This is a genomic window from Psychrobacter alimentarius, assembly GCF_001606025.1.
In the GTDB taxonomy this organism is placed as follows: Bacteria; Pseudomonadota; Gammaproteobacteria; order Pseudomonadales; family Moraxellaceae; genus Psychrobacter; species Psychrobacter alimentarius.
In genome coordinates this window covers 3,287,273-3,332,539 of record NZ_CP014945.1, presented here as the reverse complement: position 1 = coordinate 3,332,539, position 45,267 = coordinate 3,287,273, and the positions used below count along the sequence as shown (strand labels likewise).

Genomic DNA, 45,267 nt, shown 5'->3' with positions numbered 1-45,267 from the left:
TCACTTGATAAACTATATAAAATCGTTTATCCAATAGGACGCTAATCTACCATAATCAGCCTGTGGATAACACCTTGTTTTTTGTGGATAAGCTTGTGGATAGTTTTGGGGATAAGTACAGATACTAAGTTATCCATATTTAACCCACAGCTTATCCACAGGCTTACCCATAGCCTAGTATTTTGATAAATAAAGAAAAATAAGAGTTAACCACAGAAAAAATGGCTCCCAATAACAACAATACTTATATATATTAATTAAATTATTATTATAGAGTTCGAGGTAAACTGTGGATAACTTCTAAAATTGAATAAAATAACAAGCGTTGTCTATGAGTAAATAATTGGATACTTAATCAGTAATCAGTAATCAGTAATCAGTAATCAGTAATCATCAAACGATAAATCTCATCCAACACAAAAAGTCAGATGAATATCTAAGTGAAATTACTTTATTGACCAATACCTTATGGAATGATATAATCCTCCGTTATTACGAATTTAGTCCATTATTTTGATAGGTGAGTTATGAAACGTACATTCCAACCAAGCGTGATCAAGCGTAAACGTACTCACGGTTTCCGTGCTCGTATGGCAACTAAAAAAGGCCGTCAGGTCTTAGCTCGTCGCCGCGCTAAAGGACGTCATCGTCTTACTGTATAATCAGTAAATTACGATACGTATGGCCTGTAACGCTTATCGTGTTCTTGTCATCTATCGATAGTGATAGTCAATTACCACACTGAACACTGATACGTAGCCATATATTAAAAGCGCCCACACAGGCGCTTTTTTTGTCTCTATCTTTTGCTATTATTCGTAAACTTGCCACTCGCTCTTACACTAGGTTGTGTTATGTCCAATACTGTTTCAGCTACACCTACCGCTCGTTTCACTAAAGAGCAGCGTTTGCTCACCCCAGCAGCTTTCCGTGAGGTGTTTGATGCGCCAGAGCGCAAGCTTCATCAGAGCCATCTGATGGCCTTTGTACGCGCTAATACCGAAGAAAAACCACGAGTGGGCATGGCCATCACCAAGCGTAAAGTACCTACCGCTGTTGCTCGTAATCTTATCAAACGTCAAATACGTGAACAGTTTCGTACTAAAGCATTTAATATAGAAAACAAAGATATTGTTTTTATCGTAAAAAAATCAATAAAAGATATAGATAAAAAAGAATTAAAAAATCAAATAAATAATATTTTTAAAAAAATAGAAAACAAATAAAATGAAAATTTTATTAAATAAAATTAAAAATATTGTTTTTAGATTATTTTTTAATTTCATTGTTTTTTATCAAAAAATAATAAGTCCTATATTACCTGCGCGCTGTCGCTACTATCCAACGTGCTCAAATTATGGCAAACAGGCATTGGTATGGCATGGAGTTTGGGCTGGCAGTTGGTTGCTATTAAAACGTATTAGTAGGTGTCACCCATTAGGTGGGCACGGTATTGATTTTGTTCCTCTACCTTTAGCTTCCTATGAGTATCACTACCTCCCTCATACTATTTTTCCACATATAAGTCATCATGGATTAGGCGTCTATAGAGACCACAACAGTTATGTTTGTCGTCTCAATCGCTTAATGAAGGCGCAGTCATAGCAAGGCATGGCTTATTTTAGTATTGTGATTAATAAGTTACCCACAAGTTATCCACACTCTTGGTATCATTTAAAGCAGATTTTTAGTAAAATGATGCACATTTTATGTAAATGACTGCCAATGCTGTTGTCACATACCAAGACAAGCGGGCGGGTGGTCATGACACATGCCCTAATTTTTCATTCCCTAATTTTTTAATCTAGGAAAGGTTTATGCAAAAGATATTTCGGGTGATGATCATCATTGCGATGTTAATCACCGCTTATCTGCTGATTTTGGCATGGCGAGATGATTATGCCGATGCGCCAGCTGTAGATGCGGTGCCAGAAACGACTGCTTCAGTAGGTGCTGACATTCCTTCTACTACTGGGGCAGCAGGTGATATTCCGGCACAGACGCAACCTGTCGGTAACGACGTTGTAACAGCTGCTTCTGCTCAAGATACAGGTTTGATCACGGTAACCACCGATCGCTATGATATAAAAATCAGTCCAGAAGGCGGTGATATTGTTTATGCTGCTCTCAAACAATATGACGCAACGCTCAATAGCGAAAAGCCTTTCGTATTGCTAGAAAATAATAGTAATCGTGTGTATGTGGCTCAGTCTGGTCTTATTGGTCCAAACGGTATCGATACAGCAGATGGCCGCGCTGTTTATAGCCATACGGCAAATAATTATGTAATGGAAGAAGGGCAGCAAACCCTGTCTGTACCACTGACTTACAAAAAAGACGGCGTGACAGTCACTAAAACTTTTACTTTCACTGCCAACAAATACCCGATCGATATCAGCTATAAGATCCAAAACGCTTCTACAAACGCGTGGCAAGGTCAAATGTTTGCGCAGCTAAAGCGTGATGATAGTAAAGATCCTGGTATGTCTGATAAAGGTGCGCTAAGCATGGCGACCTATTTGGGCGGTGCTTGGGGTACGCCTGACGATCCTTACAACAAATTAAAATTTGGTAAGTTTAGCGATGGTGAATTGAACACGACCAGTGATAAAGGTTGGGTTGGGATCGTGCAGCATTATTTCGTTTCTGCATGGACACCTGAAAACTTCACAGGTAAGTTCTTCAGTCGTGAAACAGGAAATGATTACTTTATTGGCTTTAATAGTCAGCCAGTAAATGTAGCACCAAACAAGCAAATCACGTTGAATGCTACGTTGTATGCTGGTCCAAAAGTACAGTCTGAGCTCAAGGACGTCGCTGTTGGTCTTAATAAAACGGTTGATTACGGTCTACTTTGGCCAATATCAAAAGTCTTGTTTGCTATCTTGGAAGGTGTTCATAAAGTTGTGGGTAACTGGGGGTGGTCAATCATCATACTGACCATTTTGGTTAAAATTGCTTTGATGTGGTTCTCTAATAAGAGCTACTACTCAATGGCAAAAATGCGCGCTATCGCACCGAGACTGAAGACGCTAAAAGAAGAGCATGGCGACGATCGCATGAAGATGTCTCAAGAAATGATGGCTATCTACAAAGAAGAGAAAGTCAATCCGATGGCAGGTTGTTTGCCAATCTTGATGCAAATGCCGATTTTCTTAGCGTTATATTGGGTACTGGTTGAAAGTGTTGAGTTACGTCACGCCCCTTGGATTCTATGGATTCAAGATTTGTCAGCGATGGATCCATGGTTTATCCTACCGTTACTGATGGGTGCGTCGATGTTTGTACAGCAACAGCTGAATCCACAGCCCGCGGATCCAATGCAAGCAAAAGTGATGAAGTTCTTACCGATTATCTTCACAGCTTTCATGCTATTCTTCCCTGCTGGTTTGGTACTGTACTGGACAGTGAACAACTTATTCAGTATGACTCAGCAATACATCGTCAATAAAAAAGTTGAAGAAGAGCAAAAACGTCGTACGGTTAAGATGCTCGATTAACTGACAAGCTCGCAAAAATATGAAAACAAGAACCACCGCTAGCGCGGTGGTTTTTTTATAGGTGATAAATTTTTATCCACAGCTTATCAACATGCACGCGAAAACATCAACGATTAGACGACCTTTCAAAGTTTGCTTTGTCAGTCTGCGTCCAGCCGTCTATAATGGGGTTTTTAGCTACTGAGAGTGATTGTGGATTCCTTAGAGAGGGCGTTAACCGTACCCCATTCGTCTGAAAAATCTGATTCATCTGGAGCGACCACGATTGCTGCCATTGCAACGCCGCTTGGTCGTGGTGGGGTCGGTGTTATCCGTTTATCAGGCGCCCGTGCCTATGAGATTGCTTGTACCCTCACAGGTAAATCTGCTTTCACGCCACGTATGGCCAGTTTTTGCCGCTTTTATCAGGCTGATGGCACCGTCATTGATGAAGGGCTGGTGTTGTATTTTAAAGGCCCGCATTCATTCACTGGCGAGGATGTGATTGAGCTACAGGGTCATGGGGGCATGATCCTACAGAACCAGTTGCTCGCACGTGTATTTGAGCTGGGTGCAAAACAAGCGAGTGCGGGTGAGTTTTCTTATCGCGCTTTTGATAATGATAAATTGGATTTGGTACAGGCAGAAGCTATCGCTGATGCGATCGATGCAACCAGTGCAGCTGCCGCCAGTAGTGCCATTCGCTCTCTAAGTGGTGAGTTCTCTCAAAAGATCAATCAACTATTAGAGCAGCTGATTCATCTGCGTTTGCATGTGGAAGCGGCGATTGATTTTCCAGATGAAGAAGATGTAGATTTTTTGTCTGATGGTGTTATACAAGATAAGCTTGAGCAAACACAGGCGAAGATTCAACAAGTATTAGCGACTGCCAAACAAGGTCAGTTGTTGCGTGATGGTATCCATGTGGTGTTGGCAGGTAGACCAAATGCAGGTAAATCAAGCCTGCTGAATCGACTGGCAGGGCAAGAGAGAGCGATTGTGACCGATGTGGCTGGTACCACTCGTGACACGCTACAAGAGACGGTCGTACTCAATGGCTTGACATTGCATTTAACCGATACTGCCGGTCTGCGCGAAACAGAGGATACGGTTGAGCGCATTGGTATTGAGCGTGCGCGTACAGCGATTACTCAAGCTGATATGCTGCTAATGGTCTATGATGTGACCCGTGATCTGGAAGAAGAGAGTACACCACTACAGCTTGCCGAGCAGTTGTTTGGAGCGCTACCAGAGGCAAAACGCTTATTGATTATTGCCAATAAAAGCGACTTACTCAGTGACAGCCATGCTGAAAAAACCGCTATTGCTTCAAAGAAAGAAATAGAAAATCAAGGATATGAGCAAGTCAATGTTTCATGTGAAACAGGAACTGGTATTGATACGTTAATTGAGGCGCTATGTACCAAAGTAGGGTTTCATCCACCAGAGAACAGCTTGATTGCTCGCACGCGCCATATAGATGCATTACGCAGGACGGCAGATTACCTGACAGAAGCACATGAGCAGCTCACAGTGTTTATGGCAGGAGAACTGGTTGCTGAAAGCTTACGTCAAGCACAGCAAAGTCTGGGTGAGATTACGGGTGAATTTAGCGCGGATGATTTACTGGGTAAGATATTTGGTAGCTTCTGCATTGGTAAATAATTCACGAACATGCCGCTTGGGTAAGCTGATAAGTAATGATTGCCCAATAAGTGGCGGCATTTGCTTTTAATAGAATAAGGAAGATGGAATGCACTGTCCGTATTGTAATGCGTCAGACACGAAGGTTATCGACTCGCGCCTTGCTGCGGAAGGTGCGCAAGTTCGCCGCCGCCGCTCTTGCAACAGTTGCCAAGAGCGCTTTACCACTTTTGAGATGGTCGAGGTAGTGATGCCAAGAATCATCAAGTCAAGTAGCAAAATTGAGCCTTACGACAACGAAAAATTGCGACGCTCTATTTTATTGCCTTTACAAAAACGTCCGATTACCATTGATGAGCAAGAGGCAATGATTAGCCGTGTTGAGAAGCGCGTCAGGCAGATGGGTGAGCGTGAGATTAGCAGTAAAGTCTTGGGCGAGATCATCATGAGTGAGCTCAAAGCATTGGATGATGTAGCCTATGTACGCTTTGCCAGCGTGTATCGTGATTTTCAAGATATTGACGCTTTTCATCAAGAAATTGCCAATATTCGCCCAAATGAAAAAGACTAAAAAATGGGTGAGTGTAGTTAATTCTAAATAAAAAAGGTCCAACAATGATAATGGCTCGCCAACAATATGTGTTCGTCGCCTCTGTCTGCGAAGGCACAGCAAGCAAGAACATGCGATATTGATAGCAGTGTATTTATTTTATATTGGATTGACTATATCGTCTTATGATTGAGCTATTTTTTGATGAACAATACCTTTCTGTTGTAGACACGCTTGAGCCCATGATTTTGTTAAAGCACTATTCTCTCAATAATACTCACCCAATCTTTTAAGCCAACTTTATGCCAACTCAAAACCACGCGCTAGATGCTCAAGACCGTTACTTTATGATGCTTGCCATTGAGCAAGCTAAGCACGGCTTGTATACCACCAGACCCAATCCAGCCGTTGGCTGTGTCATTGTTCAGGCAGAAACAATCGTTGGTCAAGGGTTTCATCCCAAAGCGGGTGAGCCGCATGCAGAAGTATTTGCAATCAAAGATGCGGGTGCCCAAACCATCGGAGCAACTGCATACGTAACATTGGAACCTTGTAGTCATACAGGACGCACTCCACCTTGCGCAATTGCCCTTATCAAAGCAGGCATAAAACGAGTCGTGATTGCAGGTCTCGACCCTAATCCACAGGTCGCAGGTCGCGGTGTAGCCATATTGCAGCAGGCAGGAATCGAGGTCAAGGTGGGCGTCCTGACAGCACCAGCAGAAGCGCTCAATCGTGGGTTTTTAAAAGCCATGCGCACTCAGATGCCTTATGTGCGCCTAAAAATGGCGACCAGTTTGGATGGTCGTACGGCAATGGCTTCAGGTGAATCAAAATGGATTACCTCAGCAGCTGCTCGCGAAGATGTGCAAACATTACGTGCACGCAGCGGCGCTATCATCACTGGCAGTGAAACAATCATTGCTGATGATCCTCAGCTCAATGTACGCTCTACGCAGTTGGGCGTTTCATCAGAACAAGTACCAACGCCGAGAGTCGTTGTGCTGGATAGACGCCAACGTTTAAGCCATGATCCACATTCTGAGTATCAGCTATGCCGTCGTGCGGAGACGCTTTATTGGCGTACAGATGATCTGACTGCTTTACTAAAAAACTTGGTGAGCGAGCATCACTGTTATGATGTCTTGGTAGAAGCGGGTGCCGGTATTGCGGGCAGTTTTTTAAGTCAGCAACTGGTTGATGAGTTAATCGTTTATCAAGCACCTTGTGTCTTGGGCAATACAGCAAGAGCCATGGTCGAGTTCAATCCATTGAGCTTGGCGCAGCAATTACGGTTTGAGATAGAGAGTCATGAAAAGATAGGGCACGATCTTAAGTTGACCTTATTACCCTTATAGGTTGAGATATGGATTTGAACTTATCGCTTTTAAGATACTTATCCACAATCTATATACATTGTGAGCTAAATGTGGATAAGTCATAGCAGAGATGATAGGTTTCACATGAAACTGTGCATAACTTTGTTTCACATGAAACTTTTACAAACTGTTTTCCATAGAATAATTATAAAAAAATTAATAAAATCAATTACTTAATTTTATTTCTACTTTGCCTTTTGGTAGTTTGAGAATATGACCAATTTGTGGATAACTTTTAGATAAGATAGGTTTATAGTGGTTTAAAGGCTGATTTGTTTTTACTTATCCACAACTTATCCCCTAATACGCTTGAAAAACGCTATGTTTCCCTAAAGATAGAAGTACACTATTTATTATCAGCGATAGGAAAAAGTCACAATATAATCAATATATAGTGTCTATCGCGACGATATCACCACAAGATGAGGTTTATATGTTTACCGGAATTATAGAGAGTGTTGGAAAAGTAAAATCTATGCAACCCACGGGTGGCGACATACGTTTGACAATAGAGTCAGACGAATTAGATTTTAGCGATGTGAAACTGGGAGATTCTATCGCCTCAAATGGTATTTGTCTCACTGTCGTCGATTTTGGGAGTAATCATTACTCTGTTGACGTTTCACGTGAAACTATTGCGCGTACTGCGTTAGAAACGTTAAAAGCAGGTCATACTGTCAATTTAGAAAAAGCAATGCTACCCACCACTCGCTTCGGTGGTCATATCGTTGCAGGTCATGTAGACGGCGTCGGCATCGTTAGTAAGCTACAACAAGATGCACGTTCTATCTATATCGAAATTGAGATACCGCAAGAGTTGGCGCATTACACCGCGACCAAAGGGTCTATCACCGTTGATGGTATCAGCTTAACGACCAATCTTGTACGCGACAATATCGTTTCTTTAAATATCATCCCGCACACGGCCAAAGTAACCAATATCGCCAAACACTGGCTGGTTGGTAATAAGGTTAATATTGAGGTGGATATCGTCGCACGTTACTTAGAGCGTTTGTTGAATAAGTCACAAACTGGTGGTATGAATGCACCAAGCACACAAAGCCAAATTACAGAAGCCTTCTTAGCAGATAACGGCTTTATGAAATAAGCTCTATGGTATAGCGTCAATAAATCTCCATTGAGGGTGAATGAATTTTTGTGAGTCGCTAGTTGAAAGGGTATTCAGAGTGATTATGACGCTGTTATAAAAGCCTGTAAAACCGTCCCTAGCGCTTTCTTATTAATAGGCTTGGTCAAAAACTCGTCCATACCCGCCTGTATACAAGCCTCGCGATCCTCCTGGGTGTTGTTTGCTGTTAGCGCAACGATAGGAATAGCATCGCCTTGCGCACGGATTGCTTGAGTGGCTTGTAATCCATCCATGACTGGCATTCGACAGTCCATCAAAATCAGTAAAATTTCATGGCGTTGACTCTTTAGACAGTCGAGCGCTTGCTGACCATCTTCTGCAACGATACTACGATAACCCAGCTTACTTAGCATTTTGCAGGTGATTTTTTGGTTGGTTGGACTGTCTTCTACCACCAAAATCAGCGGAAGAGGCGTTTCATTGGGGAAGACGCTGATCGATTCGTTTGCCACGGGTGTTAACGGACTGCTGTTTTCTCCATGCATTATGGGTTGAACCAGTTTTTGCCTTGCTGTTGCGGTTAAACGCAGCATCTCAGACAGTAATAAAGTCATGTCTAGTGGCTTGTTCAAGAATCCATCGTATTTTCCTAACAGCACAGAAGGAATACGGCGCTCAGGTTTTATGCTAAACAATATTTTTGGTAGTGATGGATGGGTCAGTAAGGTGTTCAAAGCTTCTTGTCTGTTACGATTAATTGATGCTTTGTCTACCGTTTCTATAGGCTCTACTATGTCATGCTCTATATGGACAGTTTCTGGCCTTCGATGCTCTATATTATGACCGCTTGTGGTATGTATTACGATAGGCGTGGTAATCGTCTCATAGTATTCATAATCCAATAGCAATATCGGTACCAGTGTCGGGCGCATCTGCGCTAATTCATCTGTGAGTGACTGAATATCAACCAAATCTATAGAGGTATAAATAGTAGTCGACACGGACAAATATGTGCATAAGCGCTGTATTTTTGTAGCGACCAGTGGTTGATTGACGATGGCAATGAGGTGAATGTTCGTCAGCTGCTGATTGTGATGATAAATGGGTTGATAGTTTGGCCTACGACACGGCAGATATAGGTTAAAGATGCTGCCTTTACCTACCGTACTTTTTAATTCAATAAAACCACCCAGTAACTGAGCAAAGCTATTGGCATTGTTTAAACCAATGCCTGTCTTAACCGTATTTTGCTCTATGTGCTCATGGGCTTGTTGGTCATTCTGGAAAAGGCTTGTCATCAACTTTTTCTGTTTGTCTGCCGATATGCCGATGCCCGTGTCTTCGATACTAAAACGAACCCAGTGAGAAGATGGTTCTGCCAGTTTATTCTCATTGGAAGGCAATAAATGATCTTTACCAATGTCCATAATCTGTGCTTTGGTCACGCGATCGATAATGAGGGAGACATGACCTGAGGTGGTAAATTTTATGGCATTTTTCAATAAGTTCAACAGTATCTGGCGTAACCGAATGTCATCAGTGTCAATACAACGTGGACAGTCCGGCATAAAGAAATAAATTAATTCTATGCCTTGCTGCCGTGCATTGCTGATGACTAGATTATTGATCTCTTGCCCAAGTTTGTAGATATCTATCGGCTCGATAGTAAGCCGCGTTTTTCTTACTTCCACCTCTTCTATACCGAAGGTGTTATTGAGCATGTTCAACATGCTTTGACTGGCAGTGATCAGTGATTTTAAGATTCCATGCCTTTCTGGGGTCAGGGTAGAGGGGTCAATTGGCTCAAGCAGATCAATCATCGCTTCTAGTGGTATACGTAGCTGATACCCTGTCAAAGAGCGCAACTTATTTAATTCATCAAGCTTTTGTTGCAACTGCTGGTTTTGTAGCTGTAATTGTTCGGTTTGGTTGGCAAATTCATGGATATTACTCAGAAGTACCGTAAAACCATGAATCTGCTCATGTTCACCAAACCAAGGGGTGATGTGAAGCTGGTAAGTTTGTTTATTCTGTAAGCCATAAACAATCAAGGTACGAGTCAATCGCAAGCTTGCTAACGTCTGTAATAATTGCTGAGTGGAGGCGTCCTTGCCCGCCACAAAATCTGTCAACTCATAACGCTTATCTTCTTGTGAGGACTCCATAAAAATTTGCTCAAAACGTTGGTTAAAAAAACTGATTTGACCATGACGCATGATCATGAGCATCGGTAAAGGCGCTTGTTCAACCAAACGCTCAAGACGATGATTGAGGGTTTTGATACGGCGATAGTCATTGTGCAGCTGATAACTGACGCGGCTTAATGCATGACCTAGATATAAAAACTCAGGCGTAGAGTTTTTGTGCAAAAACGGCGGCGGGCTATAGGCTTCTTTTGCATGGCTACTTAAACTGTCGGTATAGCTCAGTAATTGCTCCCAGTTATTGCGACGACTGAGCATATAGATGATGGCGATAAGGAAAAACATAATCGCTGTCATCAATGGTAGCCAATAACGGTAAGATATCCAATCAATAGCAATCGGCTTATGGCGCAATATGATATAGATTTGGTGACCGCTTTTGAGTTTGATAGTGCCTGTTAGAGCGCGATTGCTCAGTGTATAGGCGCTATGACTGTTATCGTCAAAGGGAGAGAGGGTAATGGGAAAGGTAACAGTGGCAAATGCAGGTTCATTAGAACGGACTTGCCGATGAATATACGTCTGCCCAGATGGCATCATAAAAATCAGCTGATAACTGATATCCTCAAACGCTGGCTGCTCTAAAAGTGTTTTAATCTCAGTATTTACTGGAATGGTATGACTTGTGATTTCGTGTTGCAAAGTATGAAAAATATCGACACTTTGTTCTTCATTGTGCTGCTTTACATCATAAAAAAGTGTGAAGTAATACAGTGCCAGCATCACTAGCACCGTCAGCCCGTAAAATATAATTAAGCGTTGTAAGGACTGAAACTGTTGCATGAAAGCGTGGTCCTATGTCGACACAAGAAGGGACTATGAATAAGTAACAAGCTCAGCGTGATAGAGGATCTGCCGAATCCATTCAGATTTTTTATTATAAAGACAAACGGTATCATTAGTCACGCTCGATTGCTGCTATTACAATCATGGCACAACATTGCAAACTCCCCTATAATGGGGGACCACCCACATATACTGCCTGATTATGATTACAAGTGCTTCGACTACAACTGATTCAGTCTCTGATTTGTCTGCTTCTCTTACTACCAACCCTATTCAATCCAATCAGCGATTGAGAGTGATATTCGCTGGCACGCCTGAATTTGCTGCGCTCAGTCTTGAGGCGCTTATCAGTCAGCAAGAGGCACTAAATATAGACATCGTCGCTGTCTACACCCAGCCTGATCGTAAAGCAGGACGTGGTCAAAAACTGTCCGCGTCGGCAGTCAAGCAAGTTGCATTAAACCATGATATAGCGGTCGAGCAGCCAGCTACTTTCAAAAAATCTAGCGTGGAGGGCATGACGGCGCGTCAGATTTTGCGTACTTATCAGCCTGACGTCATGATTGTGGCAGCTTACGGTCTTATTTTGCCGATTGGTGTATTGACCACGCCTACTCATGGTTGCCTAAACATTCATGGCTCATTGTTGCCACGCTGGCGCGGGGCAGCGCCTATCCACCGTGCGCTACTGGCAGGAGATGACGAGACTGGCATCACCATTATGCAAATGGATAAAGGGCTAGATACAGGCGACATGCTTTATAAGGTCAGTTGTCCTATTGCGGCAGAAGACACCGCATCGAGTCTGCACGATAAGTTGGCAGCGCTTGGGGCGATCTCTATTACCACGGTATTAAAAGACTTGTCCCATTATCAGACACAGGCAACGGCTCAAGATGACACGCAAGCCAATTATGCCGAAAAGCTTATCAAAACCGAAGGCGAGATTGATTGGACGCAGTCTGCTACTGTGATTGAACGACAAATTCGCGGATTGACGCCATGGCCTGGTGCCTATACTTTTTTGGCAGGACAACGTGTCAAAATCCTAGCAAGCTTGCCAGTAAATGCGTCGCAGCCAACCGATGAGCCTGCTGGTACTGTCGTGAGTGTCGGACGCAAGGCAATCTTGGTGGCTTGCGGTAAAGACAGTACTCAGAATACCGCTAGTACGTTGGCTATTACGAACTTGCAGTTCGCTGGTGGGAAGCCGATGACGGCGGAACAAATCTGTCATGGCAATCAGCTCAACGATGGCGACCAGTTCACAGTAGAATCAAAATAGCACACCCACATTTAACCTTACTTGCACAAGACGTTATCCATCCTACGTCAAGGAAATACAATTTAATGAGAAACACCAGCAGCACGTCTAAGAATAATGCGCCTAGAAACAACAAACTTAAGCCATCAAGCAACCTTATTATGAATGGCAGCGTGCGCGTGCGTGTGATTCGCACCTTATTAGCCATCCAAAATGGTCAGTCGCTCTCAAGTGTGCTCGACCCATTATTAAACAGCTTGCACGACGGTGACAAAGGCTTTGCTCATGCATTATTATTGACGACGTTACGTCAGTGGCACGCGCTTGCACGTTTGCTCGATACCTTAGCGGACAACCCGATTGATGAGGTTGAAGTTCGCACGACGATCCAAGTGGGTTTGGTGCAATTGCTGTATTTAGAAGTCGCTGATCATGCTGCCATTCACGAAACCGTTGAAGCGGTCAAAGAGATTGAATTTGCTCATGCAAGTGGTCTGGTCAATGCTATTTTGCGTAAAGTCGCTAAAAACCCCAGCAAATTTCGTAAGAAATGCGATAAAAAACACAGCTTACCAAACTGGCTCGCTTATCAGCTCAAGCAAGACTGGAGCGAGCAGTATGATGAGCTGACTCAAGGCTTACGCCAAGCGGCACCGATGTTTTTACGAGTGAATACTGCTATTGGCTCAGTAGAAGATTATCAGCACACATTGGATGGGGCGGAGATTGACGCCGACTTGGTTGAGCTGACGAGTGGTATTCATCTACCGAATGCATCAGCGACGACGCTATCAACCACAGGCCTAAGACTGCATCAGAGCACTGCCGTAAATGCACTGCCTCATTTTGCAGAAGGTGTTGCCAGTGTGCAAGACCTACATGCGCAGCTGGCTGCACCGATTATTAATACAGCATTGATGGCTAAGCTTAGCGCAGAAAGTTCTGATGCTAACGATGATGAAAAGAGCGATGAGTTACATATCTTAGATGCTTGTGCTGCGCCTGGTGGCAAGCTTGCTCATTGGTTAGAATTAATTAGCTCAAATGAGTCTTCATTGTTTCATGTGAAACAAAATGATGAATCAGTTTCTATGGTTTCGAAAGTGAAGCTAACTGCGATTGATAATGAAGCGCCACGTATCGAGCGCATTCATACTAATTTACAACGCTTGAATTTAAGTCAGCATGACTTGCAGCAAGCTGAAAAAAATATTGAGCTCAACATTGTCTGTGCGGATGCAACCACATGGCAAGGGGCTGGTAAGAAAAAGAGCAAACTCGTATTTGACGCCATATTGCTAGATTCACCTTGTACCGCGACAGGTGTGATCCGTCGTCATCCTGATATCAGTATCTTGCGTACTGAGGAAGACATCGAGCAAACGGCATTGCTACAAGCCGATATCTTGCATAATCTATGGCCACAGCTTAAAGTTGGTGGTTATCTGTTGTATGTCACGTGCTCTATCTTAAAGCAAGAAAACGTCGATCAAATGCAGGATTTTATGACTTACTATACTAATGTAGCAGCTATTGAATTTAGCGACGATTGTAATTGGGGTATCGCGCAAACGATTGGTCGCCAGTGCTTACCGATTGATGGAACTAGCGGTGATGGTTTTTATTATGCGTTGTTGCAAAAAACTTCTGAATGAGCCATTTTAACTATTGAATAACATTATTGTAGACAGGACAATCTAATGAAATATATCAGTACCCGTGGTCAGACAGCGCCGATGGATTTTAGTGATGTGCTTTTGATGGGCTTGGCTCCAGACGGTGGTTTGATGTTGCCTGAACATTATCCAACGATTGATAGCGCTGTACTTGATGAATGGCGCACGCTCAGTTATCCAAAGCTTGCCTTGGCAATTATGCAGCGTTTTGCGACTGATATTCCTGTCAACGATTTGCAAGACATTATTGGACGTACTTATACCGCTGATGTATTTGGCTCTGACGACATTGTTCCTGTCCGCAAGCTTGAAGACAATTTATACATTTTAGGGTTGTCAAATGGTCCAACGCTGGCGTTCAAAGACGTGGCCATGCAGTTTTTGGGCAACGCCTTTGAATACGTCCTCAAAAGAAAAGACGCCCGTATTACCATCATTGGTGCGACCAGTGGCGATACGGGTAGTGCCGCAGAATATGCCTTACGTGGTAAAGACAACATCGAAGTCTTTATGCTATCACCTCATGGCAAAATGAGCGAGTTCCAACGCGCGCAGATGTATAGCTTAACCGATGCTAATATTCACAATATTGCCATCGATGGCATGTTTGATGATTGTCAAGATATTGTCAAAGCCCTGCAACAAGACGCCGAGTTCAAAGCCGCTTATAGTTTGGGAACCGTGAACTCCATTAACTGGGGACGCATACTGGCGCAGATCGTTTATTACTTCAAAGCGTATTTCGCGGTCACCACCAGTAATGATGAAAAAGTCAGCTTTAGCGTGCCTTCAGGCAACTTCGGTAATATTTGCGCAGGCCACATCGCTCGTGAAATGGGCTTGCCAATCGATCGTCTGATCGTGGCGACCAATGAAAACGACGTCTTAAATGACTTTTTTAATAAAGGTGCGTATCAACCACGCCCGACTGAAAAAACCTACGTCACCTCAAGCCCATCCATGGATATCTCCAAAGCCTCTAACTTTGAGCGTTTTGTCTATCTGTTGCTGGAAAAGGACAGCGCACGCGTTCATGAGTTATTCGACGGTGTAAAATCAGGTAAGGGTTTCGACTTGTCAGATGTGATGGAAGCAGTGAATACGCGCTATGGATTTGCCGCTGGTAAATCGACTCACAGCGACCGCCTACACACCATTAAGGTGCTTTATGAGCAGTATGGTGAACTGGTTGATCCACATACCGCTGATGGTATCAAAGTCGCCAAAGAGTTGCAGTTAGACGGCGAAGTGATTATTTGTGCAGAGACGGCATTGCCTGTGAAGTTCGCTGATACGATTGTTGAAGCCATTGGTCAGACAGATATCGCGCGCCCTGCTCATACAGAAGGTCTAGAGAGTTTGCCACAGCACGTTGTGGTACTGGACAATAATGCTGAACTGGTGGCTGAGCAAATACGTCAGCATGTCATACCAACCTCAGCTTAATATACTGGGAATTTATAGCGACATCTTCTAAAAAACACCACACGAATAACGGTTTTAAGGTTACGCCATTGTAATAAATTGTTTATGATTGTGTTATGGTAGATATGATTGTAATATTAGAAACAGCGTTGGCGGGTCATTATTATGCCAGATGCTCTTTTAAGAATCATACCAGCCAAACAGTGGTATATATTGTGGATATAATAATGAAGATGAGCTTAAAAAAGATAGCAAAAGCACTGTTATTGACAACCTTTAGCAGTGCCATGCTAATGACCACGGCTTACGCAAATAACCCACCACCAACCATCAAAGCAGATGCGCCCAATCGCTATATCGTCAAAAAAGGCGACACCTTGTGGGACATCTCAGGACGCTATCTGGATAGTCCATGGCGCTGGAAAGAAATTTGGGCCACCAACAAACAAATCAAAAACCCAAATCTTATTTATCCCGATGACATTCTCATCTTGTGTGTGATTCAAGGCAAAACCCTCATCGGTGTGGATACTGGCGAAGGGTGCGCTGGGGTCGAAAAACAATTATTAGGCAATACGGTTGCCAGCACAGTCACCGTCACTTCTACTGCCAACAGTATTCCTCCTATCCCGCTGTCTGCTATTCAACATTGGTTAGATAAAGCGATCATCGTCAATCCCCAAGATTTCAATACCACGCCTTATATCTTAGCTTCTAAAAATCGTAATTTAATCACGGCAAGTGGTGATAAAGTGTATGCCAAAGGTGTGCCCCTGATCGTGGGTCAGCGCTATGGTATTTACCGCGAAGGTGAGCTATATGTGGAGCCCAAAACGCAAGAAGTGATTGGCTTAGAGGTTACACAAGTGGCGACAGGATTGGTTACCGCGACAGAAACCAATGGTGTCACAAGCCTACAGCTCACAGACAGTTATGGCAAAGAAGTACGTGAAGGGGACCGAGTATTTGTTGAGCTGAATAACTCTATTCCGCCAGTGTTTTATCCTGAGCCCGCGTCTGTAAGCCGTGGTGGACTCATTGTGCGAGTCATGGATTCTATCAGCTCAGCTGCGAAGGGTAGTGTGGTCGCCATCAATCTAGGTAGTGCGCAAGGCGCTAAACCAGGTGATGTACTGACGGTCTATCAAAAAGGCCCATTGGTGCGTGATACTAAAGACAACGACATGCCTGTTCGTTTGCCAAATGAGCCAAGTGGTACAGTAATGATTTTTAATACCTTTGACCATATTAGCTATGCGTATGTATTAGATTCTGAGCTACCACTCAACGTGGGCGATCAGCTATTACCGCCGCCTTACTTATAACGATCTATCGCTGGTTTGATAAATAAACCAGCTAAGTCCGCCTGTACGAGATAACTGACTATGACGGCAGTCTCCTCTTTATTGACCGACGATCAGCGCGCCGTATTGGCGCTATGGTTTGAGGTAAACGCCTCTCTCTCCGCCTATCATAAGCTTATTACCTCTTTTGGTCATGCTAGGCTTGCTTGGCAGGCCAAAGTAGAGGCATGGCGGCAGTTGGGTCTGCACCACACTCATCTTAAACGCCATGAGCAGCCTGAACAAACTCGCACAAGTATTGATAATATTCAGCAAGCACTCACAGAAGGGCGTTATGGTCTTTTGTTTGCTGACCAACCTGATTATCCTGCCCAGCTTTTACAAATCTACGATCCACCGCCTTTGTTGTTTTGTCGTGGTAATAGAATGCGCTTACAGCAAGCGCAGGTTGCCATTGTCGGCAGTCGAAAACCCACTGCTCATGCCCAAAAAACCACGTTTGATATGGCGCAGTATCTTGCGCAAGCTGGTTATGTTGTCACCAGCGGCCTTGCGTTGGGCGTGGATAAACGTGCGCATTCAGGAGCATTGGCACAGGCTGATTCCGACTATCAAGGTCGTACGGTTGGGGTGATGGGGACGGGTATTGATGTGAATTACCCCAATCATCACGACCAACTTTTTACTCAAATTATTGAAAAAGGCGGCTGTATCATCAGTGAGCTGCTACCGCATACTCAGCCGCATAAGCATACCTTCCCTCGTCGTAATCGCTTGGTTGCTGGTCTCAGTTTGGCGACCATTGTAACAGAAGCTGCTGTCCAAAGTGGCTCCCTAATTACGGCACGCCTGACGTCTGAACAAGGTAAGCAAGTCTTTGCTGTTCCAAGTCATATTGATAATAATAATGCTGAGGGCTGTCATCATTTGATACGGGAAGGCGCGACGTTGATTTATCATCCGCAACAAGTGATTGAGGATGTGAACAGCCAATTGGCCTATGGTGCTTATTCAAAGACTTCAACCACTGATTCTAACGAGCCTGCAGCGTCCATCAACGACACTCTAGCAGAGAGTCAGGCAAACCATTTGAGCCAAGGCTCTTCTTATTCTATTGGTAAAGATACTAGCCAGTTGCCGTCTGCAAATATGAAACCTCAGCGTACTACTATAGCTATTCCTGAGCATTTAAGCGTGGTTTATGAGCAGCTTGATTGGCATGGACAAGACTTAGATGCCCTCATCGCTGCTACTGAGTTGACCGCACCAAGTCTGATAGGACAGTTGATGGAGCTTGAGCTATTGAGCGCAATCAACGTCCAAGGTGGACGGTATTCTCGTAGTTAGCATGATACGTTTCTTTGTAATGAACCAATACATCATAGCCATCCGTTAGCTATTTTTTACCGTGACTCACTGAGTCAGTGTGACTGCTATGCTATGATTCATATTGACTTCTTTAACCTCATAAATGACTGGCACCATGAACCAAATTACTTCCATAACGACCTCTTCTGTCATTCAAGCGGCTGACTGTCTAAAGGCTGGGCAACTGCTTGCATACCCCACTGAGAGCGTGTGGGGGATAGGTTGTGATCCTTATAATGAAGCAGCAGTTCAGCAAATTTTAGCAATCAAAAATCGCCCCCAAGCCAAAGGTATGATTGTCATCACTGACAACGTAGAGCGTTTAGCGCCTTTATTAGCGTCATTAAATGAGATGCAGCGCGCTCCAATTTTAGAGAGCTGGCAAACGGACAGCGAGCATACCGACTTACAATATCAGCAGGCGCATACTTGGTTACTCCCAATTCCGCAGGCATTGGCTAACCGTATTCCTGCATGGATAACAGGTCAGCATCCGACAGTGGCAGTTAGAGTCATTGCACATCCAATTATCCGCGGGCTTTGTCAGCAGCTAGTCAGTCCGCACAATCCATTTGGATTAGTGGTTTCTACCAGTTGTAATCCATCTGGACAACCGCCCGCCACTACGTTTACTGAAGCTCATCATTATTTTGGCGAACAAATTAGCTATTTGCAAGCCGATACCTTGGGCTATACGCTCCCAAGCCAAATACGGGATGCAATGACTGGATCAATTTTGCGCTAAAAATACTATGAGTATTTGGAAGTCTTTTTATTTATTTCAGTCTTGACAGAAATAAAAGAATGGCGCAAGATGGTTCTATGAACAGCTTAAGCAGTCGATCAATACTGTATCCATAATAAAATGAGTATCCATCATGAAACTAAACCCCGTTACTGAAAAATTTATTTTGCACTGGGGTGAGATGGGCTCGCAATGGGGCGTCAACCGTACCATGTCGCAGATTCACGCCTTGTTATATATCATTGGTAAGCCGTTAAATGCGGAAGAGATTACCGAAACGCTTGGGGTTGCACGCTCCAATGTCTCAAATAGCATTAAAGAGTTGCAGCATTGGGGCTTGGTGCAAAAAGTCTCAATATTGGGTGATCGTCGTGATCATTTTAGTACCAACACTGATGTTTGGGAGCTAGCACGTATTATCGTGATTGAGCGCCAAAAGCGAGAACTGGATCCTACTGTACAATTCTTACAAGAGTTGATGGACAGTCCCGAGTTTGAACATGAGAATAGCGAAGTAAAAATCCGCATTCGTGAAACGCAAGAATTCGTTGAGACCGTGACGACGTGGTCGTCTGAGATGCTTAAACTACCGACCAGCGCGCTCAAAAAAATATTAAAACTGGGTGCCAGTATTAAAAAGGTTTTACGCTAGCAAGAATACGCACGCTTAAAAATAAAAAATTTAGGTATTTATTTCTGTTTCGACAGAAATAAATGAAAATACCTGTTAACTCTTTTATTAACCACAAACAATGGGTGGGGACAATGAAAGCGAATAATGTATATAAACATGAGGCTAGACAATCAGTGATCAAGCAGTCGCTTGGCTCAGTAGAATGGCAAGACTTGCGCCAGCTCACTCGGTGCCAAATTGTCTACAACACCATTTTACCTTATCCGTTTTTGTTGCTGTCATGGTGGTTTGCCAGTCAATCATGGTATGTAATGGCGTGCGGTGCCTCTTATCTATTTTTTGCGGCCGCCTTCCGTCAAGCTCATGACGGCTACCATCATAGTTTAGGCACAGGTAAGCGTGTGACCACTGCGCTATTATTGCTATTAAGCGTATTGCTCTTGACGAGTTTGCATAGCATTCGCGCCACTCATATGGAACATCATCGCGACCCGCTAGGCGATAGTGATATGGAAGGCAGTCTGGCAAAGCTTTCATGGTGGCAAGCGATGTTAGGTGGGGTGACCTATCGACTGGATATTTATCGCCAAGGGTTACGTCTAAGCAGCCAGCGTAATCAGCGTATCATTTGGTTGGAGTTTGGTCTGATTGCTTTGGTCATTATGGTTACCTTAACTTTGATGGGCTTAACGCTTTTCAATGTCTCTGCTATCACCCTGTCAGCACAAGTATCGATGTATCACCTATTCATCATGATGTTGGCAAACGCTAGTGTCGGTATTATCGCTGTGTGGGGCGTGCATCATGATTGTGATGAAGCGATCGCCCGTACAGAGCGCAACCCAGTGGTCAATTTACTGACTTTCAATCTGCTGTACCACGTAGAGCATCATCTATTTCCTGCCGTGCCTTCCAACCACTTACCAGAACTGGCAAAGCGTTTGGATAGAGCTGCGCCGCATTTGACCAAGCTGCATGTATTACCCAATCAAGTGGCAATTATGAGAGTTATAGACAATCGATGGAAAAACATGAAGAAGGTGAGACGCAACAGTAAGGATGAAAATGAGTGTCCTATCCGCAGACATTTTGCGTAAATGAATTTAGTGAATTATTTGAATACAAACCTTGTCTTTAGTCTTGTAAGAACATTACCTTACCAAAGTCATGTAAAAGCCATTTTGACAAGAGGGGCGAAAAAGAACACGATAATTACCAAGAGTTATCTTCTTTAGAATAATGAAAAACACAACGTAAGGATATGACGATGAATATTTTAATCAGCGGTGGCTCAGGATTTTTAGGAAGTGCGTTTAGTAAAGAGATCACGCAACGTTATCAGGGCATGAATAAAGATTTACAGATCACTTGGCTGACGCGTGACAGCAGACAAGCGCATCCTGATAATATTGATCTGATGACTTACGATAAGCTTGCAACGTCCGACAAGACTTTCGATGTCATATTAAATTTGGCGGGCGCAGGTATTGCAGATAAACGCTGGAGCGATGACCGTAAAGAAGCGCTGCTTGCCAGTCGAATCAAACCTACTGAATCTCTACTTGCTTACATTGCCAGCACTGGGCACAAACCCAAATTATTGATCAGTGGTTCAGCGATTGGCTGGTATGGTACTCAAGGAGATAAACCTTTAACTGAAAGTAGTGGGTTTGAGACAGACTTTGCTCACAAACTGTGTGATGAGTGGGAAAAACTGGCAGTGAGAGCGACTACCTATGGGGTGCCAGTCGCTATTGTTCGTACAGGTGTGGTTATACATCCCGACGGCGGTATGCTTGGTAAGCTTTTGGCCCCCTTTAAAATGGGTGTTGGCGGACAACTGGCGAATGGTAAACAAGTCATGAGCTGGATAAGCCGTGAAGATTGGGTAGGGGCGGCGATATTTATTATAGAGCAACATCTTGCCAACCAGACCAATAATCAACAAAGTGTATCGAATGATGACAATGCGCTAGAAATTGACAATAACACACCAGTGACGATCTATAACCTGACGGCCCCCAATCCAGTGACCAATCATACGTTTACCAAAACGCTGGGTTCTCACTTACATCGTCCTACCTTTTTCACTTTGCCAGAGGCGTTACTCAAGCTGATGTTTGGGGAGATGTCGACACTGCTTATTGATGGACAAAAAGTATTGCCACAAGCGTTACTTGATGCAGGATATGAATTCAAGCAGCCAACCCTTCGTCAAGCATTGGAAGAACAAAAAGTATGATTTTTTATTTCACGTGAAACGTTTTTTTAACATCATGATAAATTGTTTCATGTGAAACCTAATAGTGACTTCGTAAGCCTCTACTATTTCTATGTATTTTAGTAGAGGTTTTTCTGTTTGCTCCAAAATTTGCTTCTAACATTATCAAGGTTCATTTTAGTAAAGTTGCTTTAAAAACAACCCTCAAGGATCGTCCATGCGCTATGTTTTTTTTATCACCATTTTTGCGCTATTGCAGCTGTTTAGCCTTGGTACGGCTTTAAGCTTGCAATGGTGGCTACAGCCTTGGGAGATAGGAAACTTACCAACCATCGTGTGGATCGTTATATTTGTTATTACGAATGGCTTGCTACTATTAAGTGTCAAAAGAGTTTTTGCCAATAGCTATCGCTGGATAAGCGGCTGGATGTTGGTCATGCATTTTGTGCTATTGACGGCTTTGCTGACGAGCATATTATACGGTGGATATTGGCTCATAGCCTCATTTATGGGAGATGGGATAAATGTATCTGCTGTAATCGATGAAGACTTACGAGCGTTGGCTTTAGCTATATTTTTAGGATTGTTTGCTTATGCGTTATACAGTGCTTACGTTCCTGTTGTACGTAAAGTGACGATCACTATAGATAAAGTGCTGCCCAAAACCTTGAGGATTGCGGTAGCCAGTGATTTACACTTAGGAAAGCTGTTTGGTAGTGGGGCGATAGATAGGCTACAACATCTTCTTATGCAGAATAACGCCGATATACTGCTGATGCCTGGTGACATCATGGACGACAACACAGACGCGTTTGTTGACCATAAGATGGCCGTTAATTTAAAAATGCTCTGTGATAGTTTGCCATATGGAGTTTATGCCACGCTAGGCAATCATGATTTGTATGGTCATGAGCAGCCAATCAGCGAGGCATTAAAAAATGCAGGGGTCAAGTTACTAAATGATGATGTCGTGAGCATAGAGCACGAAGGCACCCCGATTTGGCTAGTTGGTCGTTTTGACAATCATAAACATCAGCGCGTGGCGACGACTGCATTACTGGCGCACGTAGATACCGAACAACCGATTGTATTGCTTGATCATCGACCAAGCGATATTCAGGCGCACAGTCAGTTGCCAATTGATTTGCAAGTATCTGGACATACTCATAATGGACAAATCTTTCCTGCCAACTTTATCGTCAGTGCCATCAATCGTTTGGGTTACGGGTATGAAGCCATTGGCAAAGGTCATTTCGTGGTGTCCTCTGGTTACGGCTTCTGGGGTATTCCTTTTCGCTTGGGTTCACGTTCTGAGATTTGGCTCATCAGCTTGGTTGGCAATAAAGATAATCAAAAAATTGATTGATTACTACGCGGCTAACTGGACATTCGTACTCAAAAGATCGTGTACGAAGTGTACAAAGCCATCGATGATATCGTTTGTTTCTTGCCCCAAACCATGATGAATGCTCATGAGATGAATAAAACCATGCGGTGCCCCAAGGACAGTATGTGTTTTAACGAGGATACCATAACGGTTTATTTGCTCGGCATAAGCAATGGCTTCGTCGCGCAACACATCCAATTCGGCAACGATGACATACGTGGGGCATACTTTGCTGTTGTCACCAAGCATAGGAGAGTTGAGAACATGGATACGAGGCAATGGACTGTTCTTAAAACAAGCCTCACCAAATACTGCCACATCGGCATGATCCAATAATAAGCCATCACCATACAACTCCCAACTTGGATAATCAGTCTCAATATCGGTGACAGGGTATATAGGCATTTGTGCCAGTGGCTTGGGCAAACGCTTTAATAACTCAAACATCTTTTGACCGTCGATACCTAAGTCTAGCCAAGCGTTTTGTAATGGCGCGGTCAGCTGCTGTGCCATTAAGGTAGCCAATCCACCACCCGCACTATCACCTGCTAAGACAATCCGTGATGGTAAAGCATTTAACGTATGGCAATTCTCAGCGAGCCAAGCGTAGGCAGTAATACAATCTCTGAGCGCCGCTGGAGTAGGGTTCTCAGGTGCTAAGCGATAATCCACGCTGACGATTGACCATCCAGTACGCTCACAAACGGTATGGCAAAACTCATGATGGGTATCGATATCACCAATACAAAAACCACCGCCATGCAAAAATAACATGACGGTTTCATCAGGATTGGTAATATGACGTTTTTTTAGACCAATTCTACTAGAGCGCTTGCTCGCTTGATAGCAACGAATCGTCATATCGCCTTCGTCCGCATCAGCAATAACCTTATCTTCCCATCGAACCAGCGTTTGCCCTTTTTTAGTGAAAGGCTTAATGTTGTTGCGCTTGATATTGCTTAGCATGGTATCGCTGGCTTGTTTCCATACTTTTGGCGCTTGCATAGCGACAGCATCGGTCGCAAATTTTTCACGTAGTTCCTGCATCGGCATGAGATCAAGTGGGGTTTTAAGCTTGCGATTGACAGCGAGAATCAGACGAAGATGAGCATTGGCATGCGGATATTGCTCTGCTGTAGGCCCTCCTAGATAGCTCGTTAAATTTTCAAGTACGGGCGCAGGCAGATAGCCTAACCCTTTCATAGCATGATGCAATGTATGAGTCTGGCAACTGGTTAGTGGTTTGTATCTCAATATTTTTTCTTTAATAGTCAGGGGCTTTGCATAAATACGAGTGTTTTCTAGATCGCTCTCCATTTGAGCGCTCGTCGCAAGTTTTAGCGTGGTCAATGCCTTATTCAATAGACTGTTGACTGACGATTCTTTTGATTTGAACATAATACTTCTCATAAATGATGGTCAGTACCTGCTGTCTTATCACAGCGGTTACTTTAGTGTAAATCACACTATTTATCATAATGATAGAGGAAGCCATTTCAACACTGCGTGTTTTTTGGTAATAACTTAGGACTGAATAGTAAACGATTGGGAATAAAGGCTACCTTTATAAGTGGATTAGTCGTCTGTACCCACAGTTCTTAATGAGACAACATAAGGTTCAGCACCCATTTTGCGCCTTGTTTAAACAGTATTTGTTGCAAATGAGAAAAATTCCTTCGTTTTAGGCTTGAAATTTATAGCCATGACCTTTATCAAGCAGCTAGTAAAGCGCATTCATAAAAACAATGAGTAACAACCGTTAAGCATACAATAAAGGTGCAGAAGAGCTAGCGATTAGCCAATTGACTGTGCCTAATACCAATCGTCATTATTAACATTCTAAGGAGTCATCATGAGCGAGCAAAAGACCAACCACGAATCCCCAGAGCAAAATGTGGCGCATGATAATATTGAGCACAGTGATAGTATTTTAGAAGAGACCATGAAAGAGTTTGATCCAAGAAATAACTCAGATGAAGATCTGACTGTCCACAGTGAGATCGATCTAGACACATTCAAAGCTCGCATTGCTGAATTAGAAGGCGAAGTAAAGCAGGCCAAAGAAGGCACTGCTCGCGCCAATGCCGAGGCTTATAATGCGCAAAAGCGTATGGAACAAGAAGCCGATAAAAGCAAAAAATTTGCGCTACAAAAATTCGCGAAAGAATTATTAGAAATCGTCGATAACTTAGAGCGTGCGATGGAAAATGCAGATGCCAACGATCCAGTGGCTGAAGGTGTTCAACTAACGCATAAAGCGCTTGTCGCCGTCCTCAACAAAAACGGTGTAGAAGCCGTGGATCCACAAGGCGAAAAATTCAACGCGGACTTGCATGAAGCGGTGGGTATTGATGCCGACGCCGAAGCAGACACCGTCGGGACTGTATTGCAAAAAGGCTACAGCTTGAACGGTCGTCTCTTGCGCCCAGCAATGGTACGTGTCGGACAATAAGATTTTGTGATAAACCCTACTTATATTAGGGTTTATCACAAAAAATCACAGGAAAGACCAATTTTGCTAGATTGTTGACTTGAAAAAAGCAACAGACAAACCGATATAAAGCAACAAGTGACCGATAGCGGTCAGCATTTAACACCATTTATATTTAAAACAATTAGGAGTAATTGATTATGGGTAAAGTAATTGGTATTGATTTAGGTACAACTAACTCATGTGTGGCAGTGATGGAAGGTGACAAAGTTAAAGTCATCGAAAACGCTGAAGGCACTCGCACCACCCCATCGATAGTCGCATATAAAAATGATGAAACTTTGGTTGGACAATCAGCCAAGCGTCAAGCGGTCACCAACCCAAACAACACATTGTTTGCGATTAAGCGTTTGATCGGTCGTCGTTTTGATGACAAAGTCGTGCAAAAAGACATCGGCATGGTGCCTTACAAAATCGCCAAAGCAGATAACGGTGATGCATGGGTTGAAATCAACGGCAAAAAATTAGCACCACCACAGGTTTCTGCTGAAATCTTGAAAAAAATGAAAAAAACAGCAGAAGATTATCTTGGTGAAACCGTAACTGAAGCGGTCGTAACAGTACCTGCTTATTTCAACGATTCACAGCGTCAAGCTACTAAAGATGCGGGTAAAATCGCGGGTCTTGATGTAAAACGTATCATCAACGAGCCAACTGCCGCAGCACTTGCTTACGGTATGGATAAAAAGCAAGGTGATAGCACCGTTGCTGTTTATGACTTGGGCGGTGGTACTTTTGATATCTCAATCATTGAAATCGCTGACGTAGATGGCGAGCAGCAGTTTGAAGTACTTGCAACCAACGGTGACACATTCCTTGGTGGTGAAGATTTTGACTCAGCATTGATTGATTATCTAGTTGATGAGTTCAAAAAAGACCAAGACGTCAACCTAAAAGGTGACTCTTTGGCAATGCAGCGTCTAAAAGAAGCCGCAGAAAAAGCAAAAATTGAGCTATCAAGCGCGCAAAGCACGGAAGTAAACTTACCTTACATTACTGCTGACAGCAGTGGTCCTAAGCACTTGGTGGTAACAATCAGCCGCTCAAAACTAGAAAGCTTAACTGAAGCATTGGTACAGCGCACCATGGGTCCTTGTAAAATTGCCCTTGAAGATGCTGGTCTAAAAATCGGCGATATCGATGACGTCATCTTAGTTGGTGGTCAAACTCGTATGCCGCTTGTACAGCAAAACGTACAAGAGTTCTTCGGTCAAGAGCCACGCAAAGACGTGAACCCTGACGAAGCAGTGGCAGCTGGTGCAGCGATTCAAGGCGCGGTACTGTCTGGTGACAAAACTGACGTATTGCTACTTGATGTGACGCCATTGACGCTTGGTATTGAAACAATGGGTGGTGTAATGACACCAATCATTGAGAAAAACACCATGATTCCGACTAAGAAATCACAGGTATTCTCAACAGCAGAAGACAACCAGCCAGCGGTAACGATTCAGGTGTATCAAGGTGAGCGTAAAATCGCTAACCAAAACAAACAGCTTGGTCGTTTTGATTTGACGGACATTCCACCAGCACCACGTGGTCTACCGCAGATCGAAGTTACTTTTGACATCAACGCTGATGGCATCATGAACATCTCAGCGAAAGACAAAGGTACTGGTAAAGCGCAAAGCATCCAGATCAAAGCAGACTCTGGTTTGTCAGATGAAGAAGTCGAACAAATGGTTCGTGACGCTGAGGCCAACGCAGCTGAAGATGAAAAATTTGCGAATCTTGCGCAAGTGCGTAACGAAGCAGATGGTCGTATCCATGCGGTACAAAAAGCGTTGAAAGAAGCAGGCGACAAAGTGACTGACGAAGAAAAATCAACCGTCGATACTGCGATCACTGAACTTGAAACAGCGGCTAAAGAAGATGATCATGATGACATCAAAGCCAAGCTTGAAGCATTAGACAATGCTTTCTTACCAATCAGCCAAAAGATTTATGCTGATAGTGGTGCAGGCGCAGAAGGTATGGATCCAAGCCAGTTCCAACAAGGTGCGGATAATGCAGCAGAAAGCAACCAAGCTGACGATGACGTCGTTGATGCTGAGTTCACTGAAGTAAATGACGATAAGAAATAATATTTCTTAAAGCCAGCTAGTATCAATATAAAGAACGCACCTTTCGAGGTGCGTTTTTTTATGGCTGATAGGCATTGATTATCAATGCCTCATAGGTCAGATAGACGCAAGGCTGCCCGTGGTCATCTTGCCCCGAAAACTTCTGCCAGTATTCACGCTCAAACTGCTGCAAACGTGCTTTCGTCCATGTAAAAGGCGTTGCTTCTGATTCTTCTCCTGCTCTCAGTAATTGCGTTTGATTGGTTGATACACCAGTCACTTTCATATGCTTGAGCACCTCATAGGGCTTGGCAAACGGTATATCAAAGCGCTGCGTCGATAGCTGAATCTGATCGAATCCATGGTCATGCAATGCGGCTTGCCACGCTGTGATATTTGGATAATGCAGTCCTTGACCAGTAAGGGATTTAATCTGCAAAAAATTATTGGCGGTAAAGGTACTCAGTAATAGCTGGCCGCCTGTTTTTAGCCGCATAGAAGATTGCGATATAAAACGCAGAGGATCATCAAACCACTGTATGGCATTGGCACTGATAATTAAGCTATGGTTTGCATCCAAATCCATGGTTTCAGCATCACCAATACGCAGCTGAGCTGTGGGCAATATGGAATGCAAATGGGCAGTTTGCTTTGCGCACAGCTCGTTAATGATCCAACGTTTACTTTGTAACGCTGTCGCTAATAACTGAGTCATTTGTCCTGTACCTGCGCCTACCTCAAGCACACTGTCTTGAGACCGATGCGCGATACGAGCCAGTAGGTCTTGGCAAATATGCTGTTGAATATAAGCATGCTGATCGTAGGTATTGGCTTGTGCAAAATGACGAGCGATAGTCTGCTTTCGGGCGCTCAAATCAGACCAAGAAGTAGGGGGTTCCATCATGTTCATTCAATCCGAAATGGTATAAGGGGTTACATGAGCCATATCAGTGATAGGTTCATAGTAATTATAAGTATTCAATCAAACGCGCACAGTCTTCTGTGGTAATTTTGGCATTCATCACCAAGCGAATGCGCGCGGTATTGGCAGGAACGGTAGGCGGTCTGATGGGTAGAGCATAAAACCCAGCTGCCTGTAACTGCGCTGCTTTAGTGATGGTTTTGGCATTATCGCCCAAGATATAAGGCACAATAGGGGATTGATAAGACACGTCTTGCGGCGCTGATGAGGCTTGATGTGAGGAGCTAATGGTTTGGCCAAGCTGGACAGATATCTGAGCCAGATGTTGTCTGCTTGCTTGCAGTTCTGGCATTTTTGTCAAAATAAAACGGGTCCATGCATGATTTATCGGTGGTAACGCTGTACTAAAGATAAGCGGGCGCATGTGATTGACCAACCATGACTTCACAGTGTCATCGCATAAGATATAAGCGCCAATCGAAGCAAAGGCTTTACCAAATGTACCCACCACATAGTCAATATCAGCAAGCGTTTGCGTTTCTTCTGCGAGCCCGCATCCTTGCTTGCCCAGCACACCGACAGCGTGCGCTTCATCTACATAGAGCTCAATGCGAGCATCTTGGGCTTTTAACCGTACTAAGGCTGGCAAATCTGCGCGGTCACCATCCATACTAAAAATGCTTTCGGTGATGATAATAATACGCTCTACGGTATCTTCAGCTTGTGCCAGTAGCATTGCCAAATGCTCATAGTCATTGTGACGATAGCGCCGATAGGTACACGCTTTGTTTTGACTCAAGCGAATACCATCGATGATACTGGCGTGCACCAGCTTATCTGCCAGAATGAGTGTTTTGACAGGCAGTGCTGTTAAGGCAGGCAAAATACCAATATTGGCGTGATAACCACTGTTTATGACCAACGCTGCCTTTTTGCTGGCGCTGTCTTTTTTACCTGCTGCCACTTCATACCATTGCTCCAGCTCTTCTTCTAATAGTTGTAGCTGCGCATCATTCCCTGTCAAAAGACGTGACGAAGTAGCGCTCATTTTGGGAAAGTCAGTAGCAGGCAGCTGTTGTAAGTATTCAAAAAACTCATGCTGTAGTGCGGTGTCACCGCCTAGCCCCAAATAGTCGTTACTGGCAATATTGAGGAGCTTTTTACTATTACTAATGACATGACGTCCTTGATGTTCAAGATTGGGCAGTTGACGGTACTGCTGCTGTTCTTTTAAATGAGCAAGTTCAGCTTTTAAGCGGTCATGTATAGGAGCCAGCATAATGAAGTGTCCTTTGATATTTTCTGAGCTAAGAGCAATAGATGATATAGCGAGTAGGAAGTATTGCACAAAATCAAGAGATGTAACAGAAAGTTTCATATCTCAGTCTTTGTAACCCACACGCTGATAAATACTTTCAAATCTTAACTCTCATACCATCAAACACTGACAGATCGTTTGAAATAGTTTGTTACTATGTACTCATCGTTAGCAAACAAGGCGATGCGGTTAAAAGACCAATATAAATAGATAACTTGTTTGTCAAAACTTTTCTAAGGAGCTAACAATGAAAACTCTACAAAAAACACTACTTGCAGTAGCAGCCGGTTCTTTACTAAGCATGGGTGCTCAAGCAGCTGTCTCTTATGGCAATGGCTATACTGGTCAACCATACGTTGGTGCAAAAGTAGGTCAGTTCGATCTAGACGTTGATGGCGCCGATGATCCGACTGCTTATGGTATCTATGGTGGTTACAACTTTGATCCTAACTTCGGTATTGAAGCTGAGTATGTTGGTTCAGACGACGCTGACTACAGAGGCGGCGACATCGATGCTAAAACATACGGCGCTTACGGTACTTACCGTTATGCTTTCCCAAACACAGGCCTATATGCCAAAGGTAAATTGGGTGTTGCCAGAACTGAAGTAGAATCTAACTACAACGTTGGTCCACTTAACGTATCACAGTCAGATAAAGATACCAATCTTGCTGGTGGTGTAGGTCTTGGTTATTCAGTGAATCCTGATTTCAGTGTTGAAGCTGAGTATGACATGCTAGGTAGTGACGCAGACCTAATGACGGTTGGCGCTCAACTAAAATTCTAAGTATTTAGTAAGCCATAAAGTATAAAAACGATCACTTTAAGTGGTCGTTTTTTTTGTGTATAAAAAATATTTTAAAACACATGTTTACTTTAAGAAATAATTTGGTATTATACCGTCACTACTAATTACGAATGAAAAATAGTTGAGTAGTATTTGATATTAAACAAATTATTTGCTTATTGCACCCAAGGTTGAGAATAGTTTATGAAAAGTCTACAAAAAGCTTTACTTGCAGTAATCGCCGGCTCAGTAATGACGATGAGCGCACAAGCAGCAGTAAATTATGCTGATCAGCCTTACGTAGGTATCAAAGCTGGTAAGTTTATGGTAGATGATAGTGATCTAGACGATCCTACTGCTTATGGTGTTTATGCTGGTTATAACTTCGATTCTAACTTTGGTGCTGAAATTGAATATGTAGGTTCTAATGACGTTGATGTTGATACAGGTCTTAGTGGTGTCAATGCTGACTATAATCTAAAAACTTATGGTGCTTACGGTACTTACCGTTATCAGTTCCCTAATACTGCTCTATACGCTAAAGGTAAATTAGGTTTTGCTAAAGCTGAGATCGATGTTTCTGTAGATAACGTTTTAGGATACTCTGCGAGTTCGAGCGAGAGTGATAGTGGTGTTGCTGGTGGTATCGGTTTGGGTTATAACTTTAATCCTAATGTGAGTGTTGAAGCAGAATATGACTATGTTGCTGAAGACGTGACTCTATTGACTATTGGTGCACAATACAAATTCTAAACCTTTAGTAAGTTATCAAGTATAAAAACGATCACTTTAGGTGGTCGTTTTTTTTTATGTTAATTCCCTTTTTATGAATAAATTTTTCGTAGTGCGCGTAGCGTATATTAATGATTGTTAAGAAATTATAAAGTCCAAAAGTGTGTTACATTAAAAACTGGAATGGCAACGATAGGGAAGGTGGCAATTATGGAAACTCTATGGATGATTGAACCGTGGCATTGGCTGGTACTGGGTTTTATATTGCTGATTATTGAGATGTTTGTGCCAACGTTTGCAAGCCTTTGGTTTGGGGCCGCTGCTATTATTGTGGCGGCGCTGACTTGGTTACTCCCTATTTCTATTTCTGTTCAAATCATGGTTTGGTTAGTACTGTCTGCTGTCTTTTTGGTGGTTTGGTTTAAGTTTGTGAAGCCGTTGTCAGTAGATCGCACCAAAGCCGGATTGGGTGGCAGTGTCATCGTTGGTGAAACAGGTATGATTGTCGTACAACCCCTACCTGATAGAGCAGGTGTCGTACGTTTTAGCGTACCGATTGTCGGCGCGGCGGAATGGATGTGCCGTACCACAGGAGAGACGATAGCAGTTGGTGAGCGGGTTGTGGTCACGGATATTGTGGGTAACGAGCTGGTTGTGAGTAGTATGAAATCGCAAGCTGTCATCAATAAAAACATGCACGTACAATAATAGGGGTGAGATATGGAAAGCTTTAGTATTGTCATGATCGTACTGGTTGCGCTGGTTGTGTTCACTATTTTTAAAGGGGTTCGAATCGTACCGCAAGGGTATAAATGGGTGGTACAGCGCTTGGGTAAATATAGCCAAACGTTAGAACCAGGGCTAAACCTGATTATTCCTTTTGTTGATGATGTGGCGTATAAAGTCACGACCAAAGACATCGTATTAGATATCCCGTCACAAGAAGTGATCACTCGAGACAACGTTGTGATTATCGCCAATGCGGTTGCCTATATTAATATTGTCCGTCCCGATAAAGCGGTCTATGGTATTGAAGATTATGAATACGGTATTCGTAATTTAGTACAAACCTCATTACGTTCAATCATCGGTGAAATGGATCTAGATAATGCCTTGTCTAGCCGAGATGAAATCAAGGCCAAGCTCAAACATGCCATCTCAGAAGACATCTCTGATTGGGGTATTACCCTAAAAACTGTAGAAATTCAGGACATCAACCCTTCTGATACTATGCAAACGGCGATGGAAGAGCAGGCAGCAGCAGAGCGCCAACGCCGTGCGATAGTGACTCGTGCCGATGGTCAAAAGCAAGCAGCTATCTTAGAAGCGGACGGCCGTCTAGAAGCCTCGCGCCGTGATGCAGAAGCGCAAGTGGTGCTTGCCAAAGGGTCTGAAGAGTCGATTCGCCTTATTACCAATGCGATGGGTGACGAAGAGATGCCGATTGTCTACTTATTGGGTGAGCAGTATATTAAAGCGATTCGTGAGTTGGCAGAATCTGACAATGCAAAAATGGTGGTGTTACCTGCCGATATTTTGAGTACGGTAAAAGGTATGGTCGGCGATAAGTTAAAAGTATAAATCAGATATAGTAATGCTAAAAAAAGACCTCACTTGAGGTCTTTTTTGTGGCTGATATAGTCAATCCAAAGTAAAAGTAGTACGTGAGATCGTAACGATCTACTGGTATAAATGCTTCTCGCTGGCTGTTCGCAAGCGTGACAGATGCTTCGAAAAATTCATCCCAGTAGATCTGAGCCATTTTTAAAATGGATTGGCTATAGTAGCTTAAACCTTCATTTTTCTAAATGACTTTCGAAAAACGTTTTTTGTGTGTTTTATCAAGATATTCATCAAATACCATGGCGACGTTGCGACCAAGTAGGCGACCTCTGGGTAAGACACGAATACCTGCGGCATCCATATCAATGAGGCGATCTGACTGCATCTCACCCAATTGTTGAATCTCATTAATAAAATAGGTAATCGCATCGATACCGAACTTTTGATTCACATCTTTGAAGTCTATATAGTCGTGACACAGCAAGTTCATAATGACGTATTCACGCAAGCGATCTTTAATTGAGGTTTTGATGTATTTGACCGCAGGCATGACCATAGGGTTGTTTTTTGCGGCATCAATGTTGGTCTGATAAGCGTCCAAGTCGGTATCGTTTTGTAGAATATAGCGAGTATTGGCATTGGCAATCTGGCTGATAGAGGACACGCCAAAACCGAGTAAGTCACAGTCGCCCATGATGGTATAACCCTGAAAATTACGATGTAACTTGCCTTCGCGCTGAGCCACTGACAGCTCATCATCAGGCTTGGCAAAATGGTCGATTCCAATGTACTGATAACCAGCTTCTGTCAGGGTATTGATGGTATTGCCAAGCATCGCAAGTTTGGCCGCTGGGTCTGACAAATCTGTGTCTTTAATTTGGCGCTGTGCTTTAAAGCGCTCAGGCAAATGCGCGTAATTAAACACGGACAAACGATCGGGTGACATCTCAATGATGCGGCGCACTGTACTGTCTAGCGTTTCTGGTGTCTGATGCGGCAGACCATAAATGAGATCGACATTGATGGAGTGAAAACCCAATTCGCGTGCCTCATTTAAAACATTTTCAATTAATTCCGCAGAATGTACCCGATTGACCGCAATTTGAACCGCCTCATCTAAATCTTGTACCCCCAAGCTGATCCGATTAAAACCAAGATTGCGTAGTACCTTTAGCGTGTCATCACTCAGCTCACGCGGGTCAATCTCAATGGAGTAATCACCTTCCTCTTCAGGCAAAAATTCAAACTGGGTCTGTAAAAATGTCCAAAGTTGAGTTATTTCTTCATCCCGTAAAAACGTGGGTGTACCACCGCCCAAATGCAGCTGCTTTACCAAAGGCTTGCGGCCATCCTCAGACGTAGATAATAAACGACGCTTATGTTTGATTTCAGCGATCAAATACTGCAAGTAATCACCTGAGTCACTATTTTTTTTGGTGATGATTTTATTGCAGGCGCAGTAGTAGCAAAGATGACGACAAAACGGAATGTGAAAATATAAGGACAAGGGCGCACGCGTTTCGCGATTTTGAAGTATTTTGGTCTCAAGTCCATCGGGAATAGGGGTGAACTCTAGAGCGGTTGGATAAGACGTATAGCGCGGCCCTGAACGGTTGTATTTATTGATAATCGTTTCATCGAAGGGGGGCAGTTGCTTAGTTGTGATACTGCCACGTGTACTGGCATAAGGGCTTTCCATTTGCACAACTGGGCGCGTGGTCGACGGTTGCTCTTCCGCACGATTGTAAGGTTGCGGGTCATTTCGTTCTGAGTGGTCTGTCATGCGGTATTCCTTGTTTTGACTCTAGGATGGTGACTTATATAGTCAGTGAAAAGTAATATCGATACATCATGCATGGCTGATATCAATTTTCTTGCTTGCTGCGTGTGCGAAGATAGAGGCTGCAAAAATTGATATGAGCCGTACCGTAGCGCTTTTATTGTTCTTTAACTATATATCATCAATGGCTACATACAGAGCAACCATTATAGCAAATCCTTATTTGCAGTGGGGTGGTCAGCGTGTGTCCTTCTTTATTAAGGATATTGTTTTCCTTGATTCAAAAAACCCCAGCGTTGAGCTGAGGTTTTTGTCTCTCGTTTGAATTTTTGCGACTGCTATTCTCTTAATTGAAGCGGGTTACCAACGGCTTTATTGTTGATTTCAGCCTTGCTAAAAGGCAGGCGAATCCAGTCTTTGGTTGAGTAGCGCTTTGTTTGATCGCGATGATAGGGTCGCGTGCTATCTGCTGATTGTGAGTAAGCCAGTAGGGCTTCTACAATAGGGCCTTGACTATCAAAGGTCACGGTCTGCATATAGGTTGGCCCTGTATTGATAGGTTTGTAAGTACCATCATCATTGAGACCTGGACCTTGAGCCACGTTGAACACGCCTTCACGTCCAAGTCCGCCGTGCATCGCAATTTTTGAATTGTTATTGCCCGCATCAATGACGTATTGCAAATCTGCCAAAGACGCATCAAGAGCGATGTTTTTAGTGTTGAAGAAAGCAATCGCATCGCCGAGCGCCTTACGTGTATTGTCATCAATAATAAGACCACGCGGCGTATTCACAGGATCATTAACGTCGAATTTTACGCTAAAGGCATTGTCAGTGGTTTCATCGAATTTGACCTTGCGCCAAAACTCTCTGAACACATGAGCGCCTTTACTATCAAGATTGTTACGGCGGTCCCAGTTGCCAAGGACAGAACACCCTTGAGTGGCGTCAATTGTACCACCACTGCTCAATGGCAACGCTGGGTTGGCTCGGCAGTCTGCCAATACATCATCGAGCACCAACTCGGCGACATAGCTACGGTTGCCATAGACGACGTCTTGCATATTATCTAGGTTAAAGGTATTGCCACCAAGGTTGTCTTTATTACTTAAGCGGTCAGCTATCTGAGTTAATCCCATGCGAGTACGCATCAATAAAGGTACCCCATTGACAGGATTTGGCCCTAAGAAAGGTACTAGATGACGACGCAACAAAGGTGAGAAGCCAGTCAATGGCTGCTTAGGGTTGCTTAGCCAGTAGCTATCATTTGAGTTGGCCACATAATCATCGCGTATCAAGAAAGGCAAGTTTGAACGGCCAAAAATACCAGCTTGCGGTGAGTCGGCATCATTGCCCCATTCACAGTCAGCGGTACTACCATTGAGCGCTGGCAAGTCTGAAGCAATCAATGCGCCAAGGAATGGACCCGCATTGGCGCTGCATGCCTCTAGCTGTTGCTTTGTGACGTGCGGTACGGTTGAGATATCTGCATACAAGGCTTTGCCATAGCGGTCAGTAGCAATGGTATTGACAAACCCAAGGCCAAGCGTATCCTGCATTCTATCGACCAAATCCTCCACACTTTTTGCTTGGTTCATACTGCGCCATTGATTGAGTGCGCGTGGGTTTTCAGATGCGGCATCACGAATGGTGAAGGCCAGATTATTGGCGCCCCATGTGGGCAGTTGGCTATTAAGTAAATTGGCGGCAAGCATCGGCCCATACTGCGACAGATAGATAGGACGAACCAATGTCTGATTGTTTGGCAGCGGGATGGTGACAGGCACTTGTTCGATATCGCGCTGCTCAAAGACACCCTCACTGTTTTTATAATTGTATTTCATTGGATTCCCATTGACCAAACTAAGCTGGTAAAGGGTAAACCGCTTGGCGGTAGAAACAGTATGGCTCCATGCCACGTCTTTATTAAAGCCAATATTGGGGAAGGGCTGTCCTTGTTGTGCAACACCCATGACATCAAGCTCGCCTGGCATGGTTAAATGAAACTCATAAAAACGCTGCACGCCCTCCCATGGTTCATGAGGGTTGCCATATAGCACACCGCTGTCAGTGCCTGTGACTTCACTACCAAACGCATAAGCGTTACTACCGCCATTCATCACATTAATTGTAGACATATCGAACTCAACGTCTGGCTCTGGGCCAACGGTACGCATTCGACTGCTGCTCATGACGGCATCTTGATTGGGAGGCGCTGCTGCGACGATTGGACCGACAAAGTTAGATAAGCCGCCGCGTAGGTTGGCTTTGCCATAGAGTGCTAGTAAGTCGTCAATGGTGATTTCACGTACCCAGTCAGCCCCTGCGCAATCAGGATCAATATTATCAACCCCTTTGTCACGTAGGTATCGGCTATAACCGGCTGCATAACCTGTGACGGCGTCGACTACTTGTTTGTCTTGTGCGGCCAAGAAGGTCGCACGTCTTTCGGGAGAGTTATACCAAGTATAAAAAACATCGCTTGCCACGTTGCCTTGATCGCCCAGATACAACATGCTTTGACCTTTGGCAACGACGATTTCACGTGCGAGCGAACAGATATTGTCTTCGGCAAAGGCATAACCTACGCCATAGCCCAGTCCTTTGTAATCACTGGCCGTAATATGGGGTATACCAAATTCAGTCCGCTGTATATCTGCTGAGTAAGTTTGTTGAGGAGGAGTCGAGTTGTTATCGTCGTCATCTCCAAAACAACCAGACAGTCCTATTGAGACCGCCACTGTAATAAACGCGAGTCTAGGCACGCGCCGATTAAGCACTTGAATGCTCATAAGCTTATCCATCCATGGTTAAGTAGGGTTGTATAAAGCTGCAGAAAAACAGCCATCATTGAGCTTTATATGATCAATAAAATCCTTTTATTGCCCATTTATCATATAACAATTTTTGATATCTATGCCAGTAAATAAATCGAACCTTAAGACACGACATTTGCGCACTAATCCATAATACTTTATCATCATCCTCTACCTACATTAGGAAGCCATCATGTCGTTTGCTCAAGTTTATACCCGTTCAGTCGTCGGTTTGCATGCACCCAAAGTCATCATTGAGGTACATTTATCACAAGGCTTGCCAGCCCTGACCATCGTTGGCCTGCCTGAAGCGGCGGTACGAGAAAGTAAAGATCGCGTGCGTTCTGCGATTCTTAATTCTGGTTTTCAGTTTCCCAATCGGCGTCTAACGATCAATCTGGCACCCGCTGACTTGCCTAAAGATGGTGCTCGTTTGGATTTGCCCATTGCGATAGGTATATTGGCGGCAAGCGGACAGTTAGCACCAGACGTGCTATCAGGGTTTGAGTTTATCGGTGAGTTGGCACTCAATGGCGAGTTGAGACAAGTGACGGGTAGCCTAGCAGTTGCACGTGCGATCAAAGCGGAAGGATTGGCGCTCAAGATGTCGCAACAAGCAGTCGAAGACAAAGAAAAAGCGCTGAGCGCGGCACTACCTACATTGCAAGCGACCCCGCACCTCATTGTACCGAGCCACAATGGTGCTGAGGCTAGTCGAGTCGACGGCATAACCATACTTGCTGCGCCCAGCTTAAAAGACGTTTGTGACCATTTACGGTCTTTGTCAGGTGTTACCGATTTGGATAAGCAATTGCAGGTGGTGCAGCCAAGTCCCGCGCCGCAGCAAGTCGGCTATCAAGTAGATTTAGCCGATGTGAAAGGACAGCATCATGCGAGGCGTGCGCTAGAGATTGCAGCAGCAGGCGGGCATTCATTACTCTTCACGGGGCCGCCCGGTTCAGGCAAAACATTAATGGCTTCACGACTACCGACCATCTTGCCAGATTTGAGTCCTGAGGATGCGTTAGAAGTTGCCAGCACATATTCGGTTGCCGATAGTAATTATGATTATGGCACGCGACCTTTTAGACAAGTGCATCACACCATATCAGCAGTGGCATTGGTTGGTGGTGGTTCACGTCCCAAACCTGGCGAGATTACACTCGCCAACAAAGGCGTTTTGTTCCTCGATGAATTGCCAGAATTTGATCGTACGGTATTAGAAGTATTGCGCCAACCGTTAGAAGCCAAGCAAATCACTATTAGTCGTGCTAACTCACAAATGACGTTTCCAGCCAATTTTCAATTGGTAGCGGCGATGAATCCGTGCCCGTGTGGTTACGATGGTGATACCTCAGGGCGCTGTCGTTGTCGGCCAGAACAGATCAGGCGCTATCAAGATAAGTTGTCAGGTCCGCTACTGGACCGCATTGATTTGCATATCACGGTGCCAGCGCTACCGATTGCAGATTTGCAAAATTCTCAAGCAGGAGAGACTTCCAAGCAGGTGCGTGCTCGGGTCGCGACGGCTTATGAGTATCAATTGAAGCGGCAGCAGAAAGTGAATAATGAGCTTAGCCCTAGTGAGATTGATCAATACATCCAGTTAGGAGAGAGTGAACAGCAATTATTACAACTCGCACAGCAGCGCCTAAACTTGTCCGCGCGCGGCTATCATCGTGTACTACGAGTGGCAAGGACGATTGCCGATCTTGCAGCAAGTATTGATATTACCAGCGCGCATGTGTCAGAAGCACTCAGCTATCGTGGTAAATAATAACCACCATTTGAGAGCTGGTATTTATAGTGCGATTTTTTATCAATTAAGCGTTAGTTTGCATAATCCACTCAACCAAATCGGCAAAATGATCAAACGCTGCGGTCGGGTTTAACTCGCGGATATCTTGCCCATAATTATAACCATAAGACAGACCAAGCGTGTCCATATTGGCGTTTTGACCCGCCAAGATGTCGTTTTTAGAATCGCCAATCATAATCGCTTGGTCAGGAATAATCCCCAGTTGAGTACAGACGTGCAATAGAGGCGCTGAATCTGGTTTTTTGGTAGGCAGACTATCACCGCCCATCACTTCACTAAACAGGTCTTGCCAGCCAAAGGTCTGCAGTATTTTTGGGACAAAACGAATGGGCTTATTGGTTACCAAAGCAAGCGTGTAACCCGCGGCATGCAGTTTTTTTAGGCCGCTATCGACATCAGGATAGGCGATGGTTTTGCTACCACCAATCTTAGTATACGCCTCAAAAAATAGTTGCTCGGCATGATCGGCTTCCTCGACCGTTAGATCGCCTTCTGCCACGTCTACTTTGCCAACCAAAGCGCGTTCAACGAGTAGACGCGAGCCGTTCCCTATCCAATTGCGTATCGTGTCGATAGGGTAGGTATCTTTGCCAAGTGTGGTCAACATCGCGTTGGTCGCATCGGCCAAATCGGGTACACTATCGATCAAGGTGCCATCAAAGTCAAAAATCAAAAGTTTTTTATTGTCTATTGTCATTATTGGTTGTCCAAGGATAAGGATTTTTAAATAAAATGGTGATTGCTCATTAGCGTAACACAATAAATTGTTCAATCGTTGCCACATCTGTTTATAGCTGACTATTATCAAATTTTTTAATTTTCGAAGTGTTGTAGATTATTTAATAATAGGTTGCATGTTTATTCGCTATCTTTATAAAGGTTTTCATTTGAGTGATTGGTGTTGACGTCCTTTTAAGCCATTCAACCTTATATCTCGCGTTTTTGTTTCTCTCACAAGCGCAACCACTGTCCATCACAGTCACAATCTCACAAAAATGAGGATTTCAGTCATGAGTACATTGGTGTTTGTTGCCGTGATTGGCGCAGCTGTGTTGCACGCTGCTTGGAACGCTTTAGTCAAAAGTGGCTCTGATAAACAAGTGAGTATGGGCGCCGTTGTTCTGGGTCATATGCCCATTGCATTGTTAGTTCTATTCTTTGTCCCAATGCCAGCTTTCGAAAGTATGCCATATCTAGCAGCGGGTATCTTGCTTCATTTCGGCTATCAGTTGTTTCTGCTAAAGTCTTATGAAACCGGGGATTTAACCCAAGTCTATCCCATTGCCCGTGGGTCAGCACCGTTGATTGTCGCCCTATTTTCTGTGACCATGTTAGGTGTTCACCTCGATCTCATACAGACACTGGCTATTCTCATTATAGGTGGCGGTATTATCAGTCTGGCTTTGGTCAGACAAGCAGATGGACAAAAAAACAATCAGGCCGCGCTACTTGCATTAACAACAGGCTTGTTCATTGCCAGTTATTCTTTGATTGATGGTTTAGGCGCTCGCATCTCAGGCACGTCGTTAGGATTTTTTAGCTGTCTGGCGATTGGTAATGGCTTTCTGATGGGTATTTACTTATCGCTCAGCGCACAAACGGCTCTAAAAACCATAGCAACAAAAGGCCGCAGTGTATTCCTATTCGGCGGTAGCGCGTCTTTTATCGCTTATGCCATTGTCACATGGGCGTTTACCCAAGCCCCTATCGCACTAGTCACAGCTTTACGAGAAACCAGCATCGTTTTTGCTTTATTAATCGGTGTTTTCTTCCTCAAAGAGCGGCTTAATCTGGTAAAAGTACTTTCAACCTTCACAACCTTAGTAGGTGCTGTGTTGCTACGTTTTGCCAAATAGGAAATAGGCGTTTACTCAATGTCTTTATAGCGCTCGCGATGGGCTTTTTTCATTTTTAAATAGTCTTTATTCTCACGGCATTCGTCCCATTTCGCTTTAAAAATACGTGCTGATTCTGCCTTGATTGGGTCTTCTACTTGCCGCGGCAGCTCGTCGCGTCCATGCGCACCGCTTTGACCTTTTTTATCATCAGGTACGGGGCCTTTGTATTTTTTACCACCTTTATGATTAGCATAACGACGCGCACGGGTATAACCCATTTGAATAAATTTACGCGCCATGTCCGCACCGACAAAATCATCCGCTGCCAGATAATCCAAAAACATCTGATAGATCGTCTCACTGCTCTCTTTGGCAATGTCAGGCGTGGCAAAGCGCCAGTGTGGCAGTATTTCAGACTTATAAGGCTCAACCAACAAGACGCCTTGCTCGCCGCGCCCGACTCGATACAGCTCAGGCTGCGCCCGTAAATTTAAATGCTTATAATCCAAATCGTAATCAAACTCTCTCATCACATCACCTGCTAAGACTATGGATATTTAGTATACTGAGCCAAGCGGTTGAAAAAACAGGCCAAAAATGTTGTACAGCTGTGACAGTTTGAGCGTGATTTGCAGACGAGTTGTTATATAGTCGACTCTAAATAAAACAGAACCATTATAGGCCAACGCTGAACTAGAATGAATTTTTCTTGCTTGCTGTGCCTACGCACACAGAGGCTGCAAAAAAATCATTCTAGTCAAGCTGACTCGTTTTTAGATTGAACTCACTATAAAATACGGCAAGCGTGCCAGCGCAATCAATCATCAGGATTCCATCTATCATGAATAACATACTGACCCTTTGCTCATCTTTTATGAGGTCGTCAAAAATTGGCATCACCATGTCGGCAATGTTGACGGTAGGGACTTTAGCGACGCCAGTTGCCCATAGTGCGTGGTTCGAAAACTTAGTACCGCAAGGCGAGACCTACACAGTCAGAGAGATTGACCGTGATTTGGCGTTTGTCATTGATGGGTTTATTTATGATGCTCGTACTTCTTGCTTCCTATCTGTGGGTGATCGAGTGGTGTTTTTTGAAGGGCGTCACGGCATTGATTACCGCGCAACGATTTATGATTTGGACTCACGCGAGCGCTGTGAGGTCTTGTTGCGAAGACGCTTGTCGTAAGCAGTCCTGTTTAAAATATTGTAGACATAAAAAAAGCCCCAAACATCGCTGTTCGGGGCTTTTTAGAATCTAGTAACGAATGGTGGCTCGAGGCAGGATCGAACTGCCGACACACGGATTTTCAATCCGTTGCTCTACCTACTGAGCTATCGAGCCGTCTTCGTTGAGGACGCTATTAAACTAAATATACGAGCCACTGTCAAGCTATTTCTGCATTATATATGATAAAAGATCATAAATAATTTGATTTGGTCAAAATCAATGGCTTTTATGCCTCATTCAGCCTTTAACTCGCAATAATTCGCACTCGCTCATAATGCGATGAATATCGGCATCGGCAGGGACGAATTCACGGACGCCTTTTTTGACCTCGGCATCATAGACCAGTTTGATGAACTTTGCGTCGATGGCGCGGTCACGGTTTTGAGGATGGACCGTTAGGTATTGCAAACGTTTGGCATCGGTTTGTCCATCGTCGAAACAAGCAACGGCGGCGATCGGTTTATCATTGAACATACCGACGTAGAGATATTGCCCGCGTTTAAAGCCTTGCTCAACGAGGCTTAAGACTTCTTCGCCAGTAGGCTGCGCATCATCACTGTCATATAAGGCGTGCAGACGCTCTGATAGCTCATTCTCGCGGGCAGGCTTTTTAATCAGGGGCGTATTCAAGCTATTGATGGCAATCGCTTCTAAAGGCATGTGAATTCCTATAAACAGACCGTTTTTATAAGCCGATACAGCGCGGCATGATAGAGTCGGTGATGATTGATTAAGTTTCGGTGATGATTGATTAAATTAAAGTCACTATTTTAGCAGAATGACACAAATTTGTGCGTGGTTTGACGCTTGGTCGTGGCGGTAAATGTTAGGGTTTGCTATGATGAAGCTAAATAATACGTCGTACGTACAAACCCTAATATATTGATATTATTTGTATATATCATTTTTTGCTGGTGCTGATCGAAGCACTAACGGCGAGGTAATATACAGTAATGGGCGATATTTTGTCCTATTTATAATTGACCGCTTTTCACTGATAAAAAACGGATAGAGAATAGCCATGACAGCCAATGCAACTGAGCAAAATCAAGCAACAAACCTAAATTTATATGGTCGCCCTGAGCGTATCGCAACAGTGGAACGCAATACTGCCGAAACGCAAATCACTTGTACCGTCAACCTTGATGGAACGGGTAAAGGCGTGGTAGACACGGGTGTGCCATTTTTGGATCATATGATCGATCAAATTAAGCGTCACGGTTTGTTTGATTTGGACATCAAATGTACTGGCGATACCTTTATCGATGACCATCATAGTGTCGAAGACACGGGCATCACGCTTGGACAAGCCTTTAACAAAGCACTTGGCGATAAAAAAGGCATTCGCCGTTATGGGCATTTTTATGCGCCATTAGATGAGTCGCTCACCCGTGCCGTTGTGGATCTTTCAGGTCGCCCAGGTCTGCATATGGACATCCCATTCACGCGCTCGCACGTCGGCCGTTTCGATGTTGATTTGTTTAGCGAGTTCTTTTATGGCTTCGTCAACCACTCATGGATGACGGTGCATTTGGACAATCTTAAAGGCAAAAACAGCCATCATCAGATCGAATCAACTTTTAAAGCGTTTGCACGTGCGCTACGTATGGCTTGTGAGTATGATGAGCGCGCGCTCAATACCCTGCCATCGACTAAAGAGGCGTTTTAATGACCAAAGTAGCATTATTAGATTATGGCATGGGTAACCTGCACTCTGTGAGCAAGGCGCTATCCAATGTCGGTGCTGACGTTACGATCACCAACGACCCAAAAGTCGTGGCAGCAGCAGACAAGATCGTCTTCCCAGGTGTCGGTGCCATGCGTGACTGTATCGCTGGCATGTGTGATGCAGGCATTGATGACGTCGTACGGCAGGCAATATTTAACAAGCCTGTGATGGCCATCTGCGTCGGTATGCAAGCGTTATTTGAGCAATCTACTGAAAACGGCGGCACCGCTTGTCTTGATATTTTAAAAGGCCAAGTAAAAGCGTTCGATCCGACGTGGACAGATGAGCAAGGCGCAACCATCAAAGTACCACATATGGGTTGGAATACCATCAGCGGTATGGATTTTGACCATCCACTGTGGCAGGGTATCGAAGACAATGCGCATTTTTACTTTGTACACAGCTATTATTGCGAGCCTAGCGACAGCGCGCAAGTGGCGGCGGTATGTGATTATGGTCAACCGTTTTGTGCCAGTGTGATTCAAGATAACTTGTTTGCGACTCAGTTTCATCCAGAAAAAAGCCATACCGATGGCTTGCAGTTATTAAAGAATTTTGTAGAGTGGAATGTGTAAATAGACGATCAACGCGAGTGGACGATTTAATTTAGCAAAAGGTAGATTATCACTTGTATAATCTACCTTTTTTACTGTCTACTACTGTCATTCTTCACAATTCATTTTTAGTTATGGTCAACATACTATAAAAACGCTACGGTACTGCTGATATCAATTTTTTGTAGCCTCTGTATGCATAGGCACAGCCAGCAAGAAAAATGAATATCAGCAGAGCGTTGTGTATCGATATTATGTTTTACTGACTATATTATTGTTTAGTGATACGCTCAATTATTTTCTGCTCGCTTATATTTGGAATATCTCAGTGGATTTTACCGATTTTAAACTCAATGTTGTTGAAACAACTGGCCTTGCCAAAGACGCTTTACATATCTATGTTGGCGTCGGTATTTATCTGCTTTGTCTGATGGTGCTACGTCCTATCATCAAAAGCCAAGGTATTCG

39 protein-coding genes and 1 tRNA gene (1 of these 40 running past the window's edge) are annotated in these 45,267 nt (G+C 43.9%); 30 read left to right on the top strand and 10 right to left on the bottom strand.

The genetic code is table 11. The annotated features are described in order from the left end of the window. Nucleotides 1–527: 527 nt before the first annotated feature. The 8 genes from rpmH (at nucleotide 528) to A3K91_RS13770 (ending at nucleotide 8,160) form a co-directional block, all read left to right on the top strand. Nucleotides 528–662, top strand: coding sequence for a 50S ribosomal protein L34 (gene rpmH / locus A3K91_RS13800; protein ID WP_007394757.1), 135 nt, complete (start codon nucleotides 528–530; stop codon nucleotides 660–662). A 192-nt stretch (nucleotides 663–854) separates the two neighbouring features. Further along, nucleotides 855–1,226, top strand: coding sequence for a ribonuclease P protein component (rnpA, locus tag A3K91_RS13795; RefSeq protein ID WP_062845768.1), 372 nt, complete (start codon nucleotides 855–857; stop codon nucleotides 1,224–1,226). Nucleotide 1,227: 1 nt separating this feature from the next. Then, nucleotides 1,228–1,605, top strand: coding sequence for a membrane protein insertion efficiency factor YidD (gene yidD, locus A3K91_RS14015; RefSeq protein WP_084387366.1), 378 nt, complete (start codon nucleotides 1,228–1,230; stop codon nucleotides 1,603–1,605). Between the two features lie 212 nt (nucleotides 1,606–1,817). Beyond that, nucleotides 1,818–3,500 (top strand): membrane protein insertase YidC, encoded by a 1,683-nt coding sequence (gene yidC, locus A3K91_RS13790; protein WP_062845767.1) that lies wholly within the window; start codon nucleotides 1,818–1,820, stop codon nucleotides 3,498–3,500. 264 nt (nucleotides 3,501–3,764) lie between these two features. Continuing rightward, nucleotides 3,765–5,144, top strand: coding sequence for a tRNA uridine-5-carboxymethylaminomethyl(34) synthesis GTPase MnmE (mnmE, locus tag A3K91_RS13785; RefSeq protein ID WP_062846037.1), 1,380 nt, complete (start codon nucleotides 3,765–3,767; stop codon nucleotides 5,142–5,144). Between the two features lie 88 nt (nucleotides 5,145–5,232). Then, nucleotides 5,233–5,694: a transcriptional regulator NrdR gene (nrdR, locus tag A3K91_RS13780; RefSeq protein ID WP_062845766.1), complete on the top strand. Its 462-nt coding sequence runs from the start codon at nucleotides 5,233–5,235 to the stop codon at nucleotides 5,692–5,694. A gap of 281 nt (nucleotides 5,695–5,975) precedes the next feature. Next, nucleotides 5,976–7,031: a bifunctional diaminohydroxyphosphoribosylaminopyrimidine deaminase/5-amino-6-(5-phosphoribosylamino)uracil reductase RibD gene (ribD, locus tag A3K91_RS13775; protein WP_062845765.1), complete on the top strand. Its 1,056-nt coding sequence runs from the start codon at nucleotides 5,976–5,978 to the stop codon at nucleotides 7,029–7,031. Between the two features lie 454 nt (nucleotides 7,032–7,485). Continuing rightward, nucleotides 7,486–8,160: a riboflavin synthase gene (locus A3K91_RS13770; protein ID WP_062846036.1), complete on the top strand. Its 675-nt coding sequence runs from the start codon at nucleotides 7,486–7,488 to the stop codon at nucleotides 8,158–8,160. Between the two features lie 83 nt (nucleotides 8,161–8,243). Here the strand turns inward: A3K91_RS13770 and A3K91_RS13765 are convergent, their stop codons facing one another. Then, nucleotides 8,244–11,129, bottom strand: coding sequence for a response regulator (locus tag A3K91_RS13765; RefSeq protein WP_062845764.1), 2,886 nt, complete (start codon nucleotides 11,127–11,129; stop codon nucleotides 8,244–8,246). A 205-nt stretch (nucleotides 11,130–11,334) separates the two neighbouring features. Between A3K91_RS13765 and fmt the strand changes: the two genes are divergently transcribed. The 10 genes from fmt to A3K91_RS13715 all read left to right on the top strand — a co-directional run bounded on the left by fmt (nucleotide 11,335) and on the right by A3K91_RS13715 (nucleotide 23,135). Next, nucleotides 11,335–12,417, top strand: coding sequence for a methionyl-tRNA formyltransferase (gene fmt / locus A3K91_RS13760; protein WP_084387365.1), 1,083 nt, complete (start codon nucleotides 11,335–11,337; stop codon nucleotides 12,415–12,417). Nucleotides 12,418–12,482: 65 nt separating this feature from the next. After that, entirely contained in the window at nucleotides 12,483–14,051 is a 1,569-nt protein-coding gene (locus A3K91_RS13755; RefSeq protein WP_062845763.1) for a transcription antitermination factor NusB, read from the top strand. Between the two features lie 45 nt (nucleotides 14,052–14,096). Continuing rightward, nucleotides 14,097–15,518 (top strand): threonine synthase, encoded by a 1,422-nt coding sequence (gene thrC, locus A3K91_RS13750; RefSeq protein WP_062845762.1) that lies wholly within the window; start codon nucleotides 14,097–14,099, stop codon nucleotides 15,516–15,518. 206 nt (nucleotides 15,519–15,724) lie between these two features. Further along, nucleotides 15,725–16,822: a LysM peptidoglycan-binding domain-containing protein gene (locus A3K91_RS13745; protein WP_062846034.1), complete on the top strand. Its 1,098-nt coding sequence runs from the start codon at nucleotides 15,725–15,727 to the stop codon at nucleotides 16,820–16,822. A gap of 60 nt (nucleotides 16,823–16,882) precedes the next feature. After that, nucleotides 16,883–18,148: a DNA-processing protein DprA gene (gene dprA, locus A3K91_RS13740; RefSeq protein WP_062845761.1), complete on the top strand. Its 1,266-nt coding sequence runs from the start codon at nucleotides 16,883–16,885 to the stop codon at nucleotides 18,146–18,148. A gap of 136 nt (nucleotides 18,149–18,284) precedes the next feature. Then, nucleotides 18,285–18,914: an L-threonylcarbamoyladenylate synthase gene (locus tag A3K91_RS13735; protein ID WP_062845760.1), complete on the top strand. Its 630-nt coding sequence runs from the start codon at nucleotides 18,285–18,287 to the stop codon at nucleotides 18,912–18,914. A 133-nt stretch (nucleotides 18,915–19,047) separates the two neighbouring features. Beyond that, nucleotides 19,048–19,566: a GbsR/MarR family transcriptional regulator gene (locus A3K91_RS13730; protein ID WP_062845759.1), complete on the top strand. Its 519-nt coding sequence runs from the start codon at nucleotides 19,048–19,050 to the stop codon at nucleotides 19,564–19,566. Nucleotides 19,567–19,679: 113 nt separating this feature from the next. Further along, complete coding sequence (locus tag A3K91_RS13725; protein WP_062845758.1) at nucleotides 19,680–20,645, top strand: fatty acid desaturase family protein; 966 nt, start codon at nucleotides 19,680–19,682, stop codon at nucleotides 20,643–20,645. 170 nt (nucleotides 20,646–20,815) lie between these two features. Continuing rightward, on the top strand, nucleotides 20,816–21,790 hold the full coding sequence (locus tag A3K91_RS13720; protein ID WP_062845757.1) for an epimerase: 975 nt from the start codon (nucleotides 20,816–20,818) through the stop codon (nucleotides 21,788–21,790). Nucleotides 21,791–21,986: 196 nt separating this feature from the next. Continuing rightward, on the top strand, nucleotides 21,987–23,135 hold the full coding sequence (locus tag A3K91_RS13715; RefSeq protein ID WP_062845756.1) for a metallophosphoesterase: 1,149 nt from the start codon (nucleotides 21,987–21,989) through the stop codon (nucleotides 23,133–23,135). A gap of 3 nt (nucleotides 23,136–23,138) precedes the next feature. Here A3K91_RS13715 and A3K91_RS13710 read toward each other — a convergent pair whose 3' ends face one another. Further along, nucleotides 23,139–24,554 (bottom strand): alpha/beta hydrolase, encoded by a 1,416-nt coding sequence (locus A3K91_RS13710; protein ID WP_062845755.1) that lies wholly within the window; start codon nucleotides 24,552–24,554, stop codon nucleotides 23,139–23,141. Between the two features lie 454 nt (nucleotides 24,555–25,008). Between A3K91_RS13710 and grpE the strand changes: the two genes are divergently transcribed. Both grpE and dnaK read left to right on the top strand, forming a co-directional pair. After that, on the top strand, nucleotides 25,009–25,608 hold the full coding sequence (grpE, locus tag A3K91_RS13705) for a nucleotide exchange factor GrpE (RefSeq protein ID WP_062845754.1): 600 nt from the start codon (nucleotides 25,009–25,011) through the stop codon (nucleotides 25,606–25,608). Nucleotides 25,609–25,787: 179 nt separating this feature from the next. Next, entirely contained in the window at nucleotides 25,788–27,731 is a 1,944-nt protein-coding gene (gene dnaK / locus A3K91_RS13700; RefSeq protein ID WP_062845753.1) for a molecular chaperone DnaK, read from the top strand. Nucleotides 27,732–27,789: 58 nt separating this feature from the next. Here the strand turns inward: dnaK and A3K91_RS13695 are convergent, their stop codons facing one another. Further along, nucleotides 27,790–28,614, bottom strand: a complete 825-nt coding sequence (locus A3K91_RS13695; RefSeq protein WP_228139875.1) for a methyltransferase domain-containing protein — start codon at nucleotides 28,612–28,614, stop codon at nucleotides 27,790–27,792. Nucleotides 28,615–28,678: 64 nt separating this feature from the next. Continuing rightward, nucleotides 28,679–29,911 (bottom strand): 8-amino-7-oxononanoate synthase, encoded by a 1,233-nt coding sequence (locus A3K91_RS13690; protein WP_062845751.1) that lies wholly within the window; start codon nucleotides 29,909–29,911, stop codon nucleotides 28,679–28,681. Between the two features lie 286 nt (nucleotides 29,912–30,197). On the opposite strand from A3K91_RS13690, the gene A3K91_RS13685 reads away from it, so the two are divergent. From A3K91_RS13685 to A3K91_RS13670, 4 genes are all read left to right on the top strand, one after another. Next, nucleotides 30,198–30,737 carry a porin family protein gene (locus A3K91_RS13685; RefSeq protein WP_062845750.1) on the top strand — a complete coding sequence of 180 codons (540 nt, stop codon included), beginning with the start codon at nucleotides 30,198–30,200 and terminating at the stop codon, nucleotides 30,735–30,737. A gap of 204 nt (nucleotides 30,738–30,941) precedes the next feature. Continuing rightward, complete coding sequence (locus A3K91_RS13680) at nucleotides 30,942–31,490, top strand: porin family protein (RefSeq protein WP_062845749.1); 549 nt, start codon at nucleotides 30,942–30,944, stop codon at nucleotides 31,488–31,490. A 189-nt stretch (nucleotides 31,491–31,679) separates the two neighbouring features. Further along, nucleotides 31,680–32,177, top strand: coding sequence for an NfeD family protein (locus A3K91_RS13675; RefSeq protein ID WP_208855351.1), 498 nt, complete (start codon nucleotides 31,680–31,682; stop codon nucleotides 32,175–32,177). 12 nt (nucleotides 32,178–32,189) lie between these two features. After that, the gene (locus tag A3K91_RS13670; RefSeq protein WP_062845748.1) at nucleotides 32,190–33,050 is read left to right on the top strand and encodes an SPFH domain-containing protein; all 861 of its coding nucleotides are present in this window, start codon (nucleotides 32,190–32,192) and stop codon (nucleotides 33,048–33,050) included. A gap of 223 nt (nucleotides 33,051–33,273) precedes the next feature. Here the strand turns inward: A3K91_RS13670 and hemN are convergent, their stop codons facing one another. Together hemN and A3K91_RS13660 are read right to left on the bottom strand one after the other, a co-directional pair. Next, the gene (hemN, locus tag A3K91_RS13665) at nucleotides 33,274–34,731 is read right to left on the bottom strand and encodes an oxygen-independent coproporphyrinogen III oxidase (protein WP_228139959.1); all 1,458 of its coding nucleotides are present in this window, start codon (nucleotides 34,729–34,731) and stop codon (nucleotides 33,274–33,276) included. A gap of 419 nt (nucleotides 34,732–35,150) precedes the next feature. After that, a complete protein-coding gene (locus A3K91_RS13660) occupies nucleotides 35,151–37,604 on the bottom strand; it encodes a penicillin acylase family protein (protein WP_062845746.1) in 2,454 nt (817 codons plus the stop codon). Nucleotides 37,605–37,821: 217 nt separating this feature from the next. Between A3K91_RS13660 and A3K91_RS13655 the strand changes: the two genes are divergently transcribed. Further along, a complete protein-coding gene (locus A3K91_RS13655) occupies nucleotides 37,822–39,405 on the top strand; it encodes a YifB family Mg chelatase-like AAA ATPase (protein ID WP_062845745.1) in 1,584 nt (527 codons plus the stop codon). A gap of 46 nt (nucleotides 39,406–39,451) precedes the next feature. Here A3K91_RS13655 and A3K91_RS13650 read toward each other — a convergent pair whose 3' ends face one another. Continuing rightward, a complete protein-coding gene (locus A3K91_RS13650) occupies nucleotides 39,452–40,144 on the bottom strand; it encodes a phosphoglycolate phosphatase (protein ID WP_062845744.1) in 693 nt (230 codons plus the stop codon). 313 nt (nucleotides 40,145–40,457) lie between these two features. On the opposite strand from A3K91_RS13650, the gene A3K91_RS13645 reads away from it, so the two are divergent. Beyond that, nucleotides 40,458–41,303, top strand: coding sequence for a DMT family transporter (locus tag A3K91_RS13645; protein WP_062845743.1), 846 nt, complete (start codon nucleotides 40,458–40,460; stop codon nucleotides 41,301–41,303). An 11-nt stretch (nucleotides 41,304–41,314) separates the two neighbouring features. On the opposite strand, the gene A3K91_RS13640 is transcribed toward A3K91_RS13645, so the two are convergent. Then, the gene (locus A3K91_RS13640; RefSeq protein WP_062845742.1) at nucleotides 41,315–41,815 is read right to left on the bottom strand and encodes a DUF4385 domain-containing protein; all 501 of its coding nucleotides are present in this window, start codon (nucleotides 41,813–41,815) and stop codon (nucleotides 41,315–41,317) included. Between the two features lie 311 nt (nucleotides 41,816–42,126). Here A3K91_RS13640 and A3K91_RS13635 point away from each other — a divergent pair, with 311 nt between their 5' ends. Beyond that, on the top strand, nucleotides 42,127–42,474 hold the full coding sequence (locus A3K91_RS13635) for a hypothetical protein (protein WP_136139170.1): 348 nt from the start codon (nucleotides 42,127–42,129) through the stop codon (nucleotides 42,472–42,474). Between the two features lie 80 nt (nucleotides 42,475–42,554). Here the strand turns inward: A3K91_RS13635 and A3K91_RS13630 are convergent. Further along, nucleotides 42,555–42,630 (bottom strand) — tRNA-Phe (locus A3K91_RS13630). 123 nt (nucleotides 42,631–42,753) lie between these two features. Beyond that, on the bottom strand, nucleotides 42,754–43,176 hold the full coding sequence (locus tag A3K91_RS13625; RefSeq protein WP_062845740.1) for a hypothetical protein: 423 nt from the start codon (nucleotides 43,174–43,176) through the stop codon (nucleotides 42,754–42,756). Between the two features lie 361 nt (nucleotides 43,177–43,537). Between A3K91_RS13625 and hisB the strand changes: the two genes are divergently transcribed. The 3 genes from hisB to A3K91_RS13610 all read left to right on the top strand — a co-directional run. Further along, on the top strand, nucleotides 43,538–44,185 hold the full coding sequence (gene hisB, locus A3K91_RS13620) for an imidazoleglycerol-phosphate dehydratase HisB (RefSeq protein WP_062845739.1): 648 nt from the start codon (nucleotides 43,538–43,540) through the stop codon (nucleotides 44,183–44,185). After that, nucleotides 44,185–44,820, top strand: a complete 636-nt coding sequence (gene hisH / locus A3K91_RS13615; RefSeq protein WP_062845738.1) for an imidazole glycerol phosphate synthase subunit HisH — start codon at nucleotides 44,185–44,187, stop codon at nucleotides 44,818–44,820. The genes hisB and hisH overlap by 1 nt, the downstream gene beginning before the upstream one ends. A gap of 307 nt (nucleotides 44,821–45,127) precedes the next feature. Beyond that, nucleotides 45,128–45,267, top strand: partial view of a hypothetical protein gene (locus tag A3K91_RS13610; RefSeq protein ID WP_062846032.1) — the beginning only. 250 nt of this gene lie beyond the right edge of the window; only the first 140 of its 390 coding nucleotides appear in the window; the start codon lies at nucleotides 45,128–45,130; its stop codon lies off the right edge, out of view.

What these genes read in the sequence shown, in the direction of transcription:
- yidD (WP_084387366.1), top strand. Translation starts at nt 1,228, where the DNA reads ATGAAAATTTTATTAAATAAAATTAAAAATATTGTTTTTAGATTATTT.
- A3K91_RS13725 (WP_062845758.1), top strand. Translation starts at nt 19,680, where the DNA reads ATGAAAGCGAATAATGTATATAAACATGAGGCTAGACAATCAGTGATC.
- dprA (WP_062845761.1), top strand. Translation starts at nt 16,883, where the DNA reads ATGACGGCAGTCTCCTCTTTATTGACCGACGATCAGCGCGCCGTATTG.
- A3K91_RS13640 (WP_062845742.1), bottom strand. Translation starts at nt 41,815, where the DNA reads ATGAGAGAGTTTGATTACGATTTGGATTATAAGCATTTAAATTTACGG.
- A3K91_RS13670 (WP_062845748.1), top strand. Translation starts at nt 32,190, where the DNA reads ATGGAAAGCTTTAGTATTGTCATGATCGTACTGGTTGCGCTGGTTGTG.
- rnpA (WP_062845768.1), top strand. Translation starts at nt 855, where the DNA reads ATGTCCAATACTGTTTCAGCTACACCTACCGCTCGTTTCACTAAAGAG.
- A3K91_RS13690 (WP_062845751.1), bottom strand. Translation starts at nt 29,911, where the DNA reads ATGCTGGCTCCTATACATGACCGCTTAAAAGCTGAACTTGCTCATTTA.
- A3K91_RS13685 (WP_062845750.1), top strand. Translation starts at nt 30,198, where the DNA reads ATGAAAACTCTACAAAAAACACTACTTGCAGTAGCAGCCGGTTCTTTA.
- A3K91_RS13765 (WP_062845764.1), bottom strand. Translation starts at nt 11,129, where the DNA reads ATGCAACAGTTTCAGTCCTTACAACGCTTAATTATATTTTACGGGCTG.
- A3K91_RS13710 (WP_062845755.1), bottom strand. Translation starts at nt 24,554, where the DNA reads ATGTTCAAATCAAAAGAATCGTCAGTCAACAGTCTATTGAATAAGGCA.
- A3K91_RS13625 (WP_062845740.1), bottom strand. Translation starts at nt 43,176, where the DNA reads ATGCCTTTAGAAGCGATTGCCATCAATAGCTTGAATACGCCCCTGATT.
- hemN (WP_228139959.1), bottom strand. Translation starts at nt 34,731, where the DNA reads ATGGAAAGCCCTTATGCCAGTACACGTGGCAGTATCACAACTAAGCAA.
- grpE (WP_062845754.1), top strand. Translation starts at nt 25,009, where the DNA reads ATGAGCGAGCAAAAGACCAACCACGAATCCCCAGAGCAAAATGTGGCG.
- A3K91_RS13655 (WP_062845745.1), top strand. Translation starts at nt 37,822, where the DNA reads ATGTCGTTTGCTCAAGTTTATACCCGTTCAGTCGTCGGTTTGCATGCA.
- hisB (WP_062845739.1), top strand. Translation starts at nt 43,538, where the DNA reads ATGACAGCCAATGCAACTGAGCAAAATCAAGCAACAAACCTAAATTTA.
- hisH (WP_062845738.1), top strand. Translation starts at nt 44,185, where the DNA reads ATGACCAAAGTAGCATTATTAGATTATGGCATGGGTAACCTGCACTCT.
- dnaK (WP_062845753.1), top strand. Translation starts at nt 25,788, where the DNA reads ATGGGTAAAGTAATTGGTATTGATTTAGGTACAACTAACTCATGTGTG.
- A3K91_RS13735 (WP_062845760.1), top strand. Translation starts at nt 18,285, where the DNA reads ATGAACCAAATTACTTCCATAACGACCTCTTCTGTCATTCAAGCGGCT.
- A3K91_RS13675 (WP_208855351.1), top strand. Translation starts at nt 31,680, where the DNA reads ATGGAAACTCTATGGATGATTGAACCGTGGCATTGGCTGGTACTGGGT.
- A3K91_RS13715 (WP_062845756.1), top strand. Translation starts at nt 21,987, where the DNA reads ATGCGCTATGTTTTTTTTATCACCATTTTTGCGCTATTGCAGCTGTTT.
- nrdR (WP_062845766.1), top strand. Translation starts at nt 5,233, where the DNA reads ATGCACTGTCCGTATTGTAATGCGTCAGACACGAAGGTTATCGACTCG.
- A3K91_RS13695 (WP_228139875.1), bottom strand. Translation starts at nt 28,614, where the DNA reads ATGATGGAACCCCCTACTTCTTGGTCTGATTTGAGCGCCCGAAAGCAG.
- A3K91_RS13745 (WP_062846034.1), top strand. Translation starts at nt 15,725, where the DNA reads ATGAAGATGAGCTTAAAAAAGATAGCAAAAGCACTGTTATTGACAACC.
- A3K91_RS13680 (WP_062845749.1), top strand. Translation starts at nt 30,942, where the DNA reads ATGAAAAGTCTACAAAAAGCTTTACTTGCAGTAATCGCCGGCTCAGTA.
- fmt (WP_084387365.1), top strand. Translation starts at nt 11,335, where the DNA reads ATGATTACAAGTGCTTCGACTACAACTGATTCAGTCTCTGATTTGTCT.
- A3K91_RS13645 (WP_062845743.1), top strand. Translation starts at nt 40,458, where the DNA reads ATGAGTACATTGGTGTTTGTTGCCGTGATTGGCGCAGCTGTGTTGCAC.
- A3K91_RS13660 (WP_062845746.1), bottom strand. Translation starts at nt 37,604, where the DNA reads ATGAGCATTCAAGTGCTTAATCGGCGCGTGCCTAGACTCGCGTTTATT.
- A3K91_RS13730 (WP_062845759.1), top strand. Translation starts at nt 19,048, where the DNA reads ATGAAACTAAACCCCGTTACTGAAAAATTTATTTTGCACTGGGGTGAG.
- A3K91_RS13720 (WP_062845757.1), top strand. Translation starts at nt 20,816, where the DNA reads ATGAATATTTTAATCAGCGGTGGCTCAGGATTTTTAGGAAGTGCGTTT.
- ribD (WP_062845765.1), top strand. Translation starts at nt 5,976, where the DNA reads ATGCCAACTCAAAACCACGCGCTAGATGCTCAAGACCGTTACTTTATG.
- thrC (WP_062845762.1), top strand. Translation starts at nt 14,097, where the DNA reads ATGAAATATATCAGTACCCGTGGTCAGACAGCGCCGATGGATTTTAGT.
- yidC (WP_062845767.1), top strand. Translation starts at nt 1,818, where the DNA reads ATGCAAAAGATATTTCGGGTGATGATCATCATTGCGATGTTAATCACC.
- A3K91_RS13770 (WP_062846036.1), top strand. Translation starts at nt 7,486, where the DNA reads ATGTTTACCGGAATTATAGAGAGTGTTGGAAAAGTAAAATCTATGCAA.
- rpmH (WP_007394757.1), top strand. Translation starts at nt 528, where the DNA reads ATGAAACGTACATTCCAACCAAGCGTGATCAAGCGTAAACGTACTCAC.
- A3K91_RS13650 (WP_062845744.1), bottom strand. Translation starts at nt 40,144, where the DNA reads ATGACAATAGACAATAAAAAACTTTTGATTTTTGACTTTGATGGCACC.
- A3K91_RS13635 (WP_136139170.1), top strand. Translation starts at nt 42,127, where the DNA reads ATGAATAACATACTGACCCTTTGCTCATCTTTTATGAGGTCGTCAAAA.
- A3K91_RS13755 (WP_062845763.1), top strand. Translation starts at nt 12,483, where the DNA reads ATGAGAAACACCAGCAGCACGTCTAAGAATAATGCGCCTAGAAACAAC.